Origin of the sequence: Streptomyces sp. NBC_00984 (genome assembly GCF_045162475.1) — a bacterium.
In the GTDB taxonomy this organism is placed as follows: domain Bacteria; phylum Actinomycetota; class Actinomycetes; order Streptomycetales; family Streptomycetaceae; genus Streptomyces.
The window spans coordinates 4,462,306-4,519,976 of sequence record NZ_CP108734.1; the positions used below are offsets into that span (position 1 = coordinate 4,462,306).

The window sequence follows — 57,671 nt, forward strand, 5'->3', positions numbered from 1 at the left end:
ACATCCACAAGAACCGCAGCCGTCACCAGGACGGCTTCAAAGGGCATGCGTCTTTCGAGCCGGAGGCAGGCCTGTTCACCGCCGTCGCCCTGACCAGCGGCTATGGCCCCGACAACCACGAGGCCGCCGTCGCCTGCGGTCTGCTGGCCGACGAGGAAGAGGGCACGGCGTTAACCGTGCTCGGCGATTCTGCCTACGGAACCGGCGATCTGCGCGCACAACTGCAGGCCGACGGCCACACCCTGGTGATCAAGCCGCCGCCGCTGCGGCAGGCAGTCCCCGGCGGCTTCACCATCGACGACTTCCGGATCGAACTGGCCGCCGGCACCGCGACCTGCCCTGCGGGACACACCGCCGGCCTTGGCCAGATCAAGGCGGACGGCGCCCGCACCGCCCAGTTCAAGCGTGTCTGCACGGGCTGCCCTCTTCGGACGCGTTGCACCACCTCCAAAACCGGACGCACCCTCAACGTCCACCCCCAGTACGAACTGCTGGCCGCCGCCCGGGCCCAGGCCGCCACCGACACCGTCTGGCAGGACGAGTACCGCCGATGGCGGCCACCCGTCGAACGCGCCATCGCCTGGCTCGTCGCCAAGGGCAACCGCCGGGTCCCTTACCGGGGCGTCATCGCCAACAACATCTGGCTCCACCACCGCGCCGCCGCTCTCAACCTCCGCCGACTGATCACCCTCGGACTCACCCACACCAACAACATCTGGCATCTCGCCCCGGCCACCGCATAGCGAAAGGGGCCGTCCGGCCTGCGGCCGCACAACCCCTCGACAAGATTTTCAGCGGTCTCCTAGGGCTTTTCGGCAACGCGGGAAGCATGCGTGCCAGACCGTGGCTGCCCGATTGGAGGTCACCCGACAGCCTCTCAGAGCCGGGTGATGTCCAGCTCGCCCTCCGCGTACTGCTTGCGGATCACCTTCTTGTCGAACTTGCCGACGCTGGTCTTCGGCACGGCCGGAATGATCGTCCAGCGCTCCGGCAGCTGCCACTTGGCGATGCCGGAGGTGGCGAGGAAGTCCTTCAGCCCCACGTAGTCGGCGCTCGCGCCTTCCTTGAGGACCACGGTCGCCAGCGGGCGCTCGCCCCACTTCTCGTCCGGGACGGCGACGACCGCCGCCTCGGCCACATCGGGGTGCGCCATCAGCACGTTCTCCAGTTCGACGCTGGAGATCCACTCGCCGCCGGACTTGATGACGTCCTTGGCCCGGTCGGTGAGCGTGAGGAAGCCGTCCTCTCTGATCACGCCGACGTCGCCGGTCTTCAGCCAGCCGTCCTCGCTGAACTTGTCCTCGGGGCGCAGGGCCTCGCCGTCCGCGCCCCCGTAGTAGGCCCCGGCGATCCAGGGGCCACGCACCTCCAGCTCACCGGCCGACTCGTTGTCCCACGGCAGGTGCTCGCCGCCGGGGCCGACCAGCCGCGCCTCGACACCGGCCGGGAAGCGGCCCTGGGTGACGCGGTAGGGCCATTCCTCCTCCTCGGTCAGTCCGGCGGGCGGGTTGGCCATGGTGCCGAGCGGCGAGGTCTCCGTCATGCCCCAGGCGTGGCAGAGGCGGACGCCGAGCTTGTCGTACGCCGTCATGAGGGAGGGCGGACAGGCGGCGCCGCCGATGGTGACGCGGGCCATGGAGCTGAGGTCGCGCGGGTTGGCGGTGACCTCGGCGAGCAGTCCCTGCCAGATGGTGGGGACGGCGGCGGCGTGGGTCGGCTTCTCGCGCTCGATCATCTCGGCGAGCGGGGCGGGCTGCAGGAACCGGTCCGGCATGAGCATGTTGATGCCGGACATGAACGTCGAGTGCGGCAGCCCCCAGGCGTTCACATGGAACTGGGGGACGACCACCAGCGTGGTGTCCTTGTCGGTCAGGCCCATCGACTCGGACATGTTGACCTGCATGGAGTGCAGGTAGATGGAGCGGTGGGAGTAGACGACGCCCTTGGGGTCGCCGGTGGTGCCGGAGGTGTAGCACATGGCGGCGGCCTGGCGTTCGTCCAGCTCGGGCCAGTCGAAGTGGGTCGGGCGGCTGGCGATCAGCTCCTCGTACTCGTGCACCCGGGGCGCCGCCCCGTCGAGGAGCGAGCGGTCGCCCGGCCCCGTGACGATCACGTGCTCGACCGACGTCAGGTGGGGGAGGAGTGGTGCGAGCAGCGGCAGCAGGGAGCCGTTGACGATGACGACCTTGTCGTCGGCGTGCCCGACGATCCAGACCAGCTGCTCGGCCGGGAGCCGGAGGTTGAGCGTGTGCAGCACCGCGCCCATCGAGGGAATCGCGAGATACGCCTCGACATGCTCGGCGTTGTTCCACAGGAGGGTGCTCACCCGCTGGTCGGCGTCGATGCCGAGCTCGTCGCGCAACGCGTTCGCGAGCTGTGTCGCCCGCCGGCCGATCTCGGCGAAGCTGCGCCGCTGCGGCTCGGGTTCGCCGGTCCAGGTCGTGACCTGCGACTTCCCGTGAATGGTCATCCCGTGGTTCAGGATGCGGGTGACAGTCAGCGGTACGTCCTGCATGGTGCTCAGCACGGCGTCCTCCCGGTGGGCGCTACGCGGCAGTAAGGTTGCGCTGATTCTGCTCACATACCGTTCGGTATGTCACTAGCTCCGGGAGTACGAATCGGTCTCGTTCGGCAAAATCAGGTCGGCGCGCCACCGTCACCCGGGGTCACCGCACCGGAGCGAGCTCCGGGTCCTCCCTCAGCTTGCCGAGCGCCCGCGACACCGCGCTCTTCACGGTGCCGACGGAAACCCCGAGCACCTCGGCCGTCTGGGCCTCGCTCAGGTCCTCGTAGTAGCGCAGGACCACCATCGCCCGCTGCCGGTCCGGCAGCTTCAGCACGGCACGCCACATCGCGTCGTGCAACGACTGCTGCTCGGCCGGGTCGGGCCCCTGGACGGCCTCCTGCTCGGGCAGCTCGTCGCAGGCGAACTCGTCGACCTTGCGCTTGCGCCACTGCGAGGTCCGGGTGTTCAGCAGGGCCCGGCGGACATAGCCGTCGAGCGCCCGGTGGTCCTCGATCCGCTCCCAGGCGACATACGTCTTGGTGAGCGCGGTCTGCAGCAGGTCCTCGGCATCGCTCGGGTTGGCGGTGAGCGAGCGCGCGGCGCGCAGCAGCACGGGCCCTCTCGCCCGGACGAAGGAGGAGAACGACGGATACGGGGCGTACGGGGTCCGCGAGGCGTACGGGGCGCGTGCGGTACGCGGTGTGCGCGACAGGTGCGTGCTCTGCGGTCCGTGCTGGCTGTGTGAGCCGTGCCCCGTGGTGTGCAGGGTGTGCGACACCTGTCCTGGGTGCGGCGTGTGTCCGGTGGTGGCGGCTCCCCCGGAGCTGCCCGTGCAGACTGGCGTGGTCATGGCTCCACGCTAGAAGCGGGCGCAGCTCCGGGGATCGGCCCCAGGTCCCGAAACCGCGTCCGCCTCAGGGTGTAGGGGTGGGGGCTGCTCCACCTCCTGTAGGTGGACTCGTCGTCCTGGGGGCTCAGGGGCGCCCCTGAGCCCCCAGGACGACGACGGACGCCGCCCCGGAGGGCGTCCGCTCAGCCGTCCGTGCCGAGGATCAGGCCCGAGGTGGGTACGCCGGTGCCCGCCGTGACCAGGGTCCTGGCCGCCCCCGGCACCTGGTTCACCGACGAGCCCCGGATCTGCCGGACCGCCTCCGCGATGCCGTTCATCCCGTGCAGATAGGCCTCCCCCAGCTGGCCCCCGTGCGTGTTCAGGGGCAGCGCGTCCGCCGCGACGAAGCCGGCCCCCTCGCCCGGCGCGCAGAAGCCGAACTCCTCCAGCTGCATCAGGACGAACGGGGTGAAGTGGTCGTAGAGGATCCCCACGTCGATGTCGGAGGGGGAGAGGCCCGAGCTGCGCCAGAGCTGCCGGGCGACCACTCCCATCTCCGGCAGGCCGGTCAGGTCGTCGCGGTAGAAGCTCGTCATCTGCTCCTGCGCCCGCCCGGCGCCCTGCGCGGCGGCCACGATCACCGCGGGCGGCTGCGGCAGGTCCCGGGCCCGCTCGGCACTCGTGACGACGATCGCCTGCCCGCCGTCGGTCTCCTGGCAGCAGTCGAGCAGCCGCAGGGGTTCGACGATCCACCGCGACGCCGCGTGGTCGGCCAGGGTGATCGGCTTCCCGTAGAAGTACGCGGCGGGGTTCCGGGCGGCATGGCGCCGGTCGGTGACCGCGACATGGCCGAAGACGTCCGGCGTCAACCCGTAGGTGTGCAGATAGCGCTGGGCGGCCATGGCGACCCAGGAGGCCGGGGTGAGCAGCCCGAAGGGCAGGTTCCAGCCGAGCGCCGTGCCTTCCGCGGTGGGCTCCCGCTGCTGCACGCCGGAGCCGAATCTGCGCCCGGAGCGCTCGTTGAACGCGCGGTAGCAGACCACGACGTCGGCCACCCCGCTCGCCACCGCCAGGGCCGCCTGCTGGACGGTGGCGCAGGCCGCCCCGCCGCCGTAGTGGACGCGGGAGAAGAACGACAGCTCACCGATGCCGGCCGCCTGGGCGACGGTGATCTCCGGGCTGGTGTCCATGGTGAAGGTGACCAGGCCGTCCACGTCGGCGGGGGTCAGCCCGGCGTCGTCGAGGGCGGCCCGCACCGCCTCGACGGCCAGCTTCAGCTCGCTGCGCCCGGAGTCCTTGGAGAACTCGGTCGCGCCGATCCCCACGACCGCCGCCCTGCCGCCGAGCGAATCGGCCCTGCGCACACTCATGCCGCCCCCTGCGGAACGCCGACGGTCACGGTGCCGGTGACATGCCGTCCGAGACCGTTGGACCCGACGACGGCCACCTCGGCCGTCCCGTCGGGCGCGACGGCGGTGACCGTGCCGCTCAGGACCATGGTGTCCCCGGGGTAGTTGGGCGCGCCCAGCCTGATGGCGACCCTGCGGAGAACGGCCGACGGGCCGAGGCAGTCGGTGACGTACCTGCCCACCAGGCCGTTGGTCGTCAAGATGTTCATGAAGATGTCCGGGGAACCCTTCTCCCGGGCGAGCTCCGCGTCATGGTGCACGTCCTGGTAGTCGCGGGAGGCTATCGCGCCCGCCACGATCAGGGTGCGGGTCACCGCGATCTCCAGCGGCGCGAGCTCATCACCGGCCTTCACTCCATGCCCTCCTTCACCAGCGACTCACCGAGTTCCTGAAGCACTTCGCTGCCGCAGCCCAGATAGGCGTCGAGCTGCCGCCCCCAGAGGAAGTGGCGGTGCACGGGGTGGTCGAGGTCCGCGCCCGTGCCGCCGTGCAGATGCTGTCCGGCGTGCACCACCCGCTTTCCCGCCTCGGACGCCCACCAGGCCGCGGTCAGTGCCTGGGGCCCGTACGGCAGCCCCGCGTCCTGCCGCCAGGCCGCCTCGTACGCGGTGACCCGGATCGTCTCGGTGTCCATATGGGCGTCGGCGGCGCGCAGCAGCACCCCCTGCTTGGTGGAGAGCGGGCGCCCGAACTGCTCCCGGGTGTTCGTGTGGGCGACGGCGCGGGCCAGCGAGCCGGCGCACACCCCGGCCTGCAGTCCGGCGAACGCCGTCCGGCCCGCGGCCAGCACCGCCGCGTACGCCCCGGCGCCGCCGAGCCGCTCCCCGGACGCCCCGTCCAGGACCAGCCGCGCCGCCGACCACGGCGCCGTGGTCTCCACCGGCTCGGCCAGCACACCGGCGTCCCCGGTCCGGACGATCCACAGCCGCCGCTCCCGGTCCGGGACGAGGACGAGGTCCGCGTCCCGCAGCCACGGCACGTACGGCACGCTGCCGCTCAGCCGCCCGCCGCCGTCCGCCCGTATCCCACCGCGTGCCGGGAAGGCCCCGGTGGCGACGGCCGTGCCGTCCCGCAGCGGCGGCAGCAGCCGCTCCCGCTGCTCGTCGCTGCCGTGTCCGGCGACGGCCAGCAGCCCGTACACACAGCTCGCCGCGAACGGCACCTGCGCCGTCGTGCGCCCCTGTTCCTCCAGCAGGAGCACCAGGCCGAGCAGCCCGGTCTCCTCGACCGCCGCGGTCAGTCCGGCCGCGCAGAGCTCCTTCCACAGCCCGGCGTCCGTCCCCGTGCCGGCCGCTGCCAGCCGTTCGGGCGTCGACAGATCGCCGAAGATCCGCGCCGCGAGCCCCTGTGCCGCGGCCTGCTCCTCGGTGGGTGCGAAATCCATGTCAGCCCTCGCCTCCCCGGAAGACCGGAAGCTCCAACTCGGGGTCCGTACGCAGGAATTCCAGCCGGACCGGCATTCCCGTCCGCACCTTGTCGTACGGCACGCCGATGACATTGGCGACCATCCGCACCCCTTCCGCCAGCTCGATCAGCGCCACCGCGTACGGCCCGCCCGCCCCGTCTGCGCCGAAGGCGGGGAAGGGCGGGTGGTGCATCACCACCTGGCTGAAGACGGTGCCCTCACCGCTCGCCTCGACCGTGTCCCACTCCTGGCCGCCGCACGCGTTGCACCCGGGCAGCCAGGGAAAACGCAGCGTGCCGCAGTCGCCGCAGCGCTGGATCAGCAGCCGGTGCTCGGCGACGCCCTGCCAGAACCCGGCGTTGTCCCGGTTGATCACCGGCCTCGGGCGCAGGCTCCGTCCACCGCCGCGCGGTTCCCGCTTCGGCGCCGCCGGGGTGTACTTGAGGATCCGGAAGCGGTGCGTCCCGGCGGGTTCCCCGTCCGCCCGGACGTCCATGCGCGTGGTGACGAAATAGCCCGTCCCCAGCTTGGTGGTCTTCCGCTCCGAGACCGATTCGACGACCGCGTCGAACGTGATCCGGTCCCCGGGCCGCAGCGGGCGCAGATACTCCTGCTCGCAGTCGGTCGCGACCACCGAGGTGTATCCCGCGCCGTCGAGCAGGCCGAAGAGTTCCTCGTACGCCGCGGAGCGGTCGGTGTGGCCCGACAGACCGCCCATCGTCCACGCCTGCAGCATCGTCGGCGGAGCGACCGCCTCCGGCCCCGAGTACGCCGGGTTCGTGTCCCCCATCGCCTCGCACCAGTGCCTGATCATCGGTTCGTTGACCGGGTCCTTGCCAGTGCCCGCGGTCGCGGCGGCCCGCCCCTCGAACTCCTTGAGCCGCCCGTACAACTCGTCGGGTTCCTCGCACACCTGCCGACCCTCGGGAACCTGCCGACCCTCGGACATCTGCCGACCCTCGGACATCTGCCGCCCCTCCCGCACGACCGTCACCGCCTGCCCCTCTTCATGCCGAGCCGCATCGTCGCGACGATCTCCCGCTGCACCTCGCTCACCCCGCCCCCGAAGGTGTTGATCTGCGCCGCCCGGTTCATCCGCTCCAGCTCCCCGTCCCCGAAGGAGCCGGTCGAACCGCCCCGCACCGTGCCCGCCTCCCCGGTGATCTCCTGGCACATCCGGTACACCTCGACGGCGCTCTCGGTCCCCGCGAACTTCACGCCGCTCGCCTCGCCCGGGGCCGGCGAACCCGCCCCGACATCGCCCACCAGACGCCAGTTGAGCAGGCGCGTCGCCGCCAGCCGGGCATACGCCTCGGCCAGCCGGCCGCGTACCCACGGCTCGTCGGCCGGGCACCTGCCCGTCACGGGATCGGGGGTACGGGCATGGGCGAGAGCCGCCTCGTAGAAGTCCTCGGCCTGCATCCCGATCGCCGCGAGAGCCACCCGCTCGTGGTTCAGCTGATTGGTGATCAGCCCCCAGCCGCCGTTCTCCGGACCCACCAGATTGGTGACGGGCACCCGGATCCCGTCGTAGTAGGTGGACGTCGTGGTGAGCCCGCCCACGGTCTCGATCGGTGTCCAGGCGAAGCCGGGGGCATCGGTCGGGACGAGGATGATCGAGATGCCCTGGTGCTTGGGCGCGTCCGGATCCGTGCGGCAGGCGAGCCAGATCCAGTCCGCGTTCTGGGCGTTGCTGGTGAAGATCTTCTGCCCGTCGATCACCCAGTGGCCGCCGCCCTCGCCGCCCTCGCCGCTCCCGGGGCTCCCGGGGCTCCCGGAGCCTTCCGGGCCGGAGCCGACGTCCGGGCCCGAGGCACCGACGCGGTCCCGCACCGCTCTGGTACGCATCGAGGCGAGGTCCGTACCGGCCTCGGGCTCGCTGTAGCCGATGGCGAAGACGAGCTCGCCGCTGAGGATCCTGGGCAGGAAGTACGCCTTCTGCTCGTCGGTCCCGTACCTCATCAGCGTCGGGCCGACGGTGTTGAGGGTGACCATCGAGACGGGCGCCCCCGCCCGGTACGCCTCGTCGAAGAAGATGAACTGCTCGTCGGCGCCTCGCCCCTGGCCGCCGTACTCGACGGGCCAGCCGAGTCCGAGCATCCCGTCGGCGCCGATCCTGCGCAGCACCCGCCGCTGCCCGGCCGGGTCCCCGTCACCCGGGGGCGTCCCCGCGTCCCTCCCGGGCATCACCTCGCGGAAGTACATGCGGAGTTCGGCGCGCAGCTGTCGCTGACGTTCCGTCTGGGCGAGGTGCACGGCGGCTGCCTCCCGGACACGGGTGTACGGATCAGGGTTTCTGACTGTCCGTCAGATCTATGGCCGCTGTCAAGGTCGACGACGCCCCCGCCGCGGTCCGAACACCACATCGCCCGCAACGCGAAACGGTCCGCGCGGGGGTGTTGAAGCACCCTCGCGCGGACCGCTGTTCCACCGACCCTGACCCGCCCCCCGACCGGCCCATGACCGGCCACGACTCACCAGAGCTTGGTGAAGTTCACCACGAAGTTGTCGTTGTCCTGGTCGATCGCGGTGTACTCCGAGCCGTTCACCTGCGCGGTGTTGCTCTGGTTCGACGCTCCGGAGCCGACGGCCTGCTGCTGGGACGTGGACGAGTTGCCGCAGTTGTCGCCGTCGACGCCGCTGCCCACGACCGTCGCAACGGCCGCGTTCGACCCGTCGTTCGCGAACGAGCCGCTGTCGGCCTGGGCCACGCCACCGAAGAGCGCGACGGCGAGGGGCAGGGCGGCAACAGCGGCGAGGGCACGAGCGGTACGGATGCTTGCCATGTCAATTCCTCCAGGAACGGGAAGTACGGCTTGTTCCGGGACAGCCGGCCGACCGCCCCGGTGCTGGTCACGACGTCGCGAGACCAGAGCATTCCACCGGACCCCCGGCGAACCACGCATGCGACCCGATTCCCCCGCAGGCGTGAGGAAGCACCCGATAAACCCTTTGCGCGCCCCACGCGCCCCGGCGCACACCCCGTACGCGCCCCATCCGGACACCGCCCCACCACCCGATCCCTTACACCCCAAGGGAACAAGCGTTCCGGAGCCCGGCTCACCGACGCCACGCCCCCCTTCCCTTTTTCGAACACCTGAACGAAAATAGAACCATGGCCATCACCGCCCGGCAGACCGCCACCCTGGCCCTGGCCCACGCACTCTCCGCCGCCGAGCGCGGGCTCCCCGTCATCCCGCTGACCGCCCGCAAGCTCCCCGCCCTGCCCTCTCCGCACCGCAGCGACGACCGCCGGTCCACCTGCCGGGGCGCATGCGGCCTTCCCGGGCACGGTGTCCACGACGCCACCACGGACCCGGCCGCCGTACGGGCCCTCTTCGCCGCCGCCCCCTGGGCCACCGGCTACGGCATCGCCTGCGGCCGGCCCCCGCACCACCTCATCGGCATCGACCTGGACATCGACACCACCGGCAGCAGCGACTCCGCCGCATCGCTCCGGCGGCTGGCCCTGCACCACCTGTTCACGATCCCGCCGACCGTCATGGTCCTCACCCCCAGCGGCGGGCGGCACATCTGGCTGACCGGCCCGCCCGGCGTTCCCGTGCCGAACTCCGCGAGCCGCCTCGCCCCCGGCATCGACATCCGGGGCGCCGGTGGCTACCTGGTGGGACCCGGATCGGTCACCCCGCGCGGCCGCTACCGACTCGCCCCGGGCACCGCCGGCCTGCCTCCGGCACGCTGCCCCCTCGCGCTCCTGCGCCTGCTCATGCCTCCCGTACGCCGCCGGCCCGGCGCCGCCGACCGGCCCGACCGGGGCCGGGGACTGGTCCGCTTCGTCCTCGCGGCACGCGAGGGCCAGCGCAACACACGGCTCTTCTGGGCGGCCTGCCGCGCCTACGAACACGGCTACGGCGACGCCCTGGCGGACGCCCTCACCCACGCCGCCGTCCGCACCGGCCTCACCGAACGCGAGGCCCGCGCCACGATCGCATCGGCGGCCCGTCTCACCACGGCCGCGCCGGACGCGGCTCCCGGAGGCCGTCCGCCGGACGGCCTTAACCCGCGGAGCTGAGTTCCCAGAACCGGAAAACGGTCGACGTGTCCAGACAGTTCTGCAGACCCCGGACGTTCTCGTTGGCGACCGCGTACTGCTTCCCCTGCCAGAGCGGCAGGAGCGGCACCTGATGCGCCACGATGTCCTGCAGCTTGATGAACGGCGTCCGGGTGTTCGAGCGGTCGGTCATGGACGAGGTCTGCGGGATGATCCGTTTGGTTATGTCGCTGTTCTCGTAATTGTTCGACAGGACATTCCCGTCACCGAAGAACGGCTGGGTGAAGTTGTCGGGGTCGGGATAGTCCGGCACCCAGCCCTTCACATAGATGCCGTACTTGCCGTCGGCGATGCCCTTCTCGTACTGGTCGAACGGGACCGACCTCATACTGGCGTCGAAAAGACCGCTCTTGTTCAACTGATCGGCGATGGTCTGGAGTTCGTCGTCGGTGGCGGGCCCATAACGGCTCGGAGTGGACCAAAGGGTGAGTCTCACCTTGTCGGTGATACCGGAATCCCTCAGGACGTCCTTCGCCTTCTGCGGCTGCGGACTGTCGCCGTAGGTGTTGAAGAAGGAGTTGCCGTGCCCGGTGATACCGACCGGGACGATCGAGTAGAGCGGTGTCGCCGTGGACTGGTAGACCTCGCTGACCAGGGCGTAACGGTCGACGAGATAGGCGATGGCCTTGCGCACGGCGAGCTTGCCGACCACCGGGTCGGCAACGTTGAAGACCATGTGCTGGACTTCCGCGCTGCTCCCCTGGACCACGTCGATGCCGTCCTTCTCCGCGGTGGGCGAAGTGTCCAGGGCGGCTATCGTCTTGGCGGTGAGACCGCGGTACGCGATATCGACATCGCCCTTCTCCAGAGCGGTCTTGAGCGCCTGCTGGTCGCCCTGGAAGAGCTTCATCGTCACGCCGGAGTTCTTCACCTCGGCGGTTCCGTGATAGCCGGAATAGACCGAGAAGTCGGCCTTCGACTTGTCTATGGAGTCCAGCTTGTAGGGACCGGAACCAACCGTTTTACCGCCCTTGAGCAGACTGTCCTTGGGATATACCCGGCGGTCCACGATGGAGCCCGCACCCGATGCGATCTTGCTGGGGAATGTCGCGTCGGGCACCTTGAGCCGGAATACGACGGTCTTGTCGTCCGGCGTGCTGATCGACGAGATAGTGGAGAGCAGCGGCGCCGGGCCCGCCGGGTCGTTGATCTTGATCGCCCGGTCGAAGGAGTACTTGACATCCGCCGAGGTGAGGCTGTGGCCGTTGCTGAACTTCAGCCCGTCACGCAGGGTGCAGGTGTAGGTCTTGCTGCCGTCCGAGAAACCGCACTCGTCGGCGGCCTCCGGCACCGGGATGGAACCCCCGGGCGGGAAACTCAGCAGCGACTGGAAGACGTTGTTGAACAGCAGCCAGGACCCCGGGTCGTACCCCGCGGCCGGATCCGTCGCCAGGATGCCGTCGGACATGCCGACGACCATTCTGTCCTTGCTCTCGAACGGCCAGATCTGATCCTCGGAGCCGCAACCCGCCAACAGCACCGCCGCCAGTCCCCCGGAGATCAAGGTGGCCGACCGCCTCGTACGAACCTTCACAGAACGTGCCTCATACTCTCGGCCGGGAACGTGGGGGTCCCCGGACAACCGGATCAGGTCAGAACTACTGCGAACGTCGCGGCCGTCCAGCACTGTCAGCCCGGCCGTGCGCGGTGGTGCGGACCGACAGCCTGACTGGACATGGTGTTCACCAGGGTTCTTCGTAGTGACTGACTGCCAAATGGCAGCTGATGAACGATGGAGCACAAATCATGATCGGTCTCGTGGTGCTTTGACAATCTAGTAGTACGGGGCGCCACGTGGTGGCACATCAAGCGACAAACATCGTCACCGGAAGCCGGTGCCGTCGGCGCGAATGGCTGGTATCGAACCGTGCCGGCCGACCGGCCGAACCGACCGCCGCACCTTTACCCCTGGTCAGCGAACGAGCCCCGGATAAAAGGGACTTGGTCCACGCCACCCCGGACCTCCGCGATCTCCCGCAGTCCGTCCGGAACAGTGCGTACCGCAGCGGCATCCGCGCACAGCCAACGCATGGCAAACGCACCGGTAACGCACAGAACGACGACCCCCGACCGAACCCGGCGGGTTCTAGCGATCCCCGCAACACCCTGGATTTCAGGGAGTTGCGGGGATCGTGGATTTTGAGGAGTTGAAGGCGCGGTTCTTCGAGGCGCTGGACCGGGAGAACGGGAGTGTCTCGGGTGCTGCTCGGGCGGTTGGGGTGAGCCGACACACGGCGGCGGGCTGGGCGCGGAAGGCCGGCGTCCGTGGTCGTGGGAAGACGGGCACCAGTGGGCATCCGGGGCGGGCGGAGTACGACCGGCTTCGCGCGTCGGGGGTGCGACGACGGGATGCCGCGGCGCAGGTCGGGGTCCACGAGCGCACAGCCAAGGACTGGGACCGCGGGATCCGGAAGATCGGCAACGCGCGCCTGCACCCCGATGGGCGAGGGATCGACTACACAACGGGCATGACCAGCACCGTCGCCGTCACGTCGGCGCCCTCTCTTGCGGCAGTCGAAGCCGAGCTGCACCCACGGTTCCTGACGGTGGCCGAGCGGGAGTTGATCGCCGACATGCGTCGTGAGGGCCGCTCACTGCGGGCGATCGGACGGGCACCGGGCCGGCCGGCATCCACCGTCAAACGTGAGATCGATGCCCGTTGCGTCGAGGGCGTCTATCAGCCCCACCGGGCACAGCGGGCCTGGGCGAAGAGCCGGGCACGCCCCAAGCAGTCCAAGCTCGCCCACGACGGTCCGCTGCGCGAGTACGTCGCGGGCAAACTGCAGCAGCAGTGGTCACCCGAGCAGATCTGTCACGCTCTGGTCATGGAGTTCCCCGACGACGAGGGTATGCGGGTGAGTCCGGAGACGGTCTACCAGGCGATCTATGTCCAGGCCCGTGGCGGGCTGCGGCGCGAGATCGCACTCGCGCTGCGCACCGGGCGCACCCGCCGCAAGCCACACCGTGGCCCGGAGCAGCGCACTCGCCGGTTCGTCGACGAGATGGTGATGATCTCCGAGCGGCCTGCCGAGGTCGAGGACCGGGCGGTGCCCGGCCACTGGGAGGGCGATCTGATCGTCGGCCCCCGCAGCGAGAGCGCGATCGTGACGTTGGTCGAGCGTTCCACCCGCTACGTCATGCTCGGGCATCTGCCCGGCGGACACACCGCCGAGGAGGTCCGTGACGTGCTGGTGCCCTTGATCCAGACCCTGCCCGCGCACCTGCGCGGCTCGCTGACCTGGGACCAAGGCTGCGAGATGGCCGCGCACAAGCAGTTCACCGTCGCCACGGGAGTACCGGTCTACTTCTGCGATCCGCACTCCCCCCGGCAGCGCGGATCGAACGAGAACACCAACGGTCTGCTGCGGCAGTACTTCCCCAAGAGCACCGACCTGTCCGTGCACAGCGCCGCAGACCTCGAACACGTCGCTCAGCAACTCAACGGCCGACCACGCAAAACGCTCGGCTGGAGAACCCCAGCCGAGCGCCTGCGTGATCTACTGACGACCGCATAGGCCATCAGGTGTTGCGAGGACCCCGAGAATCCGCCACTTCCGGTCGGGGGCCGTTCATCTGCGGTGGGTGTGCGGCCCCACTGATTGCCGGTGGCAGCCCGCCGTGCTCTTCCGGCTCTACGCCAAGATCCTGCGGGGCCGGCAGGACCGTGCCAACGCCCTGATCGAGCAGGGACTCACCGGCGGATGAGTGCGTGAGTCTGGCCCGCGCATGGCCCAAACGCACTGGTCAGAACCGGGATACAGGCGACCAGGGGTGAGACGGGGTGAACGCAGAGGGCGGGTCTCCGGCTCGGAGACCCGCCCTCTGACCTGCTGCTTCTCTGACCTGCGGCGGTGGGTGTGGGATTTGAACCCACGGTGACTCGCGCCACGACGGTTTTCAAGACCGTTCCCTTAGGCCGCTCGGGCAACCCACCCCTGCTCCGCCCACCTGTGACGGAGCGCCTACAGCGTACCGGCTGATTGATTCCGCCGGGCAATCCCGGTCGCTCGCCCGCTCCGCCGCAACTCTGTCCGTGGCCGTTCGCGTGGGTGATACGTGCCTCTGCGGGCTCCGGCAGCCGTCGGATCACCGCTCCGGCGGCGTCGCCCGGCCCGGTCAGCTGTCGCCGTTGCGCTCCCCCAGGGTGACCTGGGCCGTTGCCGTCCGGCCGTCGCGCTTGTAGGTGAGCGTGACCCGGTCACCCGGCTTCTGGGTCCAGATCTCGCCGATCAGGGTCGGGCCGCTGTCGATCACGGTGTCGTTGAACTTCGTGATGACATCGCCCGCCCTGAGGCCGGCCCGGTCAGCGGGCCCGTCCTTCGACACGGCCGCCGTACCGTCCGCGCCCTGGTCGGAGATGACCGCGCCGCCGGTCTTCTCGTTCATGGTGACCGTGGCGCCGATCACCGGGTAGACCGGCTTGCCGGTCTTGATCAGCTGCTGGGCGACGTTCGTCGCCTGGTTGATCGGGATCGCGAAGCCGAGGCCGATGGAGCCCGCCTGGGTCTGGCCGGCGCTGCTGCCGGTCGACTGGATGGCCGAGTTGATGCCGATGACCGCACCGCGCGCATCGAGCAACGGGCCGCCGGAGTTGCCCGGGTTGATCGAGGCGTCGGTCTGCAGGGCGCTCATGTACGAGTTGCTGCCACCGGAACCGTCACCGGAGGCGACCGGGCGGTTCTTCGCGCTGATGATGCCCGTGGTGACCGTGTTGGACAGGCCGAACGGGGCGCCGATGGCGATCGTGGAATCGCCGACCGCGACCCGGTCCGAATTGCCGAGGGCCAGCGGGGTGAGCCCCGACGGCGGGTTCTTCAGCTTCAGGACGGCGACGTCGTAGCCCTGTGCCCGGCCGACGACCTCGGCGCCGTACTTCCTGCCGTCGGAGAACGTCGCCGTGAGCTGGCCGTTGTCCGCCGCGGAGGCCACCACGTGGTTGTTCGTGAGGATGTGGCCCTCCTTGTCGTACACGAAGCCGGTGCCCGTACCGCCCTCGCCGTCACCGCCCTGTGCGTCGATGGTGACCACGCTGGGCAGCGCCTTGGCCGCCACGCCCGCGACCGTACCGGGATCGCGCTTGAGGTCCTGCGGGTTGGCCGACGCCGAGACAGTGGTCGAGCCGGAGGTGTCGTTGCGGTCGGCCGCCCAGTAGCCGAGGGCGCCGCCGATGCCGCCGGCGATCAGCGCCGCGGCCGCCACCGCCGCCACCAGGCCGCCCATGCCCCGCTTGCGCGGGCCTTCGGGGGCGTACGGCTGGGGCGGGGCGCCCCATACCGGACCGCCGCCGTCCGCACCGTGGGAGGCGTATGTCGGCACGGCGGGCGGGGGCGGCCAGTTGGCTTCGGCGGCCGACTGGGGCGCATGGGGATTGTGCGGCGCATGAGGCTCGTGGGGAGGCGTCGCCGGGACGGAAGCCATGGGCGTGGTGGCCGCGGTGGCCGGCTCCCCCGCCGGGGCGGGGGTGGACGCGGGCGGGCTCCCGGGCGACTCCTGAGGAGCGTCGGCCGGCACGGGAGGTACGGACGGAACGGCCTTGGCCGCAGTGCCCTCGTTGCCCTCGTTCTCTGTGCTCACAGCTCTTTACTCCTCGGTTCCACATCATTTTTTGGCAAGAGATCCGCTGTGTACGTGTCCGGTGACAGCTTTTCCCAAGGCACGTCAGGCCACTGTAAGCAGGACCTGTGCATCCGCACACCAATCTTTACATCGGGCAAAACGATCCCCCGGTGCAAGACGCACCGCAGTCGCGGCGCAGTCACGGCGCAGTCACGGCGCAGAGGTGCACACATCCGCCGCGCAACGTGCGCACAGCGGTCGCCTCCCGGTGACACGATGACGCAGTGACCCACGCACGGCAGCAATCCACGCACCACCCCATCCAGGTCATCGCTCACCGGGGCGCGTCCGACGACGCCCCCGAGCACACGCTGGCCGCGTACCGGAAGGCGATCGAGGACGGCGCCGACGCCCTGGAGTGCGATGTACGGCTCACCGCCGACGGCCACCTGGTGTGCGTGCACGACCGCCGGGTGAACCGCACCTCCAACGGCCGCGGCGCCGTCTCCGCCCTGGAGCTCTCCGAGCTCGCCGCCCTCGACTTCGGCTCCTGGAAGGACCGCGAGGAGTCGGAGTCCCCGGACTGGGATCCGGTGCCGGGGGAGCTCACCTCCGTACTCACCCTGGAACGGCTGCTCGAACTCGTCGTCGAGACCCGGGCCGCCGGGCGTCCGCTCCAGCTGGCCGTCGAGACCAAGCACCCCACCCGCTGGGCGGGCCAGGTCGAGGAGCGGCTGCTGCATCTGCTGAAGCAGTTCGAGCTCGACGCCCCGCCGGCCGACGGCCCGTCGCCGGTACGCATCATGAGCTTCTCGGCGCGTTCCCTGCACCGCGTCCAGGCCGCGGCCCCCGCCCTGCCCACCGTGTACCTGATGCAGTTCGTCTCGCCACGACTGCGCGACGGGCGGCTGCCGGCCGGGGCGCGGATCGCGGGGCCGGGGATGCGGATCGTACGCAACCACCCCGCATACATCGAGCGGCTGCACCGCGCGGGGCACCGTGTGCACGTCTGGACGGTGAACGAACCGGAGGACGTCGAACTCTGCGTCGACCTGGGCGTCGAGGCAATCATCACGAACCGCCCGAAACAGGTTCTGTCACAACTGGGACGCTCTTAACATCAGTTACACGGAGTGCACCGGCGCATTCGAACCGTATTCGATCGTTACGAGTGCGTCACTGGCAGTCCATTGGCCGGTTTCCGGTCCAGTCCAGGAGGGCATCCACTCCGTGGCGTGGGGCAAAGGAGGTCTCGGGGGTGGCGTTGGTGGTGGCACAGGAAGTGCCCACGTCGTCGAGCATGGCCGTACCCCATGGCCCTGCGGGCGTGGGCCAGGCGCGGCACCGGATGCGCGAGCAGTTGCGCAGCCACGGGGTGTCGGACTCGGTCGTCGACGATGCTGTATTGATTCTTTCCGAACTGCTCAGCAATGCCTGCCGGCACGGCAGGCCGCTGGGCCGGCACACGGATGTGGGTGACGGCGACGTCCGCGCGGCGTGGCGCGTCGACAGAACGGGCGGGCTGACCGTCGAAGTGACGGACGGCGGCGGTCCGACCCGCCCCGTTCCGGCCACACCGTCGGTGACGGCGCGTGGCGGCCGGGGGCTCAACATCATCAGCGCGCTCGCCGACGAGTGGGGCGTACGCGACAGCTCGTCCGGCGAAGTGACCGTCTGGGTCCTCGTCAACGAGGGACATGGACAGGTGTCCGGGGTGCCGGGCAGACCGGGCAGGCCGGGTGCACCGGCCGTTTCCGTGCCGGGCGTGCCGGGGAAGGCCGTGTCGGGGGCGGGTGTGTCGGGGGCGGGTGTGCCAGGAGCGGGCATGTCGGGAGCGGGCGTGTCGCTCGACGGGCTGGGCTTCGCGGACGCCTTCGACGACGTGGGCTGACCTTCCGGCAGGGACACCGGCCGCCGCGACGGCCGAGGCGTCGCCGAGGCATCGGGGCGCGTCCGCGCGGAAAGACGCGTTCCGCACTCCGGTACCGCCGGACGTGTGGGCGCATGTGTCCCGCGCACGACAGAGGCGGCTAGGCTCGCGGCCCAGACCGCACTGTCGCAATCGGGAGAAAGCCCACCATGGCCAAGAAGCGCCCTCAGACCAAGGCCGGGAAGCAGCAACTCAAGGATGGCGAGATCCCGGTGGTCGGGGCTCGCGAGCCCTGCCCGTGCGGTTCGGGCCGCCGCTACAAGGCGTGTCACGGCCGCGCCGCCGCCCAGGCCGTGACCGAGCTCGTCCACCGCCCCTTCGAGGGTCTGGCCGGCGAGTGCGACTGGGTCGCGCTGCGCGAACTGGTGCCCGCCGCCACGGTCGCGCTGACGCTGAAGGACGGGCTGCCCGAGGGCGTGCCCTCGGTGACGCTCGCGACCGTCCTGCCCATGGCCTGGCCTGCGCTTCGCCGCGACGACGGTTCGGTGCTGCTCGCCCTGCAGAACGACACCCCGTCGGGTGACCTCAGCCGTGACCTCGCGAACACGCTGCTGCGGGCGCTGGACGCCGAGCCCGGTTCGGCCGTGGCTGCGCAGCGCGTGCCGGCCGATGGTCCGCGGCTGCAGGACGTGCTCGACCCCGCCGCGGCGTTCGAGCCCGTCGTCCACTCCGGCTTCGGGTTCTGGGTTCCGGACGCGGAGAACGCCACGCCCGAGGTGTCGGCCTCCCTGCAGCGCGCGAACGAGGCGGCGATCCCGACGACGCGGCTCGCCGGTGTGGACGCCGCCTACTGGTGCGAGACCCCGGAGAAGAACCACCTCCGCTGGGTCATGCCGCACGCCGAGGAGCGGCTGCTCGACGCGCTCGCCCGGCTGCACGCCGCCGGCACCTCCTCGCTGGGCGAGGGGACCAGGCTGGTCGGCTCCTTCCGGGCACACGGGCTGATGGTCCCGGTCTGGGACCTGCCGAGCGCGATGGGGGCCGAGGAGTGCGAGAAGCCCGCGGCCGAGTTCGCCGAACGGCTGGCCGCGGCGCTCGACTCGGACGCGCCGCTCAGTGCCGAGGAGCGGCGGGCCCGCGGCGGGCTCACCAACCGCCAGGTGACACTCAGCTGACAGCGACACCCCCGGGGTCCACCGGACCCTTCGGGTGACTCGCGTCACAACTCGCCGTACTCACAGGTAAATCCCTGTCCGAATACGCGAGATCGAATTTGCGAACGGCAGATCTCTTGTTACCGTTCTAGAAGCCCGGTCGCTGGTGCATCCCCCGTCGCCAGCGATCGGGCATTCTCATTTCCGGGTACGGCGCACAGCGCGCAACGCGGCGCACGAGCCCGCGCACAAGCCCCCTCACCCATACGCTCCTCGTTCATCGAGCGCCGCGGCCCACGACCGCCCCGCCGCACCGGCGCCTTCACGGGCACACCGACCCGGCCCGGCGGAACGGGAGGGGCGGAGGACCGACGGAGCCGTGACCGCGACAGAAGCCCGGGGCCCTGGGCGCCGGTGTGCCGCGCGGGAACCGATCGGTCTCGGACAGATGCCGACTGCCGGATGCCAGGCGATCTCCACGAATAGCCCGCCCCGAACTCACTCGAATAGATATTCGATAAATCCGTCCGGGCGTTCCGGAATGACCATCAGAAAGCCTTCTGCCGCCGGACTTTGCAGCGGCAGACTTTGCATTGTGAGACAGGGAACAGGATCACATCCGCGATCACATCCGGGGACGCATCCGCCATCCGGATAACGATCGCCGGACAACGACCACCCGGATAGCCACCGCCCGGATAATCGCGTGGCCTCACCTGTCGGCTTCGCATGAGTTTCTGACGGTCCGCCGGATATTCCGACGGAATACGGGTCCGGTGCGGCTCACCCCAATGCTCCGGTGGCGGGCACGATGCGTGCCCGCCACCACCCGTCAGTACGCGAGCCGGCTGCCGCCGTCCGGTGCGCCGCTGCTCGCCTCGACCAGTGCGTCCAGCACCGCACCCACGTCCGGCAGCCACGGCGCGGCAGGCGCCGGAACCGCGCCCCTTCCGCGCGGACGCGGCCGGGGCTCCGGGGAAGGAGCCCGCTCCCAGCGCACCTGCCCCGCCCCCACCTCGGACGGCGGAAGGACCAGATAACCGCCCTCGCCGTGGAAACGCAGCGAACTGGGCACCCAGTCCTGGGCGTGCAGCAGCTCGCCGAGCCGTTCGAGGTCGTACGGGGCGACCAGCAGCGACCACCGGGTCGGCGTCGCCACCACGGGTCCGAGCCGCACGCCCATCCGGTCCAGCTCGGTCAGCGCTCGGGCGGCGGCCACGGCAGGCAGGCTCAGCGCACACGGGGCGCGCCCCCCGGTGGCCAGAACGATCGGAGCGGTGGGCCGGTTGGTCCACCACCAGCGCACCAGGCGCTCGTCGGTGGTCGCCGCGAGGAGACCGGGATCGAAGGGATGTGCGCCGGGCACGGCGCACTCGGGATCGGGACAGGCGCAGCCACGGCCACGGCCACCGCGACCACCGGCCGCCTCCGGTCCCACTCCGGGGAGCACCGGCCACTGCCATGCGGTGGCGCAGGTCAGGGCCGCGTCGAGCTGGGCGGGCCTTCCCCTGCGCCGGAGCCGGAGCCTGCGTCGCCTTCCGAGGATCTCGCGCATGAGCGCTCGTTCCTTTCCGTTGAACGCCGAGGGTCCACATCGCACCACGTGCGAATTGCCGTACGTGTGCATTTCTTCACTGTGCGTACATGCTCTTCAGGTCTGCGGTACGGGTGGGTCGTCGGTACCGAGCATGGTCCGAGCCGATTCGAGCAGGTGCGAGACGGGTCCGGACGAGCAGGTCCGGACAAGCATGGCGAGGAGCAGCGCATGTGTCGCGCCTGCCGTCCCAAGGTGCAAACCCCGCCACTCGGGGGTGGGGGCGTGGCCGTCACAAGAGAGGACGTCCGGGCCGCCTGCCGGGTTCCGGGGCGATCAGAACTGCCCCTGGCCTTCATCGATTACGTACCCAGCATGCCCGAAATGACGCTCCCTCTAGGACTTCACCCCGAGAACACCCCCTGTCGAGCACGCCCAGTCGACCGCAAATGGCTGTCGCAGGGTGCATTTTTAGGCCAACTTGACGGTCTCTTGGACACCACATTTCCCGTGGTGACAATGCTGGACATCGCCTCACTTGTGCGTGTACATGTGGTGCACGTGTACATGCGGATGCACTGATAGCGGCGCAGAATGACATGGGGGTTTGCGATGCTATTCGACGAAACGCACTGGTCGGAAAGCAGACGTCCATGAGCGCCCCACACCTGCCGAGAGTGGCTGGAATCGATCCCACAGTTCCGGTTTCAGCGCACACTGCCGGGCCCCTGTCCGAAGTGCCGTCCGCCCCGGGAGCCTTCATCCAGGACCGGCTCGCCGGCTGGGTCTCCGACCTCACCACGTTGCACGAACTCACCGAGCGGCTGGCCAGAACCGGCACCCTCGACGACGCGCTCCACGAGCTGCTGGGCGCCGGAGCCGCCCTGGTCGGCGCCCGCCGCGGCCTGGTCGTCCTCGAACCGTCCGACCGCCGCGGCCCCGTGAGCACCATCGGCCTCGGGCTCGCCCATGCCGAGCTCGGACTGATCGAGACGGTGCCGCGCACCGCCACCTCCTACGGCCGGATCCTGGAGGGGCTCCCGGACACCGAAGGAGCGCTGACCACCCCCGACCTGCCCGGCGACACCGGCCTGGACCCCCGCCGCCGCGAAGTCGCCGCCCGGCTCGGATACGCCGCCAGCTACGCCGTGCCGATCACCGCCGAGGCGACCGGCAGACTCGGTGCCGCCGTCTGGCTGTACGACGAACCCGCCGAACCCCTGGAACGCCAGCGCCATCTCGCCGGCCTCTACGCCGGGTACGCCGGTGAGCACCTGGCCAGGCTGCTGGAACTGGAGCGGGCCAGGGCCGACGTCGCCACCGTCACGGAGGAGCTGCTGCCCAGCCGGCTGCCCCGGGTCGCCGGCGTACAGCTGGCCGCCCGCCACCGCCGGGCGCCGCAGGGCGGTGGCGACTGGTACGACGCGCTGGCGCTGCCGGAGGGTGCGCTCGGTCTCGCCGTGGGCTCGGTGAACGGCTCCGGGCCCAGCGCCCTGGCCGCCATGGGACGGCTGCGGGCCGGCCTGCGGGCGTACGCGGTGATGGAGGGCGAGGATCCGGTCGCCGTGCTCTCGGACCTGGAGCTGCTGCTGCGGCTCACCGAACCGGCCCGTACGGCGACCGCACTGTTCGCCTACTGCGAACCCGCCGAGCGCAAGATCCTGCTGGCCGGCGCGGGCCACACCCCACCGCTCGTGATCGGCGACCGGCGCACCGAGTTCGTCGAGACCTCGGTCTCCGCGCCGCTGGGCATGCTCGCCTGCTGGGAGGCGCCCAGCGTGGAGATCACCCCGGCGCCCGGCGAGACCGTACTGCTCTGCACCGACGGACTGCTGCGCCGCACCGGCGACTCGACGGACCGGGCGTTCGCGCGGCTCCACTCGGCGGCCGCTTCCGTGCCGAAGGCGATGCGCCTCGACGCCGGAGCCGTCGCCGACCATGTGCTGCGCACCGTGCTGCCGGACGGGCTCGACCGCGACGACGACGCGGAGGACGTGGTCGTCCTGGCCGCGCGTTTCGACTGAGCGCCCCGGCGTTCCCCGGCCCGGCCGTGTAACAGGTCCTCCGGCCCTGTGCCCCCTTCCGTACGCCCGTACGATGGACGGGGTCCAGTGTCGTATCAAGGAGAGACAGATCGTGGCTGAGGAGCTCACCCCGGAGAACCCGGAGACCGAGGAAGAAGAGACGGTCAAGCAGCGGAAGAACGGCCTGTACCCGGGCGTCTCCGATGAACTCGCCGCGAACATGAAGTCGGGTTGGGCCGATACCGAACTGCACGGCCTCGAACCGATCGCCCAGGCCGCACACACGGCCGCCCGCCGCGCCGCGCTCTCCGCGCGCTTCCCCGGTGAGCGACTGGTCATCCCCGCGGGCAACCTGAAGACCCGCTCCAATGACACCGAGTACGCCTTCCGCTCCTCCACCGAGTACGCGTACCTCACCGGCGACCAGACCCAGGACGGCGTCCTCGTCCTGGAGCCGACCGAGGACGGTCACGAGGCGACCATCCACCTGCTGCCTCGCTCCAACCGCGAGAACGGCGAGTTCTGGCTCGACGGCCAGGGCGAGCTGTGGGTCGGCCGCCGCCACTCCCTCGCCGAGGCCGAGCAGCTGCTGGGCATCCCGGCGAAGGACGTCCGCGAGCTCCCCGCCGCGCTGACCGAGGCCACCGGCCCGGTCCGCAACGTCCGCGGCCACGACGCCGGCATCGAGGCCGCGCTGACCGACAAGGTCACCGCGGAGCGCGACGAGGAGCTGCGCGTCTTCCTCTCCGAGGCCCGGCTGGTCAAGGACGCCTTCGAGATCGCCGAGCTGGAGAAGGCCTGCGACGCCACCGCGCGCGGCTTCGAGGACGTCGTGAAGGTCCTCGACAGGGCCGAGGCGACGAGCGAGCGCTACATCGAGGGCACCTTCTTCCTGCGTGCCCGCATCGAGGGCAACGACATCGGCTACGGCTCGATCTGCGCGGCCGGCCCGCACGCCACCACCCTGCACTGGGTGCGCAACGACGGCGCGGTGCGCTCCGGCGAGCTGCTGCTGCTCGACGCCGGTGTGGAGACCAACGACCTCTACACCGCCGACGTGACCCGCACCCTTCCGATCAACGGCACGTTCACGCCGCTGCAGCGGAAGATCTACGACGCCGTGTACGAGGCCCAGGAGGCGGGCATCGCCGCCGTCAAGCCCGGCGCCGGCTTCCGCGACTTCCACGACGCCGCACAGCGGGTGCTCACCGAGAAGCTCGTCGAGTGGGGCCTGCTGGGCGACCTGTCCGTGGACAAGGTCCTGGAGCTGGGACTCCAGCGCCGCTGGACGCTGCACGGCACCGGTCACATGCTCGGCATGGACGTCCACGACTGCGCCGCCGCGCGCACCGAGTCGTACGTCAACGGAACGCTGGAGCCCGGCGTCTGCCTCACGGTCGAGCCCGGTCTGTACTTCCAGACCGACGACCTGACCGTGCCCGAGGAGTACCGGGGCATCGGCGTCCGGATCGAGGACGACATCCTCGTCACCGAGGACGGCAACCGGAACCTCTCCGACAAGCTGCCGCGTCGGGCCGACGAGGTCGAGGAATGGATGGCCCGGCTCAAGGGCTGATCCGAAACATCCGGGACGCCCCGGGAAGACCGGGAAGACCCGGCGAAGGACGCTCTGCTCAGGACACCATGAGCAGGGCGTCCTTCCGCCATTTCAGGACCTTGTCGAAGCTGACGACGGCACCGCTGCCGGGGCGGTTGCCGAAGTGCACGTGATCGGCGAGCTGCTCGATCAGACAGAGGCCCCGCCCGTCCTCGGCGTTGAGCGGCGGGTACTGCTGGGGTTCGTGCTGCTGATGGGTTTCGTGCTGCTGGGTCCCGCGCTGCTGTGCGGAGGTGCGGAGCGTGCGCCGGGCGGGAAAGCCGGGCCCCGAATCGGCGACCTCGATACGGCACTTCTCGCCGTCCAGATAAGCGGTGACCCGGTACTGCCCGGAGGCCGCCCCGGGCAGCTCGTCCCATACGTCCCACGGATCCCGCGGAACGCCCTGGCCGCCCTGGTCTTCCTGAACCCTGTGGTCACCGCCGTGCTCGACGGCGTTCGCACAGGCCTCGCTGAGTGCGACCGACAGATCGAAGGAGATGTCCGGGTCCACTCCCGCGGTCTCCATGGTGCCCAGCAGGAAGCGACGGGCCAGCGGAACGCTCGCAGCCTCGCGCCGCAAATGGAGGGACCACCAGATGCTCATGCTCCAGCCTCCTGGCTGCGGCTCGACATACCGATACGTATTGCCGCGCAACACCATTCGTAAGCACAGACCGGATGTGAGACCGCTCATTCGGCGGATACCAGCTCTCCGTACACCCGTGTATGCCCGGCCGGTGGGCCCCATCGGACGGAAGACGACCTTCCGGACCTGCCGTACGGAGACCCGGGGCTCGGTGCGATGATGGCCCCGCCATGTCTATGCCTGTCGCACGCGCCGGAGCCGGTCTGCGGCTCATGAGGGCCGCGGTGTTCACCGCGGTCTGCGTCGCGCTGTCCGCGGCAGGTCACTCCCTGGCTTCCTGCGCCACCGTCCCCTGGTGGACCCTGCTCGCGGGGTTCCTGGGGATGTTCGCGGTGGTGGCACCGTTCGCCGGACGCGAGCGTTCGCTGCCGTCCATCGCCGCCGCACTGGCCGGCGGACAGATCGCCCTGCACTCCCTGTTCGGCATGGGTACGCACGGCACCCCGGCGAACACCGCGGCGGGCGACGACTCGTTGATCCGGTTCGCGGCAAGCCTCGTGTGCGGGGCCGGGCCGGCCCAGCTGAGCGCCGCCGAGGCGCACCGCATCGTCACCACCGCGGGCATCGACCCGGCGTCGGTGACGGTCGGCGACCACCACCATGTGGCCGCCGCGTCCGGCACGGATCCGGCCGCCCTCGCCGCCCTGCTGCCCGACCTGCCCATGCTGCTCGGCCATCTGCTGGCCGCGGCGGCCACCGGCTGGCTGCTGCGCCGCGGCGAGATCGCCCTGTTCCGGCTGGTCCGGCTGTCCGCGCACGGCGCCCAGCAGATCGCGGCCGGGGCCCGGCTGCGCGCCCTGCGCGCGGCGCTCGCCCTCGTCGACGCCCTGCGCGCCGGACTTCCCGGCGGCCCGGCGACCGGGCCGCGCATCGCCCGTACGGCGGTCGACGCCCCGCCCCCCGCCACCGGGGACCCGTTGCAGCACCTGGTGATCAGGCGCGGTCCGCCGCCCGCGTACGCGCTCGCAGCCTGACGCGACACCCTCCATCCGGCGCACGGACCGCTCCGTGCCGTACCCGGCCGGCGCATGCGCGCCGCTCAGGGGTAAGAGGAGAGGTGTCGTGATGCCGTCGCGCACCCGCGCGCCGGACCACCTTTCCTTCGTGCTTCCGTGGAGTGATCCCTGTCATGAACGTTTCCCGCATCGCCCTCGCCGGCGGCGTCGCCGCGTCCTCCGTCCTGATCCTCGCCGGTACGGCCTCCGCGCACGTCAGCGTGCAGCCGCAGGGCGAGGCCGCCAAGGGCGGTTACGCCACCGTCAACTTCAAGGTCCCCAACGAGCGCGACAACGCCTCGACGACCAAGGTCGAGGTCAACTTCCCGACCGACCACCCGCTGGCCTCCGTCATGCCGCAGGCCGTACCCGGCTGGGACATCGAGGTCACCAAGAGCAAGCTGGCCAAGCCGATGGAGATGCACGGCAAGAAGATCAACGAGGCCGTCTCCAAGGTCACCTGGACCGCCGAGGGCGACAAGGACGCGCGCGGCATCCGCCCCGGTGACTTCCAGCAGTTCCCGCTCTCCATCGGCCAGCTCCCCGAGGACGCCGACCAGCTGGTGTTCAAGGCCATCCAGACGTACGACAACAAGGAAGTCGTCCGCTGGATCGAGGAGCAGAAGGCCGGCGCCGCCGAGCCCGAGAGCCCGGCGCCCGTCCTCGCGCTGACCGCGCCGACCAGCGGCGAGCACGGCGCGGCAGCCGACGCCAAGGGTGCCGACGCCGGCGCCCAGGCAACGGACAAGCAGACGACGGCCGCCTCGGACACCTCTTCCAGCGACACCACGGCCCGGGTCCTCGGCATCGTCGGCATCGTCGTCGGCGTGGCGGGCGTGGCCTTCGGCGTCCTCGCCGGCCGCCGCCGCACCGCCTGATCCACAGCTCCACCCGTCCCACCGACCACCAGGAATCAGTGCTCCATGCCTAAGAAAACGGTGCTGGCCGCGGCGTTCGTCGCCGCGGCCGCGCTCACCCTGTCCGCCTGCGGCAGCAGCGACGACAGCGCCAAGAAGCCCATCGCGGACGTGTCGGTCCAGGCGAAGACCAAGGCCGCGACCGTCCTGGACCAGCCGTTCACCAAGCCGGATCTCGTCCTCACCGACACCCACGGCAAGAAGTACGACCTCCGGGAGCAGACCAAGGGCAAGCCGACCCTGATCTACTTCGGCTACACCAACTGCCCCGACGTCTGCCCGCTCATCATGAGCAACATCGCCTTCGCCAAGAAGTCGCTGCCCAAGGCCGACCAGGAGAAGCTCCAGGTCGTCTTCGTGACCACCGACCCCGAGCGGGACACCCCGTCCTCGCTCGGCAGCTGGCTCAAGTCCCAGGACGCCTCCTTCATCGGCCTCACCGGCGACTTCCCGACCATCCAGGCGGGCGCACGCCAGATCGGCATCGGCATCGACGCGCCGAAGAAGGAGAAGGACGGCACGGTCGTCTCGATGCACGGGTCCCAGGTCATCGCGTTCTCCCCGAAGACCGACAAGGGCTACCTCGTCTACAGCGAGGACACCTCGCCCGACGACTACGCCAAGGACCTCCCCAAGATCGTCAAGGGGGAGACCCCGTGAACCGCCGCACCGCCCTCGTCGGCGTCATCGCCCTCACCACGGGGCTGACGCTGGCGGGCTGCTCGTCCTCGGACAACAAGCCCGAGCTGAAGGTGACCGGCGCGTTCATGCCGCAGCCCGTCAGCGACATGGCGGCCGGATTCCTCGTCATAGAGAACAGCGGCGGGGCGTCCGACCGGCTCACCTCCGTCACCAGCCCGCTCTCCGACGATGTCACGATCCACGAGACGAAGAACCAGACGATGCGCATGGTGACGTCCTTCGACGTGCCCGCGGGCGGCGAGCTGGATCTGGAGCGCGGCGGGAACCACATCATGTTCATGAAACTCAAGCAGCGGCCCAAGCAGGGCGAGAAGGTGTCCGTGGAGCTGCACTTCGAGAAGGCCGACCCGATAAAGGTCGACCTTCCCGTGAAGGAGACCACCCACAACCCGAAGAAGCAGTGAGGGACTGACTCGTCATGACAGCCACCGCCCCGCACTTCGGACCGCCCCCGTCCACTCCCTCGACACGCCGTCCACTCGCCGCGGCCGCGCTCCTCGCCGCCCTCGTCGGCATGGTGTTCGGCCTGTTGCTGGGAGGCGCGGGCCCGGCGTCCGCGCATGCCGCACTGACCGGGAGCGATCCGCAGGACGGGGCGGTGGTCGCCACCGCCCCCAAGGAGGTCACACTCACCTTCTCCGAGCAGGTCGCCCTCGGCGACGACTCCATCCGGATCCTGGATCCCGCCGGCAAACGTGCCGACACCGGCGCCGCGCCCCGTGATCTGCAGAGCGGATCCACCGTGAAGTACGGCGTCTCGCTGCACGCCGGACTGCCCGACGGGACGTACACCGTCGCCTGGCAGGCGGTGTCCGCGGACAGCCACCCCGTGTCCGGCGCCTTCACCTTCTCCGTCGGAGCACCCTCGAAGACCGCGGTGGCGCTCCCGACGGACGAGGCCGGCGGCGGCCTCGTCGGCACCCTCTACGGCATCGCGCGCTACGCCGCGTACGCCGGTTTCATCCTGCTGGCCGGCGGCTCCGCCTTCGTACTGGCCTGCTGGCAGCGCGGGGCGGGTGCCCGCCCCCTCCAGCGCCTGGTCGTACGCGGCTGGATGACCCTCACCGTCGCCACCCTGGCCATGCTGCTCCTGCGCAACCCGTACACCGGATCGGGGAAGCTCGCGGACGCCTTCGACCTCGACGGACTGCAGGCCGTGCTCGACACCAAGCCCGGCGCCGCACTCGTCTCCCGGCTGCTGCTGCTCGGCGCTTCCGCGCTGTTCATCGCCGTGCTCTTCGGGGCCTACGCCAAGCGCGAGGACGAGCGCGAGAAGAAGGACCTCACCTTCGGGCTGGCCATCGGCGGCACGGTGATCGCTGCCGGGATCGCCGGTACGTGGGCGCTCGCCGAGCACGCCTCCACCGGGATCCAGCCCGGCATCGCCATGCCGGTCGACGTCCTCCATCTGCTGGCCGTCGCCGCCTGGCTGGGTGGTCTCACGGCCCTGCTGGTCGCGCTCTACCGGACCCCCGACATCGACGCCACGGCCGTACGGCGCTTCTCCGGCATCGCGTTCGGCAGCGTGATCGTGCTCGCCGCGACCGGGATCTATCAGTCCTGGCGCCAGGTCGGCACCTGGTCCGCGCTCACCGGCACCGGATACGGGCAACTGCTGCTCGTGAAGGTGGGGCTCGTCGCTGTCCTGGTCGGGATCGCCTGGTTCTCGCGGCGCTGGACGGCGCGCCTGATCGCGGGCGGGGGCGGCACGGAGACGGGGTCCAAGGCCGGGGACGGAGAAAGGCCCCATGAAGCGGCGTCCGACGAGGCCGGGACCCCGGGCACATCGGCGTCCACGGTCGAGGACCCCGCGCGGGCGGCTCAACTCGCCCGGCAGCAGGCCGCCGTGGCCACCGCCCAGAAGAAGCGGATCCGCGACGCCGACCCCGAAAGGTCCGGGCTCCGCCGGTCGGTGCTGGCGGAAGTGGGAGTCGCCGTCGCGCTGCTGGCGGTGACGACCGTACTGACCTCGACCGAGCCGGCGCGTACCGAGGAAGAAGCGGCCCGCGCGTCGACGGCGGCGACCGCCCCGGCGGCCGAAGGCCCGGTCAGCTTGAAGCTGCCCTTCGACACGGGCGGCACGAACGGCAGGGGAACGGTGCGGATGGAGATCACCCCCGCCGGTACCGGCGCCAATGAGCTCCACATCTGGATCGACGGCGCCGACGGAAAGGCCATGGACGTCCCCGAGGTGAAGGTCGCCTTCACGCTGGAGTCCAAGGACATCGGCCCGCTCCCCGTCGTCCCCGCCCGGCTGACCGAGGGCCACTGGACCGCCGACGGCGTCCAGATCCCGATGCCGGGCAACTGGAAGGTCGCCGTGACTGTCCGTACCTCGGACATCGATCAGACGACCATCGACAAGAACGTGAAGATCGGTTGAGCAGGATCGTGAGCACAGACAGCAGCAGGAAGACCCGGGCCGGCGGAGCCCGGGACGGCGCGGGCAGCGGGGACGACGGTGCCCGTGGCGGCGGAGGCATCTCCCGGCGTCGGCTGATCGGCAGCGCGGGCGCGGCCGGTGCGACCGGGCTGGTGCTGGGCGCGGCGGGCGGTGCGACCGGCTATGCCGCGACCCGGCCCGACGAAGCCGCCGCACTGACCACGGTCGGCTCCACCCAGGTGATGTTTCACGGGAAACATCAACCGGGGATCACCACTCCGCTTCAGGCGCGCGGCCATCTCGTCGCCTTCGACCTGGCGCCCGGTGCCGGACGCAAGGAAGCCGCTGCCCTGATGCGCCGGTGGTCGGCCGCGGCCGAGCGCCTGATGGCCGGCGATCCGGCCGGGGACGGCGCGGCGGACGGTCCGGACCATGACACCGGGATCGCGCTGGATGCCGGACCGTCCTCGCTGACCGTCACCTTCGGCTTCGGCCGGACCTTCTTCGAACGCACGGGCCTGACCGGCAACCGCCCACCGGGGCTCGACCCGCTGCCGCCCTTCTCCTCCGACCGCATCGACGCCGGGCGCTCCAACGGTGACCTCTGGGTCCAGATCGGCGCGGACGACGCGCTCGTCGCCTTCCACGCACTGCGTGCCGTGCAGAAGGAGGCCGCCCCCGCCGCCAGGGTCCGCTGGCAGATGAACGGCTTCAACCGCGCCCCCGGCGCCACGGCCCAGCCGATGACCGCCCGCAATCTGATGGGCCAGGTCGACGGCACCAACAACCCGAAACCGACCGAGAGCGACTTCGAGCGCCGCGTCTTCGTCCCGAGTGGAACCGACGCGAAGTACGACTGGCTCGCGGGCGGCTCGTACGCGGTCGTGCGCCGGATCAGGATGCTGCTCGACGACTGGGAGAAGCTCCCGGTGCAACGACAGGAGCAGGTCATAGGGCGCCGGAAGAAGGACGGCGCTCCGCTGAGCGGCGGCGCCGAGACCACCGCGATGGACCTCGACAGGGCCGGCCCCGACGGCAAGCTCCTGATCCCGGACAACGCCCATGCCCGGATCTCCTCCCCCGAGAAGAACAGCGGCGCGGCCATGCTGCGGCGCCCCTTCTCGTACCACGACGGCATCTCGACGGACGGCACTCCGGACGCCGGTCTGCTGTTCATCTGCTGGCAGGCGGATCCGCTGCGCGGGTTCGTCCCGGTGCAGCGCAAGCTGGACCGGGGTGACGCCCTGTCCCCGTTCATCCGGCACGAGGCGAGCGGCCTGTTCGCGGTGCCGGGCGGTGCGGCGGACGGCGAGTACGTGGGGCAGCGACTTCTGGAGTCCTGAGCCACCGGGGCGCATTAGGGTGACGGTATGTCCGCCACGCGCTACGCCTATCTCGGCCCCGAAGGCACCTTCACCGAGGTCGCCCTCCGTACGCTCCCGGAAGCCGCCACCCGCGAACTCGTCCCGATGGTCTCCGTACCGGCCGCTCTGGACGCGGTACGCAGCGGGGCCGCCGCGGCGGCGCTCGTGCCGATCGAGAACTCCGTCGAGGGCGGCATCACCGCGACGCTCGACGAGCTGACCACCGGCGAGCCGCTGATGATCTACCGCGAGGTGCTGCTCTCCATCACCTTCGCGCTGCTGGTGCGGCCCGGTACCAAGCTGTCCGACATCAAGTCGGTCACCGCGCACCCGGCCGCACAGCCGCAGGTGCGCAACTGGATGGCCGCCCACCTCCCGGACGCCGTGTGGGAGTCGGCGGCCTCCAACGCGGACGGCGCCCGGCTGGTGCAGGAGGGCCGGTACGACGCCGCCTTCGCCGGTGAGTTCGCGGCGGCCACGTACGGCCTCGAACCGCTGGTGACCGAGATCCATGACGCGGTGAACGCGCAGACCCGCTTCGTCCTGGTGGGCCGCCCCGCCCGGCCGGCGGCGCCGACGGGCGCGGACAAGACGTCGGTGGTCATCTGGCTGGGCGAGGACCACCCCGGTGCCCTGCTCGAACTGCTCCAGGAGTTCGCGGTGCGCGGGGTGAACCTGATGCTGATCCAGTCGCGGCCGACGGGGGCCGGCATCGGCAACTACTGCTTCGCGGTGGACGCCGAGGGACACATCGCGGACCGCCGGGTCGGCGAGGCGCTGATGGGGCTGAAGCGGATCTGCCCGAAGGTGCGCTTCCTGGGTTCGTACCCGCGGGCAGGCGTGGCGCTGCAGGACGTGCGGCCGCTGCGCGCGGGAACGTCGGACACCGCGTTCACGGACGCCTCCGACTGGCTGGCCAGGAACCTGGACGGCCGAGGCTGACGGAGTCGGGAACCGGGGACGCGAGGGGCTGACAGGACTTCGGCCTGCGGGACGGGAGCGAGTCGGCCTCCTCCCGGGTCTCAGCACGCCGTCGATGCCCAACGCCTTCGCCGCCCACGCCGTCGATGCCCAACGCGTCGCCGCCGGTGCTATCTGCCGATTTTCGGCATCCACAAAGTTATCCACAGGGACGATTCTCGACCTGGGGACAAGTCGACACCCCCAAGCGACATGGTCGACAAATTGCTCCAGTCGGTCCAGATGCGTCCACAGGCCGGCAGGTCACCCGAGGCGCCTCGTGTCGCCCCAATTCCATTGATCAACTCTTTAGGACGGGAAATTCCCACCCGAACGAGCGTCTGAAGTGGGTTTGAACGGGAAATCCGCGAGCCGTCACGCAACTTTCGGAATGACATCCTCCGGCATCCACAGATCTTCTTCACACCCTGTGGATAACTTTCGGAAGCCCGGGAGCCTGTGGACAAGCAACGATCAACTGCCCTTACAGGCAAGGGGGATACGTCAAGACGAGTGAAGCCTTCTGCCCCATTTAGGCGAGTAGGCTCTTTTTATTGACGATCGGGATCCACCCCGGCCGCACAATCTCCCCCAGCATTGCCAATTCGGGCAATTAGGGCAAAGTGACACGCTCGGCAATATCGGTTCGAGCGGGGGAAGTGCACACCGGTAGCCTGGAGGGGTGATTGACCTTCGCCTGCTCCGTGAGGACCCCGACCGTGTTCGCGCCTCCCAGCGCGCCCGTGGAGAGGACGTCGAACTCGTCGACGCCCTTCTCTCCGCCGACGAGCGGCGCAGGTCGTCCGGTGTCCGCTTCGACGAACTCCGCTCCGAGCAGAAAGCGCTCGGCAAACTCATCCCCAAGGCCTCGCCCGACGAGCGCGCCGAACTGCTCAAGAAGGCCGAGCAGCTGAAGGCCGACGTCAAGGCCGCCGACGCCGCACAGGACGAGGCCGACGCCGAGGCCAAGCGCCTGATGCTCCAGATCGGCAACATCGTCCACGCGGACGTGCCGGTCGGCGGCGAGGAGGACTTCGTCGTCCTGGAGACGCACGGAACGATCCGTGACTTCGGGGCCGAGGGCTTCGAGCCCAAGGACCACCTGGAGCTCGGCGAGAAGCTCGGCGCCATCGACATGGAGCGTGGCGCCAAGGTCTCCGGCTCGCGCTTCTACTACCTGACGGGTGTCGGCGCGCTGCTGGAGCTGGCCCTCGTCAACGCCGCGATCGCGCAGGCCGGCGAGGCCGGCTTCATCCCGATGCTGACACCGGCGCTGGTCCGCCCGCGCGCCATGGAAGGCACCGGCTTCCTCGGCCAGGCCGCGGAGAACGTGTACCACCTGGAGAAGGACGACTACTACCTGGTCGGCACCTCCGAGGTCCCGCTCGCCGCGTACCACATGGACGAGATCATCGACGCCGAGAAGCTGCCGCTGCGCTACGCGGGCTTCTCGCCCTGCTACCGCCGTGAGGCCGGTACGTACGGCAAGGACACCCGGGGCATCTTCCGGGTGCACCAGTTCGACAAGGTCGAGATGTTCTCGTACGTCGACCCGGCGGACGCCGAGGCGGAGCACCGCAGGCTCCTCGACTGGGAGAAGCAGTGGCTCACCGCTCTTGAGCTGCCCTTCCAGGTGATCGATGTCGCCACCGGCGACCTGGGCGCCTCGGCCTCCCGGAAGTTCGACTGCGAGGCGTGGATCCCGACGCAGGGCAAGTACCGCGAGCTGACGTCCGCGTCGAACTGCAACGGATTCCAGGCCCGCCGCCTGTCCGTCCGGATGCGCGACACCCGCGACGGCAAGAAGGTGCTCCAGCCGCTGTCCACACTGAACGGCACGCTCTGCGCCGTACCGCGCACGATCGTGGCGATTCTGGAGAACCACCAGCTGGCCGACGGTTCGGTACGGGTGCCCGAGGTGCTCCGGCCGTATCTGGGCGGGCGCGAGGTTCTGGAGCCGGTCGCCAAGTGACCTTTCCGTACAAGCTCGTCGCGACCGATCTCGACGGCACGCTGCTGCGTAACGACGACACGGTCTCCGAGCGCACCCGTGAGGCACTGGCCGCGGTCACCGCGGCCGGTGCCGCGCACATCATCGTCACCGGGCGCGCGGTCCCCTGGACCCGCCACATCCTGGACGACCTGGGCTACGAAGGGCTCGCCGTCTGCGGCCAGGGCGCGCAGGTCTATCACGCGGGCGAGCGCAAGCTGCTGACCTCGCTGACGCTGGACCGGCAGCTCGCCGGTCTCGCGCTGTCCAAGGTCGAGGCCGAGGTCGGTCCGCTGGCCCTGGCGGCGAGCCGCGACGGGCTCGACGGCGAAGTGATGGTCGGCCCCGGCTACCGGGTACAGGAGGGTCCGCTTCCGGCCGTCTTCGTGGAGGACCCGGCCGAGCTGTGGTCCGCGCCCCTGAACAAGGTCTACATCCAGCATCCCGATCTGGACGACGACGCTCTGGCGAAGGCCGCGCGCGCGGCCGTCGGCAACCTCGTGGACGTGGTCATGGCCGGTCCGGGAGTGGTGGAGATCCTGCCGCTGGGGCTGAGCAAGGCGACCGGGCTCTCGCTGGCCGCGCGTCGGCTGGGCATGAAGGCCGCGGACACCCTGGCCTTCGGCGACATGCCGAACGACATCCCGATGTTCGCCTGGGCCCGTCGGGGCGTGGCGATGGCCAACGCGCACGAGGACCTGAAGGCCGTGGCGCAGGAGATCACCGCGTCCAACGAGGACGACGGCATCGCTGTGGTGCTGGAACAGCTGCTCCAGCCGTAGGTGCGTGGATCAGGGCCGCGTACCGGTACGCGGCCCTGCTGCGGCGGAGGATGCGCGGATCGAACGCGCGCGGGGTTCACGGCCCCGACGACGGCTTAGCAAGCCGCTGCCTTACCACTCGGCCAATCCTCCGGGTGGGCGGCCGCGCGATGCGCAGACAAGGCCGCCCCGGGCGTTCCGCTCCGAGCGGCACGGCGGAGTCGTCGGTGACTACTCCGGCGCCGGCTCGGGTCCGCCCTGCGGGGAACTCGACGGACTCGGACTCTCGGTCATCGTCGCGCTCCTCTCCCGGTTCTGTGGTGTGCGTGTCGGCGGGTGCCGTCCCCATCACTGTGCCGGGGACGGCCTTTCGACGCCACCCGTTTTCGGGGCGGTGCTCTTCTCCGGGCGGCGCCGAAAGGCCGCGAACTCCTGCCGGATCAGCGCTGCTTGCTGTTGCGGCGGCTCAGATCCTTCAGGTTGCGGGCGAGTTCATCCATCCTGCCGTCGATACGGACGATGTCCTCGGACATATGGCCCAGTCGCACGCTCATGGCGCCGACGACCTGATGCGTGACGTCCAGCCTCCGGTCGAGGCTGTCGAGCCGGTGCGACATCCGGTTGAGGACGGGCCCGAGCTCCTGGAGCGCGGTGCCGACTCCGGCGAGGCAGCTCTCCACCCGGGTGACGCGGTGTTCGAGGGAGGCGTACCCCGCGCGCAGGTCCTGCTCGGCGTCGAGCAGATACGTACGGACGCATCGGGCGATGTCGCTGTCGCGAAGAAGCATCGCGACGTTGAGGACGGTCCTGCGGGTGTGGACCCGGAGCTGGGTCGCTGCCTGTGGATAACTTTCCGGCACCTCCCCCGCCCATAGCGACATCATGTCGCTATGGAAGGAGCGCAGGTCAGCGCCGCGCAGCACCTGCATCCCGTTCTCCATCAACTCGTTCTGATGGCGGTCGGTGAGCCTTCTGACGGCGGTTGTGGATACTTCGAAGTACCGAGCCACATCCTCTGTGCGAAGGTGAATTCCGTCCGGGAGCATGACAAGGCTCTTGACCTTGTCGAGGGCATCGACGCGCTCTATCTGCTCCACGCGCAGCGCACGCGATTCGAGCAGGGCGACTTCTGTGGGTATGGACATGCCTTCCGATCGTGAAACCGACGACGGGCAGCCCTGTCCCGAGCTTCGAGGGGCGGAGGACGCTCACGGTTGCCACTCACTCAATGACCGACCCGGCGGGTACTCCCTCGCCGGCATCGGCAATCCCTGTTTCACGAAAGCTACGACGCCACAGATCCCAGTTGCCTCCACGCACCCTGCCCAACGAACCGATAACCGTACAGTTACGCGTACGACTGTCCGAAATGCGTCAACCCCCGCCCAGGAGGCGAGGGTTGACGAGTCCCGGAGAGATCGGGGACGGAGCACTCGGGTGGATGCGCCGGGAGGCAGACTCCCGGTCATTCCTCCCCGGTCACTCCTCCCCGGCCAGCTTCAGCGTGCGCAGCTTCTGGCCCGCGTACCAAGTCGCGACCACCGTGACCGCGGCCAGCAGGACCGTCGCGGCCGGCAGTCCGACGTCGGAGGTGATCGCGCCCGCCCCGCCGACCTTCTCGGCGACCGCGAGGGACCACTGCTGGACGCTGAGCGTGCGCGCCCCGGGCACCAGGGTGCCGAACAGGGCCTCCCACACCAGCGCGTAGACGAGGCCGAAGACGACCGCGTGCCGGCTGACGGTGCCCAGCAGCAGGAACAGCGCGCTGTACGCGATCGAGGCGACCAGTGCCGCGATGGTGTAGGCCACCGCGATCTGCTGGCCGTTGCCGTTGAGGATCAGGCCCGCGATCAGCGTGGGCAGCGCGGAGAAGACCATCGTCACGGCGATGGCCACGATCAGCTTGGTGAAGATGATCGTCGGCCGCTTCACCGGCTTGGCCAGCAGGTAGACGATCGATCCGTCGTCGATCTCAGGGCCGATGGCCCCGGTTCCGGCGATCACACCGATCAGCGGCACCATCGTGGCGATGGCGAAGCCGCCCAGCACGTCCGAGGCCACCTGGTCGTCGGACCCGGCGAACGCCCGCACCGCGACGGCGATGACCACCAGCAGCGCCGGCAGGACGAACAGGATGGCGGCCCGGCGCCGGCCGAGCAGGGCCCGGTAGGTGAGCCGGGCGACTGTGGGGTCGTACATGACGCTTCACAGCTCCTTTCAGGCCACTACTCAGGCCGCTACGAGATAGGAAAAGACCGATTCGAGGGACTCGTCGGACGGCGAAACGGTCAGAAGACGAATTCCGTGCTCACGTGCGACCTTCGGCAGCAGTTCGGTGAAGCGTCCGAAGTCGACCGCCTGGATACGCAGGGCCCGTTCGCCCAGGTCCACCTCGATACCGGCCGTCGACGGGTCGGCGATCAGCGCGGCGGCGAGGGCGCGGTCATCGCTGGACCGTACGAGGTAGCGGTGCGGGCGGTCCGTCATCAGACGGCGGATCCTGCGGAAGTCGCCGGACGCCGCGTGCCGTCCTGCCACGATCACCTCGATGTGGGAGGCGAGTTGCTCCACCTCTTCGAGGATGTGGGAGGAGAAGAGCACCGTACGGCCCTCTGCACCCATCCGACGCAGCAGTTCCATCAGCTGCATCCGCTGGCGCGGGTCCATGCCGTTGAACGGCTCGTCGAGCAGCAGCACGGACGGTTCATGGACCAGGGCTGACGCCATCTTCACGCGCTGGCGCATGCCCTTGCTGTACGTCGAGATCTTGCGGTCCTGCGCGTACTCCATCTCGACCGTGGCCAGCGCCTTCCGCGCCTCCGCGTCGCCGAGTCCCTGGAGCTCCGCGTTGGCGACGACGAACTCGCGGCCGGTCAGGAAGTCGTACATGCCCTCCCGCTCCGGCACGATCCCGATCTCCTTGTACACGGCTTCGTTGCGCCAGATCGCCCTGCCGTCCAGCGTGACCGCACCCGTCGACGGGGCGAGGAAGCCGGCCATCATGTTGATCAGCGTGGACTTTCCGGCACCGTTCGGCCCGAGCAGACCGGTGACGCCCGGCCCCACCGTCATGCTCACGTCGTTGACGGCGACCACATTGCCGAACCAGCGCGAGGTGTGGTCGATCTCGATGGTGGTCACAGCCCGACCCTCCGGTAGCGGCGCATCAGTACGGCGTACGAGCCGGCGACGAGCGCGAGAACAACGATCAGATAGACCACGCCGACCCCGGCATCGGGGGCCGCACCTCCGGGGAAGGCCGAGTTGGCCCCGAGGAACGCGGTCTGCAGGCCGCCGATCAGCGTGATGGGGGAGAAGAGCCCCAGCCACTCGATCGCCCCGGCGGAGCCCGTCTGCCAGGCGATGGCCTGGACGGTGGAGACCGCGCCGTAGGTGATGGTCAGCACGGCGATCACCGCGGCGACACCGAAGCCGCGGCGCGGTGTCAGCGCGGCCATCACCAGGCCCAGCGCGGCGAAGAGCACGGAGAGCAGCGCCACCGAGACCAGTCCCTGTCCGAATCCCTTGGTCTGGTCGGCGAAGTCGAACTTCCCGAGCAGCGCGCCCGCATAGAGGATGACGAGCGGCGCCCCGGTGAGAATGAAGAGCGCGGTCGCCATGGCCGCCAGCTTGGCCACGACGTAGTCGACCCGTTCGATCGGCCGCGAGAAGTACAGCGGCACGCTCTTGAAACGCAGGTCCCGGGAGACCGACTGCGGTGCCTGCGCGGCGAGGAAGAGGCCGATCACGGCCTGGAGATAGATCGCGAAGGCGGTGTACTTGATCGGCAGGGCCGTCGATCCGGGGGTGGCGATGGCGACGGCGACGATGATCGCCGCGATCATGCACATCACGCCGAAGAGCAGCATCGGCAGCACCTTGGACTTGGCGGAACGGCCGAGTCCGAACGCACCGCGCAGGGACTGCGAGTAGAGCGAGCGCCGCGCATAGCCACGGCCCAGCCGCAGGCCGTCGTAGGAGCGGTACCCGATGTTGTGGATGCGGGAGGTCTCGCTCCCGGTCACGGTCCCGGTCTCGGTACTCATCACGACCGCTCCCCTTCTGCTGTACGGAGTGCCGCGGTCGCGGGCACGCTCTGCGCCGCGGGTGCGGACGCGGCTGCGGACGCGGCTGCCTCTTCGGTACGGAAGACCTCGGCGATGTGATGGCGCCGCTGCTCCATCCGTACGAGGCCGAGTCCGAGCCCGGCGACGCCGTCGCGCACGATGTCGTACGTCTCGTCGCCGGTCGCCTCGACCAGCAGGATGTGGCCCGCGCCGGGCAGCCCCTGCCCATCGAGACCGTCATGGCCGATGAACTTCACGCCGGCCCGGGTGAGGACCTGGCGCAGTGCGTCGGTGCCGTCCGGGTGGGTGTCGCTGTCGGTGACCTCGACCGCGAGGGTCGTGGTGGTCTGGGTGAAGTCGCTGGTGGAGCTGGAGCGCAGGAGCGTGCCGCCGTCGATGACGACGACATGGTCGCAGGTGCGTTCCAGCTCGCCCAGGAGGTGCGAGGTGACCAGGACCGAGATGCCGAAGTCGGTGTGGACGCGGCGGATCAGCCCGAGCATCTCGTCACGGCCGACCGGGTCGAGGCCGTTGGTCGGCTCGTCGAGCAGGACCAGCTGCGGGTCGTGGACCAGCGCCTGCGCCAGCTTCACGCGCTGCTTCATGCCGGTCGAGTAGCCGCCGATGGGGCGGTAGCGCTCCTCGTAGAGACCCACGTGCCGGAGCGTGTCGGCGGTGCGCTCGCGCGCTGCCGTCGGCGGCAGTCCGGACATCCGCGCCATGTGGACGACGAACTCGGTGGCCGAGACGTCCGGTGGCAGGCAGTCGTGCTCGGGCATGTAGCCGACCCGTTCCCGGATGGCGGCACCACTGGTGGCGACGTCGAGCCCGAGCACGGCGGCCCGGCCTTCGGTGGCGGGGGACAGACCCAGCAGGATCTTGATCAATGTGGACTTGCCGGCTCCGTTGGAACCCACCAGGCCGGTCACACCGGGGCCGATGTCCAAGGAGAGCCGGTCAAGCGCGGTCACCCGGGGGAACCGCTTGCTCAGGCTTTCGGTCGCGATCACAGTCACAATCCGAAGGTAGTGGCGCGCGCCACATCAGTCGTCAGCCCTGGCGGCTGGATCGGCCTCCGACTCCAGATGTACGGACCCGTAGGGGGCCACCACGAGGGATGGGTCCCGCGGCCGGGGAGGGGAGGGCCCGACCGAGTTGTCCACAGGTCTCCACCCACCTCTTGACGTAGTCGCCGGACATTGTCACATTCATCAGTGTCACGTTACGGGCACGTACCGCACACGGCAGGGAACGGACGGTGGCATGGCCTCGGCAGTGAAGGACGAAAAGGCCCCGGAGCTGCGGGGATTCAGAGAGGTTCAAAGCCTCGCGTACGCCTGCGCGGAGGCGGTCGCGGGTCGGCTCCGGCCCGGGGTGACCGAGCGCGAGGCGGCCCGTATGCAGCGCGACTGGCTGCGCGAGCGCGGGGTGCGGGACTGGTTCCACCTCCCCTTCGCCTGGTTCGGGGACCGCACGGCCTTCGCCGGCTTCAAGGTTCCCCTGCAGTTCTTCCCGACCAACCGGAAGCTGGAGCCGGGGATGCCCTTCATCCTCGACATGGCTCCGGTGTACAAGGGCTTCACGGCCGACATCGGCTACTCCGGCTGTCTCGGGCTCAACCCCTTGCACGACAAGCTGCTGGCCGACCTGGAAGCCCACCGCGAGCTGATACTGCGCGAGGTGCGCGAGCGGCGTTCGCTGCGCGAGATATACGAGGACGTCGAACGCCTGATGATCAGGCAGGGGTACGCCAACAGGCACCGCGCCTACCCCTTCGGTGTCATCGCCCACAAGGTCGACCGCGTCGCCGAACGCCGCTGGTCCCCACATGTCTTCGGCTTCGGCACCCAGTCCCTCAAGGGGCTGATGAGCGACGCGCTGCACGGACACCGGGACGGCTGGTCGCCGCTGTGGAGTCCGTACCGCTTCTCCGACCATCCGCCGCAGCCCGGTCTGTGGGCGGTCGAGCCCCATCTCGGATTCCGCGGCACGGGTGCCAAGTTCGAGGAGATCCTGGTGGTCACCGACTCCAAGAACCCCGAGCAGAGCGCCTTCTGGCTGGACGACGATCTGCCGCATGTGCGGCGCTGGGCCGAGGAAAGGGTGGCGGCATGAATCTGCGGAGCCTGCCGGGGGCGCGCGAACGCCGGGTGCGCACGGGCGGAATCGAGCTGTGTGTCGCCGAGTTGGGCGAGGAGGGGCGGCCGACGGTCGTCCTGGTGCACGGCTACCCGGACAGCAAGGAAGTCTGGACGGACGTGGCGCGGCAGCTGGCCGACCAGTGGCACGTCGTGCTGTACGACGTGCGCGGGCACGGCCGGTCCACGGCCCCGAAGCCACTGCGCGGCGGCTTCACCCTGGAGAAGCTCACCGACGACTTCCTGGCCGTCGCCGATGCGGTGAGTCCGGACCGGCCGGTGCATCTCGTCGGGCACGACTGGGGGTCGGTCCAGGCCTGGGAGTTCGTCACGGTCAAGCGGACCGAGGGCCGGATCGCCTCGTTCACCTCGATGTCCGGCCCTTCCCTGGACCACTTCGGGCACTGGATCAAACAGCGGATGACCCGGCCCACCCCGCGCCGGGTCGGCCAGCTGCTCGGCCAGGGCGCCAAGTCCTGGTACGTCTACATGCTGCATACGCCGGTCCTGCCCGAGCTCGCCTGGCGCGGCCCGCTCGGCAGGCAGTGGCCGCGGATACTCCAGCGGCTGGAGAAGGTACCGACGGGCGACTACCCGACAGCCTCACTGCCCGGCGACGCGGCGCACGGCGCCTGGCTCTACCGCGACAACGTCCGCACCCGGCTGAGCCGACCACGCACCGACGCCTACGCGCATGTGCCGGTCCAGCTGATCACGCCGACCGGCGACATCTTCCTCTCGGAGAAGCTGTACGACCAACTGGAGCTGTGGGCACCCCAGTTGGTACGCAGGTCACTGGACGGCAAGCACTGGGTGCCGCGCACCAGGCCGGACCAGCTCGCCGCCTGGATAAGCGAGTTCGTCGCCGCGAACGAGGCGGCCAAGGAGAACGGCGGCCCGGTGCAGGACACCGCGCCGACCGGGGCGTACGCGGACAGGTTCGGCGGCCGGCTGGTCCTCGTGACGGGCGCGGCCGGCGGCATCGGCCGGGCCACCGCTTTCGCGTTCGCCGAGGCGGGTGCCCGGGTGGTGGCCGTGGACCGGGACGCGGAGGGAGCCGCCAGGACGGCCGAGATGGCCCGGCTGATCGGTGCCCCGGCCGCCTGGGGCGAGGCGGTCGACGTCAGCGACGAGCAGGCGATGGAGAAGCTCGCCGAGAAGGTCGCCGCCGAGTACGGAATCGTCGACGTCCTGGTCAACAACGCCGGGATCGGCCTGTCCGGCTCCTTCCTGGACACCACGAGCGAGGACTGGAAGAACGTCCTCGACGTCAATCTGTGGGGGGTCATCCACGGCTGCCGGATCTTCGGCAGGCAGATGGCCGAGCGCGGCCAGGGCGGCCACATCGTCAACACGGCTTCCGCCGCCGCCTATCAGCCGTCCCGGGCGCTGCCCGCGTACAGCACCTCCAAGGCGGCGGTGCTGATGCTCAGCGAATGCCTGCGGGCCGAGTTCGCCGAGCGGTCGATCGGGGTCAGCGCCATCTGTCCCGGCATCGTCAACACGAACATCACCGCGACGACGCACTTCGCCGGTGCCGACGCCGCGGAGGAGAAGCGTCTGCGCAAGCGGACCAGCCGGCTGTACGGGCTCCGCAACTACCCGCCGGAGCGGGTCGCCGACGCGATCCTCAAGGCGGTGGTGCGCAACCAGGCCGTCGTGCCGGTGACACCGGAGGCCCGCGGGGCCCGCCTCCTGTCCCGGTTCAGCCCCGGCGCGCTGCGCGGGATCGCCCGGCTGAAGCCGCCGCTGTGAGCGGCCCCGGGCGGTCGTCGGCGGCGACGGACCGGCAGGCCGCCGCCGAGTACCGGATCGAGGACCTGGCGCACGCGAGCGGGGCCACCGTCCGCACGATCCGCGCCTACCAGGACCGCGGCCTGCTGCCGACACCGGAGCGGCGCGGCCGGGCCAATGTGTACCGGGACACCCATCTCGCCCGGCTCCGGCAGATCGCCGATCTGCTGGATCGCGGTTACACCCTGGCCAGCATCAAGGAGCTCCTGGACGCCTGGGACACCGGCCGCGGGCTGGGCGGGGTGCTCGGGCTCGTCGCCGAGGTGCACGGCCCCTGGACGGACGAACAGGCCGACCGGATCACCCGGGACGAGCTGAACCTCAAGTTCGGCGGGACCTCGGACGACGAGGCGGTCGCCGAGGCGGTGGACCTCGGCGTACTCGAACGCATTCCGGGCAGGGACGACGAATTCCTGGTGCCGAGCCCCCAGGAGCTGGCCGTGGCGGTCGAGTTGCACGCGGCGGGCGTGCCGCTCAGCGCAATCTCCGGGCATCTGAGGGAACTTCGCGGTCAGGTCGAGCAGATCGCCTCGCGTTTCCTTGAGTTCACCACCGAGCATGTCTTCGCCCGCTATCTCGGCCATCGACCGCCGACCGACTCGGACGCGGCCGAGGCTGCCGCCATGGTGCGCAGACTGCGTCCGCTCGCCCAGCAGACGGTGGACGCCGAACTGGCCCGTGCGATGAGGACGTTCGCCACCCGTCATCTGCATCATCACCTCGGCGCGGACACGCCCATCGGCGTGGATTCCCCGTCACGCACGGCACGCGGAGTGGATCTGCCGCCGAGCACGATCCGGGCTGTCCGACAGCTGGTTGGCACGGAGAACGTCTCCGCCTTCGTCGCGGCAGCCGCCGAACGCGAGGTGCAATCACGGACATTGGACACACTTGTTTCACCTAACCTCAAAGTGGAGCAAGTTACCCAAAGCGATTGATTTTACTCTAGCTTGTCCACAGAATCACCAATTAGTCTGTGGATAAGTCGAACTGACTGTGGATCAAACCTGTGGAGGAGAATTACTTCGGCCCGTCGTGAGCGAAACCCGCATGCACCGGGAAGACCCTCACTGGCACCCTGCCGGTATGGATGAAAGACGCACCGTCAAGGTGTCCAAGTACCTCTCGAAACACCTGCGGCATCAACCGGAGCGGATCGGCATCACGCTCGACGCCAACGGCTGGGTGCCGATCGACACGCTGCTGCGGGCCGTGGCCCGCAACAACTTCCCCCTCACCCGGGCCGAGCTCGACCATGTCGTCGCCGTCAACGACAAGCAGCGCTTCGCCGTCGAGAACGACCGGATCCGCGCGAGCCAGGGCCATACCGTCCCGGTGGATCTCGACCTGCCGCCGGCCGAACCGCCGGCGTACCTCTACCACGGCACGGTGGGCCACGCGCTGGACTCGATCCGGAGCGAGGGGTTGCGGCCCATGGACCGCACGCACGTCCATCTCTCGCCCGACCGCGAGACGGCGACCAGGGTCGGTGCCCGGCGCGGCCGGCCCGTCGTCCTGTCCGTGGACGCGGGCGCGATGCACCACGCGGGCCACACCTTCTACGTCAGCGCCAACGGCGTCTGGCTCACCTCTGCCGTACCGCCCGCGTTCCTGCGGTTCCGCAACTGATCAGCGAGAGGGCCTCGCTGTCGAGAACGAGAGTCCCGCTCATGCGGTGTCCGCCGGAGCGGACTCACCGTGGTGGGCAGCGTGGTGGGCGCGGGTGCGCTCGGCCTTGTCCGCCACCTCAGCAGGGTCGACAGGGCCGTGCTCCGCTTCAGCGGTGGCGATGTACTCGTCGATGGCCTCGCGCCGGAGCTGCCGCTGTACGGCCTCCTCGATACAGGACGGTGCCTACCGGCCGCCGGCGGCGAGCCTGCTGAGGCGGTCACCGATGACGGAAACGCCCGGACGGGGCTCGTTCTCGTAGTACCAGGGCTTGCGTCGGCGCAGCAGCCTCTCACCATGCTCGCTCCAGGTGAAGCCGGGTTTCCGCAGGAGCTTCCGGAACACCTCGTCAGCGGTCTCCGGGTGAGCGGCGGCCAGACGGCGGATCGGCAATGGCGCGATCGACTCCTCACGCAGGTACGTGCGCAGCAGATCCTGGTGTCGCCTGCGTCCCGTGACAGCGGGGTCCGCGAAGAGGTCCCGCAGCATCCCGTAGTCGACGTAGAAGTTGAGCCCGTCGATCTGGTCGTAGATGACACCGATGGTGTCCGAGTCCGCCAGTTCCGGCGGAAGTTCGAAGAGGGGCAGGTCCAGGCAGGGGAGCCGCCTGCGCGGGGCACGGCCGGGCTGTGCGGCGACGGCGACCTCCTGACGGTGGCGATAGTGGGCGTTGAGGAGGTCCTCGGCTTCGGCAGGCGAAAGGACCAGCTCGTCGCTGCCGCAGAACTCCACGAACGCGGCCCGGTCCTCCCGCATCCGCTGCCACCCCTGCTCGACCTTTTCGGGGTTGCGGAAGACCAGCTCGGGTTGGCCGGTGGCCAGTTCGAGCGCCGCCTGTGCGATGTCGGTGGCACTGGACCTGGGGTAGTACGACATCGCCCCGGACACCAGCCACGCCCCGTCGCCCGAGTGGACGGGTACCAGGCAGGTGTGGAGGAATCCTCCCTTGGACACTCCGCGGAACGCCGCCGGCCCGGCATTCGAGTACGTGCGGTACTCCAGGTCGTCGACAAGGTTCAGCAGGACGACGGCATCCCCGTCCTTGCGCTGGATCTCGAAGATGCCCTCGACCGGGTCACGCCAGCCGAGCAGCATCTCCCGGTCGGCCGCGGTCAAGTCCTTCCGTCCGGCGACGAACCGGTCCACCACGGTCGAACCGTCCGGCAGCCGATACCACAGGATGAAGTGGTCGGTGATCCGGATCGCCTCACCCTCGTCCAGCTGCCTTGCAGGCCCAGCGGCATCCAGCAGGAGGGGCGTCAGCCACCGGTCGAAGCGGGCGCTCTGAGCGAAGGCGACCAGTTTCTCTTTCAACTCGGCGCTGCGCTCGATGAGATCGGCGAGCGACGGTTCACCGGCACCCTGATGCGCGCCTTGTGCGGCCTCAGCCACGTTCAGCCCTTTCGTACGAGCCAGTTCCGCGTGAAGTGAGAGGTGCCCGGCCTCAAGGGGCCCAGTGGCGGTACACCTCGATCCACTCCGCCCCCTCGGGCGCCGGGCTGGGCAACGGCAGCTCCAGGATGCCGATCGACTGCCGGACGCGGCCCCGGGAGCACAGGGCGATGATCCTGCCGTCGGGCGTGAGGTCGACGCCGTGCACAGTTACCTCGACGCCGAGAACCGCGGTGGTGAAGGGCAGGTCGAGGCACTCCTCAAGCATGGTGAACAGACCGGTCAGCTGCTCGCCCTCGTTGTAGGCGTCGACAGTCGCCTCTTCGATCATGGCCTCGAGTTCGGTCCTGCCCAGCGTGCCCATGACGCCACGGTAGCGGCCCCCGTCGCGATGTCGGCGTGGCTTCCCGAATCTGTTCCGTCGCCGTATCCGTGGCAGTGGGAAGCGCGCGTATCGTCGGGGTCATGCGTCTGAGCACGGTGATCCTCCCCATCCACCGGTGGGCCGAAGGACAGAAGATCTGGCAGCGGGCCGAGGACCTCGGCTTCCACACCGCCTACACCTACGACCACCTGGCCTGGCGGACCTTCCGCGACGGCCCCTGGTTCGGTGCGATACCGACCCTCACCGCCGCGGCCGCCGCCACCCGCCGACTGCGCCTGGGCACCCTCGTCACCTCCCCCAACTTCCGGCACCCCGTCACGCTCGCCAAGGACCTCATCACGCTCGACGACGTCTCCGACGGGCGCCTCACCCTCGGCATCGGCGCCGGCGGCAGCGGCTTCGACGCCACGACACTGCGCCGGAGCGACGAGGAGCCGTGGACGCCGCGCGAGCGGGCCGACCACTTCGACGAGTTCGTACCGCTGCTCGACCAGCTGCTGCGTGAGCCCTCGGTGACGCACGAGGGCAGGTTCTACTCGGCGAACGAGGCCCGGAACATCCCCGGCTGTGTGCAGCGGCCCCGGCTGCCGTTCGCGGTGGCCGCCACCGGCCCGCGCGGAATGAAGCTCGCCGCCCGGTACGGCCAGGCCTGGGTCACCACGGGCGACCCGAAGCTGTACGAGTCGGGTACCCCGGAGCAGTCCGTGGAGGCCATCCGGGGACAGCTCACCAAGCTGGGCACGGCCTGCGAGTCCATCGGCCGGGATGTCGCCGAGCTGGACAAGATCCTCCTCACCGGCTTCACCCCGGACCGCCCGCTGCAGTCCCTCGACGCCTTCGTCGACTTCGCGGGCACCCACTTCGCGCTGGGCTTCACGGAGATCGTCGTTCACCTGCCGATCCCCGACTCCGACTTCGCGGTGGACGAGAAGGTCTTCGAGCGCATCGCCACCGAGGGTCTGGCCCAGCTCGGCCACTGACCCGCCCGCCGTCGGGACCGTTGGCATATACACCGGGCATGTTCGCCTGGTCAGGGGCGCGCATCCTCAGATGTGCGCCCCTCCGCACGGGCGCGCATCCTCAGATGTGCGCCCCTCCGCACGCCCGTGCACCCTCGTGCGCGAGAATGGCCCGGTGACCTCAGCTACCGACTCGCCTTCGCCTGCCGTTATCCGGCTGATCGCCACCGACCTGGACGGCACCCTGCTCCGCGACGACAAGACGGTCTCCGACCGTACGGTCGCCGCGCTCGCCGCTGCCGAGGAGGCCGGTATCGAGGTCTTCTTCGTCACCGGGCGCCCGGCCCGCTGGATGGGTGTCGTCAGCGACCATGTGCACGGCCACGGCCTGGCGATCTGCGCCAACGGCGCGGCGGTCGCCGATCTGCACGCCGGCGGCGAGCTGGTCGAGGTCCGGCCGCTGGAGCGTGCCATCGCCCTCGACGTGGTCCACTCGCTGCGCGCCGCCGCCCCCGGCACCACCTTCGCCGTCGAGCTGGCCACCGGCATCCACTACGAACCGGACTACCCGCCGTTCCACCTGGACCCGTGTGCCTCGGTCGCGGTCGCCGAGAAGCTGCTGCACGAGGAGGCGCCCGGCACCGGCGCCCCCGTACTGAAGCTCCTCGCCCACCACGCCGAACTCGCCCCGGACGACTTCCTCGCCCTGGCCCGTACGACGGCCGGTGAGCGAGCCTCCTTCACCCGGTCCAGCCCCACGGCCCTGCTGGAGATCAGCGGTCCCGGGGTCTCCAAGGCCAGCACGCTGGAGCTCTGCTGCGCCGAGCGCGGTATCTCGCCCGCCGAGGTCGTCGCCTTCGGGGACATGCCCAACGACGTGGAGATGCTGAGCTGGGCGGGCACGTCGTACGCGATGGGCAACGCCCACCCGGCCGCGCTCGCCGCCGCCTCCGGCCGGACCACCACCAACGGCGAGGACGGTGTCGCGGTCGTCATCGAGCGGATCATCGCCGAGCGCCGGGCGTCCGGCATCGGGCGCTGAGCCCCCTCCTCCGGAAGAGGCAGGGCCCGGCCGCCTTCACAGAGGCGCCTCCCACACCACCGTCGTACCGCCCCCGTCCTCCCCGATCCCGGGCCCGAACCAGCTCGCGCCGCCGAGCGACTCCGCCCGGCGGGCCAGGTTCCGCAGCCCGCTGCGACGGCCGCCCCCGGGGATGCCCACTCCGTCGTCGGCGACCGACAACCGCACCGCGTCCCTCCCGTCGGGCAGCGTGGCGGTCGCGTCGACGACCACGTCGATCAACGACGCCTCGGCGTGCCGGAAGGCATTGGACAGCGCCTCCCGCAGCGCCGCGATGAGGTTCTTGCCGGTCAGCTCGCCGACCAGCGAGTCGACCGGGCCGAGGAAGCGGTGCGAGGGCTTGAAGCCCAGCGGGACCGCCGCCATGTTGATCTCGCGCAGGACGCGGGTGCGCAGCCCCGAAGGCGCCTCGGCGGGTTCCTGCTGCAGCGCGAAGATCGCGGTACGGATCTCCTGGATGGTCACGTCCAGTTCGTCGACCGCCCGGCCGACCCCGGTCTGCACCTCGGGCACGACCGACCGGCGCTGGGCGCTCTCCAGCATCATCCCGGTGGCGAACAGCCGCTGGATGACCAGATCGTGCAGATCACGGGCGATCCGGTCCCGGTCCTCGTAGACCGCCAGCCGCTCCCGGTCCCGCTGTGCCTCGGCCATCATCAGCGCGAGCGCCGCCTGCGAGGCGAACTGGGTGGCGAGGGTCCGCTCCGCCTCCGTGAAGGGCCTGCCACCCCGGGCACGGGGGGTGGCGAGCGCGCCGAGCACCCGCCCGCCGCTGTGCAGGGGCAGCAGCATGCTCGGGCCGTACCGATGGGCCAGCGTGGTGACCATGCGGGGGTCGGTGGCCGAATCGTCCACGAAGACCGCCTCGCCGCCCAGCAGCTTCGCCGCCACCGAGCTCTCGGGCCCGATGATCACTCCGAGCGAGGAGGAGGGGTCGTCCGCGGAGACGGCGACGATTTCCAGTCCGCCGTCCTCGGTGGGCAGCAGCACGATCCCGGCGGCGGAGTCGGCGAGCCGGCGGGCCTGTTCGGCGACGACGGAGAGCGCGTCGTCGGCGTCTCCGCCGGAGAGCAGGGCGGTTGTCACAGCCACCGATCCGTCGATCCACCGCTCGCGCTGGCGTGCCGCCTCGTACAGCCGGGCGTTGCCGATGGCGATCCCGGCCTCCGTGGCGAGCACCCGGACCATGTGCAGGTCGTAGTCGTTGAACTCGCCGCCGTCGTCCTTCTCGGCCAGATAGAGATTTCCGAAGATCTCTCCCTGTACGCGGATCGGGACGCCGAGAAAGGTCCGCATCCGGGGGTGGCCGGGCGGGAAACCGGCGAACCTCGGATCGGCCGTCAGATCGGCGAGCCGCACCGGTACCGGATCGTGGATCAGTGCGCCCAGCAGTCCCCGGTGCCCGTCGGGGCGGTGCCCGATCTCTTCCGCCACCTCGTCCGGCACTCCGTACGTGACGAAGTCGGAGAGCCCCTCGCCCTCCTCGTCCACGACGCCGATGGCGGCGTAGCGGGATCGGGCGAGTTCGGCGGCCGTCTCGCAGATCCGGTCGAGGGTGGAGTGCAGTTCCAGGCCCGCGCCGACGGAGCGCATGGCTTCCAGCAGCTGGGGGATGCGGGCGGTGATCTCCGTGGACAGGCCCTGCAGGCTGCGTGTCGCCCGGGTAGCCGCTTCGAGTGAGTCCTTCGGGTCCTGCTCCGGCATACCCCCGAGAGTAGTTAGTCCCGATTAGGGAGGAAAGTCGGCTGTCGTGCCGCCCCGCTCACACCTGCACGCCCACGGCCCCCTCCGGCACCCGCGCACTCTCCCGCTCGCCCACGGCCCCTCCCGGCACCCGGGCGGTCTCCCGCTCGCGCTCCAGCATCCGGCGCAAGGGACCTTCCCCGGCGGCGAGATCGGTGTACGAGCCGCGCTGCACGACCCGGCCGGCGTCCAGCACCAGCACCTCGTCGACGGCTTCGAGTCCCTGCAGGCGATGGGTGATCAGCACGGTCGTGCGCCCCTCGGTGGCGGCCAGCAGGTCCGCAGTCAGGGCGTCCGCGGTCGCCAGGTCGAGATGCTCGGCGGGCTCGTCCAGGACCAGGACGGGAAAGTCGGCGAGGATCGCCCTGGCCAGGGCGAGGCGCTGGCGCTGGCCGCCGGAGAGGCGTGCGCCGTGTTCGCCGACGAGGGTGTCGAGCCCGTCGGGCAGTGCGTCGGCCCAGTCGAGCAGCCGCGCCCGGCCGAGGGCGGACCGCAGCTCCTCCTCCGTCGCACCGGTTCGGGCCAGCCGCAGATTCTCCCGGATGGAGCTGTCGAAGACATGGGCGTCCTGGGCGCACAGCCCGACGAACCGCCGGACCGTGTCCCCCTCCAGCGCACGGGCCTCGACGCCGCCGATCCGGTACGTACCGGCCCGCTCGTCCAGGAAGCGGACCAGGACCTGCGCGAGGGTCGTCTTCCCGGAGCCGGAGGGGCCGACGACGGCGATACGCCGGCCGGCCGTCAACGTCAGGCCGACGGCGTCGAGGGCGTCCCGGCCTGCTCCCGGGTACCGGGCCGACAGCCCCCGTACCTCCAGCGGAAAGGGCGATGCGGGCGCCTCGGCCGGGCTGTCGGGTTCGCGTACCGGCAGCGGGGCGTCCAGCACCTCGTACACCCGCTCCGCGCTCCGCTCGACCCGCCGGCGGTACTGCACGGCGAGCGGCAGACCGGTCACGGCCTCGAAGGCGGCCAGCGGGGTGAGCACCACCACCGCGAGTTCCACACCCGCGAGCCGGCCGTCGTGCACGGCGGGAAGGGCGACGAGCGCGGTGGCGACGACGGTGAGGCCGGCGACCAGGGCGATGAGGCCGCCGCCGAGCGCGGTGGCGGTCGCCGCGCGGGCGGCGATGCGGGTCAGTACGCCGTCGGCGTCCCGGGTCCGTTCCGCGCGGGCGGGCAGGGCACCCGCGACGGTCAGTTCGGCGGTCCCGCCGAGCAGGTCCGTGACCCGGGTGGCCAGATCGGCGCGCGCGGGGGCGAGCCGGCGTTCCGTGTGACGGGAGCAGGCACTGCTCACCAGCGGCACTCCCACTCCGGCCAGCAGCAGTCCGGCGGCCAGCACGGCGCCTGCCGCCGGCAGCAGCCGGCCGATGAATCCGGCAGCCGCCGTTCCGACGACCACGGCGGTCCCGGCGGGCAGCATCCAGCGCAGCCAGTAGTCCTGCAGGGCGTCGACATCGGCGACGAGCCGGGAGAGCAGGTCCCCGCGCCGGGTCCGGCGCAGTCCGGCGGGCGCGACGCGCTCCAGGCCCCGGTAGACCGCGACACGCAGTTCGGCGAGCATCTTGAGCACCGCGTCGTGCGACACCAGACGCTCGGCGTAGCGGAAGACGGCCCGCCCGAGTCCGAAGGCGCGGGTCGCGGTCACGGCGACCATCAGATAGAGCACCGGGGGCTGTTCGGAGGCGCGCGAGATCAGCCAGCCGGAGACGGCCATGAGCCCGACGGCCGACCCCAGGGCGAGGCTTCCCAGCAGCAGCGCGAGTGCCAGCCGGCCGCGCTGTGCCCCTGCGACCTCCCTGACCCGTGCCAGGACCCGGCCGGAGCGGGCCGCGGTGTCCCTCAGCACCTCGGGCTCCGCTGCCTCTTCGATCCGGTCGGCGGGAGCGCTCGTCTCCATCCGGTCGGCGGGAGCGCTCGTCGGCCGCGGCACGACCGCGGACGCCTCGGTCATCGCCGGCCGCGCCGTCGCGCCCGGTTCGAGGGTCACCACCCGGTCGGCCACCGAGAGCAGCGCCGGGCGGTGCACGACCAGCAGCACGGTCCGTCCCACCGCCAGCCGCCGTACCGCCTCGACGATCCCCGCCTCCGTCTCGCCGTCCAGGCTCGCGGTCGGCTCGTCGAGCAGCAGCAGCGGGCGGTCGGCGAGGAAAGCGCGCGCGAGGGCGAGCCGCTGCCGCTGTCCGGCGGAGAGGCCCGCGCCGTCCTCGCCGATGAGTGTCCGTACCCCGTCCGGCAGTTCCGCCACGAAGTCGAAGGCCCCGGCGTCCCGCAGCGCGGCCGTCACCGCGCTGTCGTCGGCGTCCGGCCGGGCCAGTCGTACGTTCTCCGCGATGGTGCCCGCGAAGAGGTGCGGGCGCTGCGGCACCCAGGCGATCCGTTCCCGCCATCGCTCGGGCGCGAGCGTCTCCAGGTCGACGCCGCCGACGCGTACCCGCCCCTCGTCGGGGTGCGTGAAGCCGAGGACCACGTCGAGCAGGGTGGACTTCCCGACGCCGCTGGGGCCGACCAGGGCCACGGTCTCCCCTTCGTCCACCACCAATGAGGCCCCGTCCAGCGAGGGTTCGGCACGGCCCTCGTGCCGCACGGTCACCCCCTCCAGCTCCAGCCGCAGTGAACCGGGCACGTCCGCCGTGCCGTCCTGCCGGAGCTCGGTCTCCAGGACCGCGAAGATCTCCTCCGCGGCCGAGAGCCCCTCGGCGGCCGCGTGGTACTGCGCTCCGACCTGGCGGATCGGCAGATAGGCCTCGGGCGCCAGGATCAGCACCACCAGGCCGGTGTAGAGGTCGAGTTCGCCGTGGACCAGCCGCATGCCGATGGTGACGGCGACGAGGGCCACCGACAGCGTCGCGAGCAGTTCCAGAGCGAAGGACGAGAGGAACGCGATCCGCAGGGTGCGCAGCGTGGCCCGGCGGTACTGCGAGGTGATCGTGCGGATGGACTCGGCCTGCGCCTTGGCGCGGCCGAAGACCTTCAGAGTCGGCAGTCCGGCGACCACGTCGAGGAAGTGGCCGGAGAGCCGGGACAGCAGCCGCCACTGGCGGTCCATCCGTGACTGGGTGGCCCAGCCGATGAGGATCATGAAGAGCGGGATGAGCGGCAGCGTGACCACGATGATCGCTGCCGAGACCCAGTCCTCGGTGACGATCCTGGCAAGGACCGCCACCGGCACGACGACCGCGAGGCCGAGCTGCGGCAGATAGCGCGCGAAGTAGTCGTCGAGCGCGTCGACGCCACGGGTCGCGAGCGCCACCAGGGAGCCGGTGCGCTGTCCGTTCAGCCAGCCGGGGCCGAGCACCGCGGCCCGCGCCAGCAGCCGGCCGCGGAGTTCGGACTTGACCGCCGCGCTGGCCCGGTACGCGGCCAGTTCGGTCAGCCAGGAGACCAGCCCTCGGCCGAGCGCGACCGCGGCGAGCAGGATCAGCGGGGTCCGCAGAGCGGAGACCGTCAGTCCGTCCTCGAACCCGCCCACCACCACTTCGGCGATGAGCATGGCCTGGGCGATGACCAGCGCCGCCCCGACAACTCCGAGCGCCACCACGGCCGCCAGGAAGAGGCGGGTGGCGCGGGCGTAACGGAGCAGACGCGGGTCGATCGGTTTCACGTGAAACAGCCCCTAGGCAAGCTCGGTCGGTGGACCAGGGCCGGTCCGGCGGATCAGGGTAGGCGTCGTGCCCCGGCCGCGATCCTCCGGACCGGCTTCAGATGCGTTCAGTGCGCCTCGGCGATGTGCTGCGTGCCGATGCGCTTGCGGAACACCCAGTACGTCCAGCCCTGGTACAGCAGGACGACGGGGGTGGCGATCCCCGCACACCAGGTCATGATCTTCAGTGTGTACGGGGTGGACGAGGCGTTGGTGACCGTGAGGCTCCAGGCGTCGTTCAGCGAGGACGGCATGACGTTCGGGAAGAGCGTCAGGAAGAGCATGGCGACCACCGCCGCGACGGTCACGCCGGAGAACGCGAACGACCATCCCTCGCGTCCCGCCGCGATCATGGCGACCGCACCGACCAGTGCCACCACAGCGATGATCATCGCCAGCAGGCTCCAGCCGTCCCCGTTGTCGAGCTGGGTCCAGATCAGGAAGCCGAGCGCGAGCACCGCGGTGACGATCCCCAGCTTCAGCGCCAGTCTGCCCGCCCGCTCCCGGATGTCCCCGGCCGTCTTGAGCCCCGCGAACACGGCGCCGTGGAAGGTGAAGAGGGAGAGCGTGACCAGTCCGCCGAGGATGGCGTACGGGTTGAGCAGGTCCCAGAAGTTGCCCACGTACTCCATGTCGGCGTCGATCTTCACGCCGCGCACGATGTTCCCGAAGGCCACGCCCCAGAGGAGGGCCGGGAGCAGCGAGGTCCAGAAGATCGCGTGTTCCCAGTTGGTCTGCCACTTCTCGCCGGACCGCTTCGCCCGGTACTCGAAGGCGACCCCGCGCACGATCAGGCAGACCAGAATCAGTAGCAGCGGCAGGTAGAAGCCGGAGAACAGGGTGGCGTACCACTCGGGGAAGGCGGCGAAGGTCGCACCGCCCGCGGAGAGCAGCCACACCTCGTTTCCGTCCCAGACGGGCCCGATCGTGTTGATCAGGACCCGTCGTTCCTTGCGGTCGCGGGCCAGCAGCTTGGTGAGGACACCGATCCCGAAGTCGAATCCCTCCAGGAAGAAGTAGCCGGTCCAGAGGACGGCGATGAGTACGAACCAGACGTCGTGGAGTTCCATCTCTCAGCTCCTCTGCTCTCAGTAGGAGAAGGCCATCGGCCGGTCGGCGTCGTCATGGTCGCCGCCGATCTTGGTGGGCGGGTTGAGGTCGGCCTCCGTGAGCTCCGGCGGACCTGCCTTGATGTACTTCACGAGCAGCTTGACCTCGACGACCGCGAGCACGGCGTAGAGCAGGGTGAAGCCGATCATCGAAGTGAGCACCTCGCCCTGCGAGACGCCGGGGGAGACCGCGTCGCGGGTCTGGAGCACGCCGTAGACGACCCAGGGCTGGCGGCCCATCTCGGTGAAGATCCAGCCCCAGGAGTTGGCGATCAGCGGGAAGAGCAGCGTCCAGAGCGCGACGATCCAGTAGCACTTGGCGAGCTTCGGGCTGAGGGCCTTGTTCTTGAAGAGGACCAGGTGGGGCACTTCGTCCTCACCGGTCCGCAGTCCCGGCGGCAGCATGAACTTCTTCCGGGTCAGCCACAGTCCGAGGATGCCGAGGGCGAAGGACGCCATCCCGAAGCCGATCATCCAGCGGAAGCTCCAGAACGCGACCGGGATGTTGGGCCGGTAGTCGCCGGGTCCGAACTTCTCCTGCTCGGCCTTGTTGATGTCGTTGATGCCGGGGACGTACGAAGTGAAGCTGTCGTCCGCGAGGAAGGACAGTATCCCCGGGATGGAGATCTCCACGGTGTTGTGGCCCTTGGCCACGTCGCCGACCGCGAAGATCGAGAAGGGCGCCGAGTCCTGCCCCTCCCAGAGCGCCTCGGCGGCGGCCATCTTCATCGGCTGCTGCTTGAACATGACCTTGCCGAGCTGGTCGCCACTGATGGCGGTGAGCAGTCCGGCGATGACCACGGTGACCAGGCCGAGCCGCAACGAGGTCCGCATCACCGGGATGTGCTTCTTGCGCGCCAGGTGGAAGGCGGCGATGCCGACCATGAACGCGCCGCCGACCAGGAAGGCCGCGGTGATGGTGTGGAAGAACTGGGCGAGCGCGGTGTTCTGGGTGAGCACGTGCCAGAAGTCGGTGAGCTCGGCCCGGCCGCGTTCCTTGTTGATCCGGTAGCCGACCGGGTGCTGCATCCAGGAGTTGGCCGCCAGGATGAAGTACGCGGACAGGATGGTCCCGATGGAGACCATCCAGATGCAGGCGAGATGGATCTTCTTCGGCAACTTGTCCCAGCCGAAGATCCACAGGCCGATGAAGGTGGACTCGAAGAAGAACGCGATCAGGGCCTCGAACGCGAGCGGGGCACCGAAGATGTCGCCGACGAACCGCGAGTAGTCGGACCAGTTCATACCGAACTGGAACTCCTGGACGATGCCGGTGACGACGCCCATGGCGATGTTGATCAGGAAGAGTTTGCCCCAGAACTTCGTCGCCCTGAGGTACTTCTCGTTGTTCGTCCGGACCCAGGCGGTCTGCAGGCCGGCGGTGAGCGCGGCGAGAGAGATCGTCAGGGGGACGAACAGGAAGTGATAGACGGTAGTGATACCGAACTGCCATCGCGCCAGGGTTTCCGGCGCCAGAGCTAGCTCCACGTCGTCTTCTCCTTACGTCGCCGTAATCACACCGGCAGTTTGCCCTTTAAATCCGACTAATCACGGGAGGAACAGGACATGCTTGTGAACGCGTTCACATTCACAAGCATTATGGCGCACAGACTTTCGGGACGTTCGGGCGGGGTACCCCTCTTGGGACGTTCCGATCAATCTGCCCGAACCAGACGCCCCGGGAGCAACACGGACCCCGACAGCGAGAAGGCCCCGCACCTCTTCGAACGAGGTGCGGGGCCCGGTCCCCGAGTCGCGCAGGCGGCCTGCGCGGCCGCCCTACAGCTCCTTGCGGTACGACTCCGCCACCCTCAGGAACAGGTCGTTCGCCTCGTCCTCACCAATCGAGACCCGCACGCCCTCGCCCGCGAACGGCCGGACCACCACGCCGGCCCGCTCACATGCCGCGGCGAAGTCGGCGGTACGGTCCCCGAGCCGCAGCCAGACGAAATTCGCCTGGGAATCCGGCACGCTCCACCCCTGGCCGGCCAGCGTCCGCTGCACACGCTGGCGCTCGCACACCAACGAGCCCACCCGCCCCAGGAGTTCGTCCTCGGCACGCAGCGAGGCGACCGCCGCGTCCTGCGCGAGCTGGCTGACCCCGAAGGGCACCGCCGTCTTGCGCAGCGCGGCCGCCACCGGCTCGTGGGCCACGGCGAAACCGACCCGCAGACCCGCCAGGCCGTACGCCTTGGAGAAGGTCCGCAGCACCGCCACATTGGGCCGGTCCCGGTAGATCTCGATGCCGTCCGGCACCTCGACGTCACGGATGAACTCCCGGTACGCCTCGTCGAGCACCACGAGGACATCGCCCGGCACCCGGTCCAGGAACCGCTCCAGCGCGTCCCGGCGCACCACGGTGCCGGTCGGGTTGTTCGGGTTGCAGACGAAGATCATCCGGGTGCGGTCCGTGATCGCGTCCGCCATCGCGTCGAGGTCGTGCACGTCACCGTCGGTCAGCGGGACCTTCACCGAGGTCGCACCGCTGACCTGCGTGATGATCGGGTACGCCTCGAAGGAGCGCCAGGCGTAGATGACCTCGTCACCCGGGCCCGACGTGGCCTGGAGCAGCTGCTGCGCGACGCCGACCGAGCCGGTTCCGGTGGCGAGGTGCGAGACGGGCACACCGAAACGGTCGGCCAGCTCGTTCATCAGGCCGGTGCAGGCCATGTCCGGGTAGCGGTTGAAGTTCGCAGCCGCGGCCAGGGCGGACTCCATCACCCCGGGCAGCGGCGGATACGGGTTCTCGTTGGAGGACAGCTTGAACGCGACCGGTCCGCCGGCAGCGGCCGGCTTGCCCGGTACATAGGCGGGAACGCCGTCCAGCTCGGCGCGCAGCTTGGGGCTCGTCTCGCTCACCGCAGGTCCTCCTCGACCGTCCGTACACATCAATACTGCTCACCTTATGAGGATTGGGCGCTGCTGCGAATGGCCGGAGCGGTCCAATCGTCCGGTGCGACCAGGAATGGGGGGAGCGCTATCCGCTCCGGCGCGCGCCGGTGGCTCACTCCGTGG

The 57,671-nt window shown here is 70.1% G+C and carries 47 protein-coding genes, 2 tRNA genes and 1 pseudogene (1 of these 50 running past the window's edge); 24 read left to right on the forward strand and 26 right to left on the reverse strand.

Features of this window, described 5'->3' with window-relative positions; translation table 11 throughout:
* A protein-coding gene (locus OG520_RS19810; protein ID WP_266815641.1) for an IS1182 family transposase crosses the window boundary here: on the forward strand, positions 1-743 show its 3' portion. It extends 844 nt beyond the left edge of the window; only the last 743 of its 1,587 coding nucleotides appear in the window; the start codon falls outside the window, past its left edge; the stop codon is at positions 741-743.
* 134 nt (positions 744-877) lie between these two features.
* Here OG520_RS19810 and OG520_RS19815 read toward each other — a convergent pair whose 3' ends face one another.
* The 8 genes from OG520_RS19815 to OG520_RS19850 all read right to left on the reverse strand — a co-directional run bounded on the left by OG520_RS19815 (position 878) and on the right by OG520_RS19850 (position 8,935).
* Positions 878-2,527: a long-chain fatty acid--CoA ligase gene (locus OG520_RS19815; RefSeq protein ID WP_406014041.1), complete on the reverse strand. Its 1,650-nt coding sequence runs from the start codon at positions 2,525-2,527 to the stop codon at positions 878-880.
* A gap of 139 nt (positions 2,528-2,666) precedes the next feature.
* The gene (locus OG520_RS19820; protein ID WP_266416637.1) at positions 2,667-3,356 is read right to left on the reverse strand and encodes a SigE family RNA polymerase sigma factor; all 690 of its coding nucleotides are present in this window, start codon (positions 3,354-3,356) and stop codon (positions 2,667-2,669) included.
* A gap of 182 nt (positions 3,357-3,538) precedes the next feature.
* A complete protein-coding gene (locus tag OG520_RS19825) occupies positions 3,539-4,705 on the reverse strand; it encodes a lipid-transfer protein (RefSeq protein WP_385331054.1) in 1,167 nt (388 codons plus the stop codon).
* Positions 4,702-5,097, reverse strand: a complete 396-nt coding sequence (locus OG520_RS19830) for a MaoC family dehydratase (RefSeq protein ID WP_399328752.1) — start codon at positions 5,095-5,097, stop codon at positions 4,702-4,704. Before OG520_RS19830 ends, OG520_RS19825 begins: the two co-directional genes overlap by 4 nt.
* Positions 5,094-6,128 (reverse strand): acyl-CoA dehydrogenase family protein, encoded by a 1,035-nt coding sequence (locus OG520_RS19835; protein ID WP_406014042.1) that lies wholly within the window; start codon positions 6,126-6,128, stop codon positions 5,094-5,096. The genes OG520_RS19830 and OG520_RS19835 overlap by 4 nt, the downstream gene beginning before the upstream one ends.
* A 1-nt stretch (position 6,129) precedes the next feature.
* Positions 6,130-7,098 carry a bifunctional MaoC family dehydratase N-terminal/OB-fold nucleic acid binding domain-containing protein gene (locus OG520_RS19840; RefSeq protein WP_406014043.1) on the reverse strand — a complete coding sequence of 323 codons (969 nt, stop codon included), beginning with the start codon at positions 7,096-7,098 and terminating at the stop codon, positions 6,130-6,132.
* Between the two features lie 41 nt (positions 7,099-7,139).
* Complete coding sequence (locus tag OG520_RS19845; RefSeq protein WP_406014044.1) at positions 7,140-8,405, reverse strand: acyl-CoA dehydrogenase family protein; 1,266 nt, start codon at positions 8,403-8,405, stop codon at positions 7,140-7,142.
* A 218-nt stretch (positions 8,406-8,623) separates the two neighbouring features.
* Positions 8,624-8,935: a hypothetical protein gene (locus tag OG520_RS19850; protein WP_406014045.1), complete on the reverse strand. Its 312-nt coding sequence runs from the start codon at positions 8,933-8,935 to the stop codon at positions 8,624-8,626.
* Positions 8,936-9,264: 329 nt separating this feature from the next.
* On the opposite strand from OG520_RS19850, the gene OG520_RS19855 reads away from it, so the two are divergent.
* Positions 9,265-10,182, forward strand: a complete 918-nt coding sequence (locus OG520_RS19855) for a bifunctional DNA primase/polymerase (protein ID WP_406014046.1) — start codon at positions 9,265-9,267, stop codon at positions 10,180-10,182.
* On the opposite strand, the gene OG520_RS19860 is transcribed toward OG520_RS19855, so the two are convergent.
* Positions 10,166-11,755 carry an ABC transporter substrate-binding protein gene (locus OG520_RS19860; protein WP_399328747.1) on the reverse strand — a complete coding sequence of 530 codons (1,590 nt, stop codon included), beginning with the start codon at positions 11,753-11,755 and terminating at the stop codon, positions 10,166-10,168. The two genes, OG520_RS19855 and OG520_RS19860, sit on opposite strands and share 17 nt — an antisense overlap.
* An 802-nt stretch (positions 11,756-12,557) precedes the next feature.
* Here OG520_RS19860 and OG520_RS19865 point away from each other — a divergent pair.
* The gene (locus OG520_RS19865; protein ID WP_406016524.1) at positions 12,558-13,736 is read left to right on the forward strand and encodes an IS30 family transposase; all 1,179 of its coding nucleotides are present in this window, start codon (positions 12,558-12,560) and stop codon (positions 13,734-13,736) included.
* A gap of 67 nt (positions 13,737-13,803) precedes the next feature.
* Positions 13,804-13,926 carry a hypothetical protein gene (locus OG520_RS19870; RefSeq protein WP_406014047.1) on the forward strand — a complete coding sequence of 41 codons (123 nt, stop codon included), beginning with the start codon at positions 13,804-13,806 and terminating at the stop codon, positions 13,924-13,926.
* 144 nt (positions 13,927-14,070) lie between these two features.
* Here the strand turns inward: OG520_RS19870 and OG520_RS19875 are convergent.
* Positions 14,071-14,155, reverse strand: a tRNA-Ser gene (locus tag OG520_RS19875).
* Between the two features lie 182 nt (positions 14,156-14,337).
* A complete protein-coding gene (locus OG520_RS19880; RefSeq protein ID WP_406014048.1) occupies positions 14,338-15,795 on the reverse strand; it encodes a trypsin-like peptidase domain-containing protein in 1,458 nt (485 codons plus the stop codon).
* A 266-nt stretch (positions 15,796-16,061) separates the two neighbouring features.
* On the opposite strand from OG520_RS19880, the gene OG520_RS19885 reads away from it, so the two are divergent.
* The 3 genes from OG520_RS19885 to OG520_RS19895 all read left to right on the forward strand — a co-directional run bounded on the left by OG520_RS19885 (position 16,062) and on the right by OG520_RS19895 (position 18,822).
* A complete protein-coding gene (locus tag OG520_RS19885; RefSeq protein WP_266416657.1) occupies positions 16,062-16,895 on the forward strand; it encodes a glycerophosphodiester phosphodiesterase in 834 nt (277 codons plus the stop codon).
* A gap of 53 nt (positions 16,896-16,948) precedes the next feature.
* Positions 16,949-17,668: an ATP-binding protein gene (locus OG520_RS19890; RefSeq protein WP_406014049.1), complete on the forward strand. Its 720-nt coding sequence runs from the start codon at positions 16,949-16,951 to the stop codon at positions 17,666-17,668.
* 188 nt (positions 17,669-17,856) lie between these two features.
* The gene (locus OG520_RS19895) at positions 17,857-18,822 is read left to right on the forward strand and encodes a DUF5926 family protein (protein WP_406014050.1); all 966 of its coding nucleotides are present in this window, start codon (positions 17,857-17,859) and stop codon (positions 18,820-18,822) included.
* Between the two features lie 811 nt (positions 18,823-19,633).
* On the opposite strand, the gene OG520_RS19900 is transcribed toward OG520_RS19895, so the two are convergent.
* On the reverse strand, positions 19,634-20,356 hold the full coding sequence (locus OG520_RS19900; RefSeq protein WP_406014051.1) for a bifunctional DNA primase/polymerase: 723 nt from the start codon (positions 20,354-20,356) through the stop codon (positions 19,634-19,636).
* A 632-nt stretch (positions 20,357-20,988) separates the two neighbouring features.
* Here OG520_RS19900 and OG520_RS19905 point away from each other — a divergent pair.
* Together OG520_RS19905 and OG520_RS19910 are read left to right on the forward strand one after the other, a co-directional pair.
* On the forward strand, positions 20,989-22,359 hold the full coding sequence (locus tag OG520_RS19905; protein ID WP_406014052.1) for a PP2C family protein-serine/threonine phosphatase: 1,371 nt from the start codon (positions 20,989-20,991) through the stop codon (positions 22,357-22,359).
* A 112-nt stretch (positions 22,360-22,471) separates the two neighbouring features.
* On the forward strand, positions 22,472-23,935 hold the full coding sequence (locus OG520_RS19910; RefSeq protein WP_406014053.1) for an aminopeptidase P family protein: 1,464 nt from the start codon (positions 22,472-22,474) through the stop codon (positions 23,933-23,935).
* 58 nt (positions 23,936-23,993) lie between these two features.
* On the opposite strand, the gene OG520_RS19915 is transcribed toward OG520_RS19910, so the two are convergent.
* Positions 23,994-24,563, reverse strand: a complete 570-nt coding sequence (locus OG520_RS19915; RefSeq protein ID WP_406014054.1) for an ATP-binding protein — start codon at positions 24,561-24,563, stop codon at positions 23,994-23,996.
* 212 nt (positions 24,564-24,775) lie between these two features.
* On the opposite strand from OG520_RS19915, the gene OG520_RS19920 reads away from it, so the two are divergent.
* From OG520_RS19920 to OG520_RS19960, 9 genes are all read left to right on the forward strand, one after another.
* On the forward strand, positions 24,776-25,579 hold the full coding sequence (locus OG520_RS19920) for a hypothetical protein (RefSeq protein ID WP_406014055.1): 804 nt from the start codon (positions 24,776-24,778) through the stop codon (positions 25,577-25,579).
* 155 nt (positions 25,580-25,734) lie between these two features.
* The gene (locus tag OG520_RS19925; protein ID WP_406014056.1) at positions 25,735-26,478 is read left to right on the forward strand and encodes a YcnI family protein; all 744 of its coding nucleotides are present in this window, start codon (positions 25,735-25,737) and stop codon (positions 26,476-26,478) included.
* Between the two features lie 45 nt (positions 26,479-26,523).
* Positions 26,524-27,177 (forward strand): SCO family protein, encoded by a 654-nt coding sequence (locus OG520_RS19930; RefSeq protein WP_406014057.1) that lies wholly within the window; start codon positions 26,524-26,526, stop codon positions 27,175-27,177.
* On the forward strand, positions 27,174-27,623 hold the full coding sequence (locus OG520_RS19935; protein ID WP_406014058.1) for a copper chaperone PCu(A)C: 450 nt from the start codon (positions 27,174-27,176) through the stop codon (positions 27,621-27,623). The genes OG520_RS19930 and OG520_RS19935 overlap by 4 nt, the downstream gene beginning before the upstream one ends.
* Positions 27,624-27,637: 14 nt before the next feature.
* Entirely contained in the window at positions 27,638-29,602 is a 1,965-nt protein-coding gene (locus OG520_RS19940) for a copper resistance CopC/CopD family protein (RefSeq protein ID WP_399328733.1), read from the forward strand.
* Between the two features lie 98 nt (positions 29,603-29,700).
* A complete protein-coding gene (efeB, locus tag OG520_RS19945; RefSeq protein ID WP_406016525.1) occupies positions 29,701-30,945 on the forward strand; it encodes an iron uptake transporter deferrochelatase/peroxidase subunit in 1,245 nt (414 codons plus the stop codon).
* Between the two features lie 27 nt (positions 30,946-30,972).
* Positions 30,973-31,908 (forward strand): prephenate dehydratase, encoded by a 936-nt coding sequence (pheA, locus tag OG520_RS19950; RefSeq protein ID WP_399328731.1) that lies wholly within the window; start codon positions 30,973-30,975, stop codon positions 31,906-31,908.
* A 700-nt stretch (positions 31,909-32,608) separates the two neighbouring features.
* Positions 32,609-33,898 carry a serine--tRNA ligase gene (serS, locus tag OG520_RS19955; protein WP_406014059.1) on the forward strand — a complete coding sequence of 430 codons (1,290 nt, stop codon included), beginning with the start codon at positions 32,609-32,611 and terminating at the stop codon, positions 33,896-33,898.
* The gene (locus OG520_RS19960; RefSeq protein ID WP_399328730.1) at positions 33,895-34,698 is read left to right on the forward strand and encodes an HAD family hydrolase; all 804 of its coding nucleotides are present in this window, start codon (positions 33,895-33,897) and stop codon (positions 34,696-34,698) included. The genes serS and OG520_RS19960 overlap by 4 nt, the downstream gene beginning before the upstream one ends.
* A 44-nt stretch (positions 34,699-34,742) precedes the next feature.
* Here OG520_RS19960 and OG520_RS19965 read toward each other — a convergent pair.
* From OG520_RS19965 to OG520_RS19990, 6 genes and pseudogenes are all read right to left on the reverse strand, one after another.
* Positions 34,743-34,830, reverse strand: a tRNA-Ser gene (locus tag OG520_RS19965).
* A 287-nt stretch (positions 34,831-35,117) separates the two neighbouring features.
* The gene (locus OG520_RS19970; protein ID WP_406016526.1) at positions 35,118-35,816 is read right to left on the reverse strand and encodes a hypothetical protein; all 699 of its coding nucleotides are present in this window, start codon (positions 35,814-35,816) and stop codon (positions 35,118-35,120) included.
* 340 nt (positions 35,817-36,156) lie between these two features.
* A complete protein-coding gene (locus tag OG520_RS19975) occupies positions 36,157-36,876 on the reverse strand; it encodes an ABC transporter permease (RefSeq protein ID WP_399328729.1) in 720 nt (239 codons plus the stop codon).
* Between the two features lie 30 nt (positions 36,877-36,906).
* Positions 36,907-37,818, reverse strand: a complete 912-nt coding sequence (locus OG520_RS19980; protein WP_385336069.1) for an ABC transporter ATP-binding protein — start codon at positions 37,816-37,818, stop codon at positions 36,907-36,909.
* Positions 37,815-38,723, reverse strand: coding sequence for an ABC transporter permease (locus OG520_RS19985; RefSeq protein ID WP_406014060.1), 909 nt, complete (start codon positions 38,721-38,723; stop codon positions 37,815-37,817). The genes OG520_RS19980 and OG520_RS19985 overlap by 4 nt, the downstream gene beginning before the upstream one ends.
* Positions 38,716-39,763 (reverse strand): annotated as a pseudogene (locus tag OG520_RS19990) (ABC transporter ATP-binding protein); the annotation flags it as partial. The pseudogene OG520_RS19990 and the gene OG520_RS19985, both read right to left, overlap by 8 nt.
* Positions 39,764-40,007: 244 nt before the next feature.
* Here OG520_RS19990 and OG520_RS19995 point away from each other — a divergent pair.
* The 4 genes from OG520_RS19995 (at position 40,008) to OG520_RS20010 (ending at position 44,305) form a co-directional block, all read left to right on the forward strand.
* On the forward strand, positions 40,008-40,859 hold the full coding sequence (locus OG520_RS19995; protein WP_406014061.1) for a M24 family metallopeptidase: 852 nt from the start codon (positions 40,008-40,010) through the stop codon (positions 40,857-40,859).
* On the forward strand, positions 40,856-42,637 hold the full coding sequence (locus OG520_RS20000; RefSeq protein ID WP_406014062.1) for an SDR family oxidoreductase: 1,782 nt from the start codon (positions 40,856-40,858) through the stop codon (positions 42,635-42,637). Before OG520_RS19995 ends, OG520_RS20000 begins: the two co-directional genes overlap by 4 nt.
* Positions 42,634-43,614, forward strand: coding sequence for a MerR family transcriptional regulator (locus tag OG520_RS20005; protein ID WP_406014063.1), 981 nt, complete (start codon positions 42,634-42,636; stop codon positions 43,612-43,614). The genes OG520_RS20000 and OG520_RS20005 overlap by 4 nt, the downstream gene beginning before the upstream one ends.
* 148 nt (positions 43,615-43,762) lie before the next feature.
* The gene (locus OG520_RS20010) at positions 43,763-44,305 is read left to right on the forward strand and encodes an RNA 2'-phosphotransferase (protein WP_406014064.1); all 543 of its coding nucleotides are present in this window, start codon (positions 43,763-43,765) and stop codon (positions 44,303-44,305) included.
* 225 nt (positions 44,306-44,530) lie between these two features.
* Here OG520_RS20010 and OG520_RS20015 read toward each other — a convergent pair whose 3' ends face one another.
* Positions 44,531-45,736, reverse strand: coding sequence for a hypothetical protein (locus OG520_RS20015; RefSeq protein WP_406014065.1), 1,206 nt, complete (start codon positions 45,734-45,736; stop codon positions 44,531-44,533).
* Between the two features lie 52 nt (positions 45,737-45,788).
* On the reverse strand, positions 45,789-46,100 hold the full coding sequence (locus OG520_RS20020) for a hypothetical protein (protein WP_406014066.1): 312 nt from the start codon (positions 46,098-46,100) through the stop codon (positions 45,789-45,791).
* A 101-nt stretch (positions 46,101-46,201) separates the two neighbouring features.
* On the opposite strand from OG520_RS20020, the gene OG520_RS20025 reads away from it, so the two are divergent.
* A complete protein-coding gene (locus tag OG520_RS20025; protein WP_406014067.1) occupies positions 46,202-47,101 on the forward strand; it encodes an LLM class flavin-dependent oxidoreductase in 900 nt (299 codons plus the stop codon).
* Positions 47,102-47,255: 154 nt separating this feature from the next.
* Complete coding sequence (locus OG520_RS20030; protein WP_399328720.1) at positions 47,256-48,122, forward strand: Cof-type HAD-IIB family hydrolase; 867 nt, start codon at positions 47,256-47,258, stop codon at positions 48,120-48,122.
* A 36-nt stretch (positions 48,123-48,158) separates the two neighbouring features.
* On the opposite strand, the gene OG520_RS20035 is transcribed toward OG520_RS20030, so the two are convergent.
* The 5 genes from OG520_RS20035 to hisC all read right to left on the reverse strand — a co-directional run bounded on the left by OG520_RS20035 (position 48,159) and on the right by hisC (position 57,515).
* Positions 48,159-49,865 (reverse strand): GAF domain-containing sensor histidine kinase, encoded by a 1,707-nt coding sequence (locus OG520_RS20035; protein WP_399328719.1) that lies wholly within the window; start codon positions 49,863-49,865, stop codon positions 48,159-48,161.
* Positions 49,866-49,923: 58 nt separating this feature from the next.
* Entirely contained in the window at positions 49,924-53,508 is a 3,585-nt protein-coding gene (cydD, locus tag OG520_RS20040) for a thiol reductant ABC exporter subunit CydD (RefSeq protein WP_406014068.1), read from the reverse strand.
* Between the two features lie 107 nt (positions 53,509-53,615).
* The gene (cydB, locus tag OG520_RS20045) at positions 53,616-54,617 is read right to left on the reverse strand and encodes a cytochrome d ubiquinol oxidase subunit II (protein ID WP_406014069.1); all 1,002 of its coding nucleotides are present in this window, start codon (positions 54,615-54,617) and stop codon (positions 53,616-53,618) included.
* Positions 54,618-54,635: 18 nt separating this feature from the next.
* Positions 54,636-56,144, reverse strand: coding sequence for a cytochrome ubiquinol oxidase subunit I (locus OG520_RS20050; RefSeq protein ID WP_385336020.1), 1,509 nt, complete (start codon positions 56,142-56,144; stop codon positions 54,636-54,638).
* Positions 56,145-56,435: 291 nt separating this feature from the next.
* On the reverse strand, positions 56,436-57,515 hold the full coding sequence (hisC, locus tag OG520_RS20055; protein ID WP_399328716.1) for a histidinol-phosphate transaminase: 1,080 nt from the start codon (positions 57,513-57,515) through the stop codon (positions 56,436-56,438).
* Positions 57,516-57,671: the final 156 nt, after the last annotated feature.

Excerpts from the sequence above, each read along its gene's own strand:
- OG520_RS19820 (WP_266416637.1), bottom strand. The coding sequence starts at position 3,356 with ATGACCACGCCAGTCTGCACGGGCAGCTCCGGGGGAGCCGCCACCACC.
- OG520_RS19825 (WP_385331054.1), bottom strand. The coding sequence starts at position 4,705 with ATGAGTGTGCGCAGGGCCGATTCGCTCGGCGGCAGGGCGGCGGTCGTG.
- OG520_RS19835 (WP_406014042.1), bottom strand. The coding sequence starts at position 6,128 with ATGGATTTCGCACCCACCGAGGAGCAGGCCGCGGCACAGGGGCTCGCG.
- OG520_RS19840 (WP_406014043.1), bottom strand. The coding sequence starts at position 7,098 with ATGTCCGAGGGTCGGCAGGTTCCCGAGGGTCGGCAGGTGTGCGAGGAA.
- OG520_RS19850 (WP_406014045.1), bottom strand. The coding sequence starts at position 8,935 with ATGGCAAGCATCCGTACCGCTCGTGCCCTCGCCGCTGTTGCCGCCCTG.
- OG520_RS19855 (WP_406014046.1), top strand. The coding sequence starts at position 9,265 with ATGGCCATCACCGCCCGGCAGACCGCCACCCTGGCCCTGGCCCACGCA.
- OG520_RS19895 (WP_406014050.1), top strand. The coding sequence starts at position 17,857 with ATGGCCAAGAAGCGCCCTCAGACCAAGGCCGGGAAGCAGCAACTCAAG.
- OG520_RS19900 (WP_406014051.1), bottom strand. The coding sequence starts at position 20,356 with ATGCGCGAGATCCTCGGAAGGCGACGCAGGCTCCGGCTCCGGCGCAGG.
- OG520_RS19905 (WP_406014052.1), top strand. The coding sequence starts at position 20,989 with ATGAGCGCCCCACACCTGCCGAGAGTGGCTGGAATCGATCCCACAGTT.
- OG520_RS19915 (WP_406014054.1), bottom strand. The coding sequence starts at position 24,563 with ATGAGCATCTGGTGGTCCCTCCATTTGCGGCGCGAGGCTGCGAGCGTT.
- OG520_RS19920 (WP_406014055.1), top strand. The coding sequence starts at position 24,776 with ATGTCTATGCCTGTCGCACGCGCCGGAGCCGGTCTGCGGCTCATGAGG.
- OG520_RS19925 (WP_406014056.1), top strand. The coding sequence starts at position 25,735 with ATGAACGTTTCCCGCATCGCCCTCGCCGGCGGCGTCGCCGCGTCCTCC.
- OG520_RS19930 (WP_406014057.1), top strand. The coding sequence starts at position 26,524 with ATGCCTAAGAAAACGGTGCTGGCCGCGGCGTTCGTCGCCGCGGCCGCG.
- OG520_RS19940 (WP_399328733.1), top strand. The coding sequence starts at position 27,638 with ATGACAGCCACCGCCCCGCACTTCGGACCGCCCCCGTCCACTCCCTCG.
- pheA (WP_399328731.1), top strand. The coding sequence starts at position 30,973 with ATGTCCGCCACGCGCTACGCCTATCTCGGCCCCGAAGGCACCTTCACC.
- OG520_RS19975 (WP_399328729.1), bottom strand. The coding sequence starts at position 36,876 with ATGTACGACCCCACAGTCGCCCGGCTCACCTACCGGGCCCTGCTCGGC.
- OG520_RS19985 (WP_406014060.1), bottom strand. The coding sequence starts at position 38,723 with ATGAGTACCGAGACCGGGACCGTGACCGGGAGCGAGACCTCCCGCATC.
- OG520_RS19995 (WP_406014061.1), top strand. The coding sequence starts at position 40,008 with ATGGCCTCGGCAGTGAAGGACGAAAAGGCCCCGGAGCTGCGGGGATTC.
- OG520_RS20000 (WP_406014062.1), top strand. The coding sequence starts at position 40,856 with ATGAATCTGCGGAGCCTGCCGGGGGCGCGCGAACGCCGGGTGCGCACG.
- OG520_RS20010 (WP_406014064.1), top strand. The coding sequence starts at position 43,763 with ATGGATGAAAGACGCACCGTCAAGGTGTCCAAGTACCTCTCGAAACAC.
- OG520_RS20020 (WP_406014066.1), bottom strand. The coding sequence starts at position 46,100 with ATGGGCACGCTGGGCAGGACCGAACTCGAGGCCATGATCGAAGAGGCG.
- OG520_RS20025 (WP_406014067.1), top strand. The coding sequence starts at position 46,202 with ATGCGTCTGAGCACGGTGATCCTCCCCATCCACCGGTGGGCCGAAGGA.
- OG520_RS20035 (WP_399328719.1), bottom strand. The coding sequence starts at position 49,865 with ATGCCGGAGCAGGACCCGAAGGACTCACTCGAAGCGGCTACCCGGGCG.
- cydB (WP_406014069.1), bottom strand. The coding sequence starts at position 54,617 with ATGGAACTCCACGACGTCTGGTTCGTACTCATCGCCGTCCTCTGGACC.